The sequence below is a fragment of the Tepidimonas fonticaldi genome (assembly GCF_001675355.1).
Taxonomy (GTDB): Bacteria; Pseudomonadota; Gammaproteobacteria; order Burkholderiales; family Burkholderiaceae_C; genus Tepidimonas; species Tepidimonas fonticaldi.
Genome location: NZ_LZDH01000012.1, coordinates 56249 through 112877, shown reverse-complemented (window position 1 = coordinate 112877; position 56629 = coordinate 56249). Strand labels below are relative to the sequence as shown.

Genomic DNA, 56629 nt, shown 5'->3' with positions numbered 1-56629 from the left:
CACACAGGCCCGCACCTCGGCGTGCGCGGATGGCGGGGCCACGGCGAACGCGCAGCGGCGCAGCACGGGCAGATCGGGCCAGTCGTCGCCCATGGCGGCGGCCTGCGACCAGTCCAGGCCCAGGGCATGCAGAATGGCCTCGGCGGCCGGCCGCTTGTCCTCCGTGCCGTAACGCACATGCTGCACACCGAGTGCCTGCAGGCGGTTGCGCAGGGCGGCCGAGTCGCGCCCGGTGACGACGGCGGGCTCGATGCCCGCGCGGCGCAGCAGTTTCAGCCCATGGCCGTCCAGGCTGGAAAAGCGCTTGAGCGCCTCGCCATCGGGCCCGAAGTAGAGCCCGCCGTCGGTGAGCACACCGTCCACGTCGAAGAAGGCGACGCGCACGTCCTGCGCCCGCAGCAGCGTTTCGGGGGGAAAGTTCAGCGCAGGCGGGGTCATCAGATCACCTTGGCGCGCATCAGGTCGTGGTGGTTGAGGGCACCCACCAGCCGCCCGCCGTCGTCGACCACGAGCACGCTGGTGATGCGGTGCGTTTCCATGAGGTCGGCCGCCTCCACGGCCAGCATCTGGGGCCGCACGGTGCGCGGCTGCGGGTGCATGACTTCGCCGGCGGTCAGCTGGCGCAGGTCGGCGCTCTCGCGCCGTTCGATCAGCCGTCGCAAATCGCCGTCGGTGAAGATGCCGATGGCCGCACCCGCGTCGTCCACCACCGCCGCCGCGCCCAGGCCGCCTGCGCTCATGGCGCGCATGGTCTCGATCAGTGTGGCGGTGGGGGGCACCTGTGGTGTCGCCTCCAGCGGGCGCATCACGTCGCGCACCAGTGTCAGCAGACGGCGGCCGAGCGCGCCGCCGGGGTGCGAGCGGGCAAAGTCGTCGGGCTGAAAGCCGCGTGCGCTCAGCAGCGCCACCGCCAGTGCGTCGCCCATGGCCATCTGCGCCGTGGTGCTGGCGGTCGGGGCCAGGTTATGGGGGCAGGCCTCGCGCGCCACCCCCGTGTCCAGCATCACATCGGCATGCCGGCCCAGGCTGGAGTCGGCCCGCCCCGTCATCGCCAGCAGCGGCACCCCCATGCGCTTGATCAGCGGCAGGATGGCGGTCAGCTCCTCGCTCTCGCCGGAGTTGCTGATGGCCAGGACCACGTCGGCCGGCGTGATCATGCCCAGGTCGCCGTGGCTGGCCTCGGCCGGGTGCATGAACAGGGCGGGCGTGCCGGTGGAGGCCAGCGTCGCGGCGATTTTGCGGCCGACGTGCCCGCTTTTGCCCATGCCGGTGACCACCACTCGCCCGCGGCAGGCCAGCACCGTGTGCACCGCCTGCACAAATCGGGTGTCCAGCCGGTCGGCCATCGCCTGCAGACCCTGGATTTCGGTGTCCAGCGCCTCGCGCGCGAGGGCCAGCAGCGCATCGGCATCGGGCGCGGGATGGGTGGCGGGGGACGGCGTCATGTGGGGATTATCCGGCAAGGCCATCGCCCGCGCCGCCGTAAGATCGACGGGATGAACTCGCTGGACATCGCGCTGCTGTATCTGCTGGCTGCCGTGCTGGGTGTCGTGGTCTGCCGAACCCTGCGGCTGCCGGCGATGATCGGCTACCTGGCGGTCGGTGTGCTGATCGGTCCGCACGCGCTGGCCTTGGCGCAAAACTCCGCTGGTCTGCGCTACCTGGCCGAGTTTGGCGTGGTGTTCCTGATGTTCGCCATCGGTCTGGAGTTCAGCCTGCCCAAGCTGCGCGCCATGAAGCGCTATGTGTTTGGGCTGGGGACGGCGCAGGTGGTGGTGACGGTGCTGCTGACCACCCTGGCGTCGCTGGCGCTGGGGTGGTGGCTGCCGCAGTGGTGGAAGCTGGAGTGGCAGATGGCGCTGGCCATGGGCGGCGTCATGGCGATGAGCAGCACCGCCATCGTCGTCAAGCTGATGGCCGACCGGCTGGAGCTGGAGTCCGAGCACGGCCAGCGCGTGGTCGGCATCCTGCTGTTCCAGGATCTGGCGGTGGTGCCGCTGCTGGTGCTGATCCCGGCGCTGGGCGCCGACAGCGAGAACCTGGCCGGCGCGCTGCTGCTGGCGCTGGCCAAGGCGGCGGTGCTGCTGACCGTGCTGCTCACCGGCGGCCAGCGGGTGATGCGCTGGTGGCTGACGCTGGTCGCGCGGCGCAAGAGCCAGGAGCTGTTCATGCTCAACCTGCTGCTCGTCACGCTGGGGCTGGCCTGGCTGACCGAGCATGCGGGGCTGTCGTTGGCGCTGGGGGCGTTCGTGGCCGGCATGCTGATCGCCGAGACGGAGTACAAGCACCAGGTGGAGTCGGACATCCGCCCCTTCCACGACGTGTTGCTGGGGCTGTTTTTCATCACCATCGGCATGATGCTGGACTGGCGCCTGGTGCTCGAGCGCTGGCCGTTGGTGTTGCTGCTGCTGACCCTGTCGCTGACCTTCAAGGTGGCGCTGATCACGGCGTTGGCCCGGGCGTTCGGCGCGCCGATGGGGACCTCGCTGCGCGTGGGGCTGTATCTGATGCAGGCGGGCGAATTCGGCCTGGTGCTGCTGCAGCTGGCCAACCAGAACGGCCTGGTGCCCCCGGCACTGTTCAACCCGACGCTGGCGTCCATGGTCATTTCGATGCTGCTGACGCCCTTTATCATCCAGCACAGCAACGCCATCGTGGCGCGGCTGGTCGGCAGCGACTGGCTCATGCAATCGGTGCAGATGACGCAGATCGCGCGCAAGGCGATCGCCGCCGACAAGCACGTCATCATTTGCGGCTACGGCCGCTGCGGGCAAAACCTGGCCCGCCTGCTGGAGGGCGAGCGCATGCCCTACATGGCGCTGGACCTGGACCCCGACCGGGTGCGGCAGGCGGCGGCGGCGGGGCATTCCGTCGTGTTTGGCGACGCGGCGCGCCTGCAGTCCCTGATGGCTGCCGGGCTGGCGCGGGCCAGTGCCGTGGTCGTCACCTATCTGGACACCCCCAGCGCGCTGAAGGTGCTGCACCATGTGCGCGAACACGCCCCGGCCGTGCCGGTGGTGGTGCGCACCGTGGACGATGCCGATCTGGCCCGCCTGCAGGCCGCCGGCGCCACCGAGGTCGTGCCCGAAGCGCTGGAAGCCAGTCTGATGCTGGCCAGCCATGCGCTGGCATTGGTGGGCGTGCCGCTGCGCCGCGTGGTGCGGCTGGTCCAGCAACAGCGCGAGGCGCGCTATCAATTGCTGCGCGGCTATTTCCACGGGGCCGACGACGACGCCACCGACGAGCCCCACCAAGAGCGCCTGACCACGGTGGTGCTGCCCCCTGCGGGACCGACCGTCGGGCGCACCCTGGGCGAGCTGGCCCTGCACGCGGTCGGCGTGCGGGTGGTGGGCGTGCGCCGCGCCGGCGGCCGACACGAGGACCCCACCGACGAGCTGCGCCTGCACGGCGGCGATGCCGTGGTGCTGTACGGCGCTCCGGAAGCACTGGCGCTGGCCGAAGGCAAGCTGCTGGCCGGATAATCGCGCCCCTATGGACACCGCCGCCTACCTCAAAGCCCACATCCGCACCGTGCCCGACTGGCCTGCGCCCGGCGTGCAGTTTCGCGACATCACGCCGCTGCTGCAGGACCCCAAGGTGTTTCGGGTGCTGATCGACACCTTCATCCACCGCTACATGGACCGCGACAAGCGGCCCGATGTGGTGGCGGGGCTGGATGCGCGCGGTTTCATCATCGGTTCGGTGGTCGCCTATGAGCTGGGGATCGGCTTCGTGCCCATCCGCAAAAAAGGCAAGCTGCCCTTCACGACGGTGGAAGAGACCTACGAGCTGGAGTACGGCAGCGCCACCGTCGAGCTGCACACCGACGCGGTCAAGCCCGGCGACCGCGTGCTGCTGATCGACGACCTGATCGCCACCGGCGGCACCATGATGGCCGGCAAAAAACTGCTGGAAAAGCTGGGCGCCACCGTGACCGAGGGCGCGGCCATCGTGGCCCTGCCCGAGCTGGGTGGCCTGCAGCGCCTGCAAGAGGCCGGCTTGCCCCTGTTTACGCTGGTCAGCTTCGAGGGCCATTGATCTGGCCACGGGGTGGGCGGCCGCCCGGCTGCGGGTTGCCGCGCCAGTACACGGCGCGCACCTCCAGCCCCAGGGTTTGCCGCGCCTCGGTCTGGACTTCCGCTTCCAGCCGCGCGGCCTCGGGCACGGGCCCGGCCGCCAGGCCCACCCGGTGCGGCAACCAGTCGACCAGCACCAGGTGCTGCAGGCCCTCGCGGTCCAGCGACAGCACGCGCACGCGGTAGCGGCTGGACAGCACCCCGTGGCGGATCATGATCTCGCGCACCAGCAGCGCCACCCGCTCGCGCTGGCGCCGCCGCGGGCTGGGCCGCGCGGCGTCGTGGGCCGATGCCTCGCGCGGCGCCAAGCCCCACCAGCGCCGCCACCGCGCCAGCCAGCCGGCGGGGGCGGGCGAGCGGCTGGGGTTGGGCGGTGACGGCGACATGGAGGCGTAGGGCAAGGCGGGCAACGGCTGACATTTTGGCCACTTTTGGCGCGTCTGCGTCGCTTTAGCCGACTTTGCGGCCTGTTTTGCGCTTTCCGCGCGGGCGTTTTGGCCGATACTCTGCATCCATTGGTTTTGTGCCGCCCGCCGTTGGCGGGTCGGTCCGTCCGGTCCCCCTGCCCAAGAGGAGTCACCATGAGCGCTGTTGCCACCTCGACCGCCGCCCATTCCGATGCCGCCCACGGCCGCGCGAGTGCCGAGTTTCTGACCTTCCGGCTCGGGGCGGAGGAGTACGGCATCGACATCCTGCGCGTGCAGGAGATCCGCTCCTACGAAAACCCCACCCGCATCGCCAACTCGCCCTCGCACATCCTGGGGGTCGTCAACCTGCGCGGCGTGATCGTGCCGGTGGTGGACCTGCGCATCAAGCTCGGCTGCGAGAAGGTCGAGTACAACGGCCTGACGGTGGTCATCGTGCTCAATGTCAAGGGGCGGGTGGTTGGCGCAGTGGTCGATTCGGTGTCGGATGTGCTGGAACTGGCGCGCGACCAGATCCGCTCCGCGCCCGAAATGGCGTCGTCCACCGTGGACACGGCGTTCATCACCGGTATTGCCAGCGTCGGCGAGCGCATGCTGATCTTGATGGACATCGAAGCTCTGATGGGCAGCCCCGACATGGGGCTGATCGACGTTTGACGGTGCCACGCCGTTGCATCGACGCGGAAAGGAAACGGGCATGAGCACAAGCGACTGGATACGCGCGTACAGCGTGCGCGTGCGCATGTTGGCTGCGATCGCTGTGGTGCTGGTGTTGATGTTGGCCCTCGCCGGAGTGGGGGTGTGGGCGGTGCACCACATGCAGATCGCCCAGCATGAGGCTCTCACGCTGGCCTGGATTGCGGCTGGCAATGGCGGCAACGAGGCCTTCGCGCAGCAAATGATCGAGCTGACCGAGCACGGCGAGCAGATCCGTGCGCAGTCGCTGTGGGCGCTGGCGGCGGCGCTCGTGGTGGCGATGGCCATCGTCGCGCCCACCACCTGGATGAACATGCGCAGCATCGTGCACCCGGTGCACGAGGCGCAGGCGCTGGCGGTGGCCATTGCCCGCGGTGACCTGACCACCCGCGCCGACACCGGCGGACGCGACGAACTGGCCGAACTGATGCGCAGCCTTGCCGATATGCAGGCGTCGCTCGCGCGCACCGTGGGCGAAGTCCACGCCACCGCCGAGCGCATGCGGGCCACGGCCGAATCGGTGGCCAGCGGCAGCCAGGACCTGGCCCAGCGCACCGAGCAAACCGCCGAGCACCTGCGCCAGACCGCCACCAGCATCGACGAGCTGACCCGCCATGTGGCCGCCAGCAGCGAGGCCGCGCAGGCCGCGATCGAACTGGCGCGACGCAACGCCGAGGTGGCCGAGCGCGGCGGCGAGGCCGTCGGCCAAGTGGTGGCGACGATGGACGGCATCCAGGCCGCCAGCCGCAAGATCGCCGACATCATCGGCGTCATCGACGGCATTGCCTTCCAGACCAACATCCTGGCGCTCAATGCGGCGGTCGAGGCCGCGCGCGCCGGCGAGGCCGGCCGCGGTTTTGCCGTCGTGGCGGGCGAGGTGCGCCAACTGGCCCAGCGCAGCGCCCAGGCTGCCAAGGAGATCAAGACGCTCATCGAGGCCAGCGTGGTGCAGGTGGGGACGGGCACGGCCCAGGTGCATGCGGCCGGGGCCACCATCCGCGACATCGTCGCCAACGCCGAGCGGGTCTCCGCCTTCATCCGCGAGATCACCGCCGCCACCCAGCAGCAGGCGCAGGGCTTGTCCCAGATCAATGCGGCCGTGGCCGAGGTGGACCAGATGACGCAGCAGAACACGGCGCTGGTGGCGCACAGCACCGACACCGCCACCCATGTGCGTGCGCAGGCCGAGCGCATGGCGCAGATGGTCGCGGTGTTCCGTCTGCCGGGGATGGCGGGCGAGCACGCGCCGCTGGTGCCGGCGCAGGTGCGCGGGCATGGCGACCCGTCCAGCTACCACGGGCCGGAGCGGCGTCGCTCGCCGCGGGCGGCGTAACCCAAAGGCAAACGATTTCCTCCACTGCACGATACCAAAGGGGACTGCACCATGAGGCTCGATGACATCTCGGTCAGAGCAAGGCTCTACGGAGGATTTGGCGTGGTACTGGCGCTGCTGCTGATCGTGGCAGGCATCGGTCTGCGCGAGATGCTGCACATCGAAACCGCACTGCGCGAGGCCAAGGCGGTGGAGCGACGCGCATTCACCGCGCAGCAATGGGCGGCGTTGAGCGAGTTGAACGGCTCGCGCGTGCTCGCCCTGGTCAAGTCGGGCGGAGATCCTTCGGTCAAAGCCTATTTCGAACCGCTGATCAAGGAAACCACGGCCGAGATCAACCAGCTTCAAAAGGAGCTGGAGCAGTCCGTCACGAATGAAGAGGTGCGGCGCGCGCTAGAGCAACTCGGCGCCATGCGCAAGGCCTACATCGATGCTCGTCAAGAGACGTTCAATGCGTTGTCCACGGGTGCTGTCGAGCAGGCGCAACAACTGGCCGACAGCAAGCTGCTGCCCGCGTTGCGCGCATATCAAAGTGCCCAGGCTCAGCTGGTCAAGCTCCAGACCGATCTGGCCGATCGATACACCCAGCAGACGTCGCAAGCCGTCGCCACCTCGGAATGGATCGTGGCGGGGCTGACGGCCGTGGCGCTGTTGCTGGGGCTGTTGGCCGCGTGGAGGATCACCCGCTCGATGGTGCAACCGCTGCGCTCCTTGCAGGATGTGAACACGCGATTTGCGCAGGGACACATCGAACAGACGCTCGACGTGCAGCGCCGCGACGAAATCGGGGACTTGTTGCGCAGCACGGATTCGGTGCTGATCGCGCTGCGGCGCATCGTGGGCGACATTCGCCAGGCCAGCGTACAGATCGAGACCGCCAGTGCCGAGATTGCGCAGGGCAACCAGGACTTGTCGGCCCGTACGGAGAGCGCCGCGTCCAGTCTGGAGCAGACCGCCTCCAGCCTGGAAGAGTTGACCGAAGCGGTGCGTCACAGTGCGGACGCTGCCCGTACCGCCAACCAGCTGGCGACCCAGGCGGCCGAACAGGCCCGGCAGGGGGGGCAAGTGGTGGAGCAGGCGGTGTCCGCCATGCAGGGCATCGAGGCGAGCAGTCAAAAGATCGCCGACATCATCCAGGTCATCGACGGCATCGCCTTCCAGACCAACATCCTGGCGCTCAACGCGGCGGTGGAGGCGGCGCGCGCCGGCGAGGCCGGGCGCGGCTTTGCCGTGGTGGCGGGCGAGGTGCGCGCGCTGGCGCAGCGCAGTGCCCAGGCTGCCAAGGAGATCAAGGCCCTCATCGAACAAAGCGTGGCCCAGGTGCGCGACGGCAGCGGGCAGGTGCGCCAGGCGGGTGGAACGATGCACGACGTCGTGCAGGCGATTCAGCGGGTCGCCGACATGATCGGAGAGGTCACTGCAGCGGCCAGCGAACAGAGCGAAGGAATCGCCCAGGTCAATGCGGCAGTGGGGCAGTTGGACCAGACCACGCAGCAGAATGCAGCGCTGGTCGAGCAGGCCACCGCCGCAGCCCAAAGCCTGCTCGATCAAGCGCAGCGCTTGCGGGAGTTGGTGTCGTTTTTTCATACCAGCGATGCCACGGTGATGGTGGCGCGTGCGCCGACGTCCAAGGCGATGGGGAGCGTTTCCGCGCGGCCGGTACCCAAGGCCGTGGGCAACGCCGCCAAACCCGCTGTCCGTTTGAGTGCTCCCGCCTCCAAGCCAGCCGACGACGGCGACTGGGAAACCTTCTGACCCTGGCTGACCGCGCGCGATGACCGACGACTTCATCGCCACCCTGCCCGGGATGGCCAGTGCGGCCGCCGACGAGGCCGCGCGCGCCGGCCGGCTGTCGGTGGCGCAGTTGCTCGACGCGCTGCAGCATGCGTTTGTGGTGCTGGACGCACAGGGGCGGGTGGTGGGCTACAACGCTTGCGCGCTGCAGATGCTGGAGTTGCCGCAGGAGCTGATGCAGCGCGCCCCATTGATCGACGAAGTGGTGCGTTGGCAGGCCGCGCGCGGTGACCTCAAGGGTGATCCACAGCGCCTGATCGAGCGCGTTTGGTACCACCTGCGGGCCACCCATGCCAGCGGCCAACCCCACGTGTACAGCTACACCACCGCCAGCGGGCGCACGCTGCAAGGCGCCACCGTCGCCGTGCCGGGTGGCGGTTGGGCGCGGGTCTACACCGACATTTCCAAACATGCCCAGGCGCTGGCGCAGCTGCGCGAAAGCGAGGAGCGCTTCCGCAGCCTCACGGAGCTGTCGGCCGACTGGTACTGGGAGTGGGACGTCCAAGGCCGCTACACCCGCCTGGAAGGGCGGGTGGTGCGCGAGCAGGGCATTGCGTCGATGTTTTTGGGGCGCGCGCCGTGGGAGGTGCCGGCCGCCAACCGCCCCCGGCCCGAGGATTGGCAGCCGCTGCGCGACGCCGTGGCGCAGGGCCGGCCGTTCAAGCGCTTTGAAATCCAACGTACCCTGCCGGATGGCGGCACCTATTGGTTTGCCATCAGCGGCGAGCCGGTGCGCGACGCCGCGGGACGCTGCGTCGGCTGGCGTGGCATCGGGCGTGATGTGACCGCCCGCAAAAACGCCGAGGCCACCATCCAGCGGCTGGCCTACTACGACGACCTGACGGGGCTGCTGAACCGCCGGGCGTTTCAGGATCGCTTGCGTCAGGCGCAGGCCAGCAGCGTGCGCAGCGGTCAGTGGGCGGCGCTGCTGTTCATCGACCTGGACGACTTCAAAGACGTCAACGACGCCTACGGCCACGCCGCCGGTGATGCCCTGTTGCGCGCCTGCGCCGAGCGCTTGCGCGCCGCGGTCCGAGCCGAAGATACGGTGGGGCGGCTGGGCGGCGACGAGTTCGTGGTGCTGCTGGAAGATTTGCACCCGCAGGCCGACCAGGCCGCCTGGCGCGCGCAGCATGTGGCCGAAAAAATCCGCCAGGTGGTGCAGCAGCCGGTCGTCGTCGACGGGCACGACCTGACGGTCACGCCCAGCATCGGCATCACGTTGTTCGCGGGGCAGGAGGAGAGCGCCGCCGACATCCTGGGCCGCGCCGACTTGGCCATGTACCACTCCAAGGCGGCGGGGCGCAACGCGGTGCAGTTTTTTGACCCATCGATGCAGGCCGCGGTGGTGCAGCGCGCCACGCTGCAGCGCGAGCTGCGCCACGGCCTGCGCGACGGCGAACTGCTGCTGTTCGGCCAGCCGATCGTCGACGTGCGCGCGCAGGTCTGCGGGCACGAGGCGCTGCTGCGCTGGCGCCACCCGGTGCGCGGCATGGTGCCGCCGGCCGAGTTCATCCCGGTGGCGGAGCAGACCGGGCTGATCCTGCCGATCGGCCAGTGGGTGCTGCGCGAGGCGTGCCGGGTGCTCGCGCGCTGGGCGGCCGACCCGGCGCGCGCCGGCTGGACGCTGGCGGTCAACCTCAGCGCCCGCCAGCTGCGCCAGCCGGACTTCGTCGACAGCGTGCGGCAGGCCCTGCACGCCGCCGGCGCCGACCCGCGCCGGCTGAAGCTGGAGCTGACCGAAAGCCTGCTGCTGCACGACGTGGAGGACACCATCGCGAAGATGGAGGCGCCCACCGGCCTCGGCATCCAGTTCGCGCTGGACGACTTCGGTACCGGCTACTCGTCGCTCAGCTACCTGAAGCGCCTGCCGCTGACGCAGCTCAAGATCGACCGCAGCTTCGTGCGCGACCTGCTGACCGACCCCAACGACGCGGCCATTGCCCGCACCATTCTGCAGCTGGCGCAGAGCCTGGAGATGGAGGTGGTGGCCGAAGGGGTGGAGACCGCCGGCCAGTACGAGGTGCTGCGCGCCATGGGCTGCCGACTGTTCCAAGGCTACCATTTCGGCCGGCCCGCGCCGCTGGAGCCGGCCGCTTCTTCGCCAGAACCAGCGCCCCCCGCCTGATCGGCGGGCCTGTCTCTCGCTCTTTGTTCCATCCGCCGACCCCGCACCCATGAACGCCCGCCTGCCCGACCCCGCCCAGCCCGTGCTCGACGTGCCCACTACCCGCGCCCGCGTGGACGAGCGCTGGCAGCGCGACATCCTGCCGGCGCTGCAGCGCTACATCGAAATTCCGGCCAAGTCGCCGATGTTCGACCCCGACTGGGCCACGCACGGCCACCTGGAGGCGGTGCTGCGCGACGCCGCCGACTGGGTGGCGCGCCAGCCGGTGCAGGGGCTTGCGCTCGAGATCATCCGGCTGCGCCGCCCGGACGGCACGCCGCGCACGCCGGTGCTGCTGTTCGAGGTGGCCGCGCGCGCCGGCGCCGACGGCGCGCCCGCGCCGGCCAGCGGCCAGACCGTGCTGCTCTACGGCCACCTGGACAAGCAGCCGGAGTTTGCCGGCTGGCGCTCGGGCCTGGGGCCGTGGACGCCGCGCCTGATCGACGACCGCCTCTACGGCCGCGGCGGCGCCGATGACGGCTACGCGGTCTATGCGGCACTCGCCGCCATCGAGGCGCTGCAGGCCGCGGGCCGCGCGCACCCGCGCATCGTCGGCCTGATCGAGACCGGGGAGGAGAGCGGCTCGCCGGACCTGCCGGCCACGCTCGAGGCGCTGCGCGCGCGCCTGGGCGACGTCGGGCTGGTGGTGTGCCTGGACAGCGGCGCCGGCAACTACGACCAGCTGTGGTTGACCACCAGCCTGCGCGGGATGGTCAGCGGCGTGCTGCGCGTGGACATCCTGACCGAGGGCGTGCACTCCGGCGACGCCTCGGGGGTGGTGCCGTCGTCGTTTCGCATCCTGCGCCACGTGCTGGAGCGGCTGGAGGACAGCGCCACCGGCCGCCTGCTGCCCGCCGACCTTCACTGCGAGATCCCGGCCGAGCGCATCGAGCAGGCGCGCGCCACCGCCGCGATCCTGGGGGATGCGGTCTGGCGGCGCTTCCCGTGGGCGCACCATGACTGCGGCGGCAGCACGGCGTTCTCGCTGCCGGTCACGACCGACCCGGTGGAGGCGCTGCTGAACCGCACCTGGCGCCCGACGTTGTCGGTCACCGGGGCGGAAGGGTTGCCGCCGCTGTGCGACGCCGGCAACGTGCTGCGCCCCTACACCGCGTTCAAGCTCAGCCTGCGCCTGCCGCCGCTGGTGGACGCAGCTGAGGCCGCGCAACGCCTCAAGGCGCTGCTGGAGGACAACGCCCCCTACCAGGCGCGCGTGACCTTCGAGCCGGAGGGCGCGGCCAACGGCTGGAACGCGCCGGGGAGCGCCCCGTGGTTCGAGCAGGCCCTGCAGGCCGCCAGCCAGGCGCACTTCGGCGCGCCGTGCGCCACGCTCGGCCAAGGCGGCACGATCCCGCTGATGAACATGCTCAGCGCTGGCTTCCCGCGCGCGCAGATGATGGTCTGCGGCGTGCTCGGGCCGCAGAGCAACGCCCACGGCCCGAACGAGTTCCTGCACGTGCCGTACGCCCGCCGCCTGACCGCGTCCGTGGCCGAGGTCATCGCGCGCATGCCGTGAGCGTCAGACGGGACGTGCCGGCCGGGTGGTGTGTGCCCGCTGCCGCCACGCCAGCGCCACGAGCGCCAGCCCCATCAGCGCCACCGGCACCGTGGAGCCGAGGTTGAGCCACCACCAGCCCTGCGTCGTCACCAGCGCGCCGGAGGCGAACGACGTCAGCGCCATCGTCGCGAAGACGCCAAAGTTGATCGCCGCCTGCGCGCGGTCCTTCTCCTCCGGGCGGTAGGCCTGCATCGCCAGCGTCGTGCTGCCGGTGAACAGGAAGTTCCAGCCGACGCCGAGCAGGAACAGCGCCACCAGGAACTGGTGCAAATCCTGCCCCGACAGCGCGATGGCGATGCAGGCGGCGTTCAGCAGCACGCCCGCGCCCATGATGCGCAGCACGCCGAAGCGCTGGATCAGGTGCCCGGTGACGAAGCCCGGCGCGAACATGCCGATCACGTGCCACTCCAGCACCAGCGCCGCATCCGAAAACGGCATGCCGCAGGTCTGCATCGCCAGCGGCGTGGCGGCCATCAGCAGGTTCATGACGCCGTAGCCCAGCGCCGCGCCCAGCGCCGCCACCGCGAAGCGCGGCTCGCGCAGCAGCTCAGGCACGCTGTGCCCGCCGGCGGCCGCTCCGGCGGGGCGCGGCGGCTCGGCCGGGAAGCGGATGCCGGCCATCACCGCCATCGACAGCAGCGCCACCCCGGCCAGCGCCAGGTAGGCACCGAGGAACGGCGTGCCGAGCACGTCGCGCGTGTGGTTGGCCAGGTTCGGCCCGACGATGGCGCCGATCAGCCCGCCGGCCAGCACCATCGAGACGGCCTTCTCGCGCTGCGACGGCGCGGCCAGTTCCCCCGCGGCGAAGCGGTAGAGCTGCCCGTTGGCGCTGTAGTAGCCCGCTACCACCGTGGCCGTCACCAGCAGCGCGAAGCTGCCCATCCACAGCGCCAGGGCCGCCAGCAGCGCCGAGGCGAGCGCCACCGCAAGGCCGAGCTGAAACGCCACCTGCCGCCCCCAGCGCGCCTGCGAGCGCGCCACCAGTCCCGTGGACAGCGCCCCGCCCACCACGTAGCCCATCACCGGCAGCGTGGCCATCCAGCCCACGGGCGCCAGGCTCAGGCCCACCAGCCCGTTGATCGCGATGAAGACGACGTTGTTGGTCAGGAACAGGCCTTGTGCTACGGCCAACAGCCACAAATTGCGGTTCATGGGCGTTGGTTATAACCGATACCCGCCCGGGTTGTCTGGGTTGTAGGTGGCGCGCGCGACTTCCTACAATCGCCGCATTCCCCCGCTGACGCCGTCCCGTCGGGCGGCCTCGTTCCTCATTCCGTCAGAGGGCCTACCATGGTTCCCCACCTCGTTACCGCGCTGACCGGCCCCATCAACGAGCTGGAGCAGCGCATCCTCGAATCCACCCCGGTCATCGAGCGCTGGTTCCGCCTGGAGTGGATGGAGCACACGCCGCCGTTCTACACCTCGGTGGACATCCGCAACGCTGGCTTCAAGCTCGCGCCGGTGGACACCAATCTGTTCCCCGGCGGGTGGAACAACCTCACGCCCGAGATGGTGCCCCTCGCGGTGCAGGCCGCCATGGCCGCGATCGAGAAGATCTGCCCCGAGGCGAAAAACCTGCTGCTCATCCCCGAGAACCACACGCGCAACCTGTTCTACCTGATGAACGTGGCGCAGCTGCAGCGCATTTTTTACTCGGCCGGGCTCAACGTGCGCATCGGCTCGCTCAACCCCGAGGTCAAGGAACCCACGCCGATCGTCCTGCCCAACGGCGAGCGCATCGTGCTGGAGCCCATCATCCGCCAGGGGCGCCGCATTGGCCTGAAGCACTTCGACCCGTGCACCATTCTGCTCAACAACGACCTCAGCGCTGGTGTGCCGGGCATCCTGGAAGATCTGCACGAGCAGTACCTGCTGCCCCCGCTGCACGCGGGCTGGCATGTGCGGCGCAAGAGCAACCACTTCCGCGCCTACGAGGAGGTGGCCAAGCGCTTTGGCAAGCTGCTGGGCATGGACCCGTGGCTGATCAATCCCATGTTCGCCCATTGCGGTCAGGTCAACTTTGCCGAGGGGACCGGCTTCGAGTGCCTGCAGGGCAACGTCGATGCGCTGCTGGCCAAGATCCGCCGCAAATACAAGGAGTACGGCATCCAGGAGCGCCCGTTCGTCGTCGTCAAGGCCGACAACGGCACCTACGGCATGGGCGTGATGATGGTGCGCGACGCGGCCGAGCTGGCCAATCTCAACCGCCGCACCAAGAACAAGATGAGCGTCATCAAGGACGGCCAGCAGGTCAGCGACGTCATCATCCAGGAAGGCGTCATGACGCACGAGCGCATCAACGAGGCCGTGGCCGAGCCGGTGGTCTACATGATGGACCGCTACGTGGTAGGGGGCTTTTACCGCGTGCACGCCGAGCGCGGTGTGGACGAAAACCTCAACGCCCCCGGGGCGAGCTTCGTGCCGCTGGCGTTCGAGAAGAGCGCCCTGCAGCCGCAGCCCGGCACCCGGCCGGGGGCGAGCGTGCCCAACCGCTTCTACATGTACGGCGTGGTCGCGCGGCTGGCCATGCTGGCCGCCGCCTACGAGCTGGAAGCCACCGACCCCGAGGCCGAGCACTATGCCTGAGACCCCCACCGCACCGGGTGGCCTGGGCCGTGTGCTGGTGGTGGCCGATCCGCTGCACACCTTCGCCACCTACAAAGACAGCACCTTTGCGATGATGCGTGAGCTGGCGCGCCGCGGCGTGCGCCTGGCCGCGTGCGAGCCGGCGCACCTGCACTGGCGCCGCGGCGAGCCCGTGACGGCGCTGGTGCGCGAGGTCGAGCTGACCGGCGCGGCCGGCGACTGGTTCCGCGTGCTCGGCCAGCGCCGCGCGGCGCTGCACGACTTCGATGCCGTGCTGATGCGCAAGGACCCGCCGTTCGACGCCGAGTACTTCTACGCCACGCACCTGCTGCAGCAGGCCGAGCGCGAGGGCGCGCGCGTCTTCAACCGCCCGGCGGCGCTGCGCGATCACCCGGAAAAGCTGGCGCTGATGGAGTTTGCCGACTGGGCGCCGCCGACGCTGGTGACGCGCTCGGCGGAGGCGATCCGCGCCTTCCACGCCGAGCACGGCGACATCATCTTGAAGCCCCTGGACGGCATGGGGGGGCGGGGGATTTTCCGCGTCGGCCCGGACGGGCTCAACCTGGGTGCCGTGGTCGAGACGCTGACCCAGCACGGCCACACCACGATCATGGTGCAGCGCTTCCTGCCGGCCATCGCCCAGGGTGACAAGCGCGTGCTCGTCATCGGCGGCGAACCGGTGCCCTACTGTCTGGCGCGCATCCCGCAGGGCGGCGAGGTGCGCGGCAACCTGGCCGCTGGCGGGCGCGGCGTGGCGCAACCGCTGTCCGAGGCCGACCTGGCCATCGCGCGCGCGCTGGGGCCGCGGCTGGCCGCGCGCGGGCTGCTGCTGGTGGGGCTGGACATCATCGGCGAGCACCTGACGGAGGTCAACGTCACCAGCCCGACGTGCTTTCAGGAAATCACGCAGCAGACCGGCTTTGACGTGGCGGCGCGCTTCGTCGACGCGCTGCAGGCGGCGGTCGTCGCCGCGGCGGCGGAGGGCGGGGCGTGAGCGCGCGCTGGGGGCTGGCGCGGCTGGCGTTCGCGGCGGCGCTGCTGGCGGTGACGGTGCTGTCGCTGCTGCCGCCGCGCCACCTGCCGCAGGTCGCCGTCGACGTCTGGGACAAGGCGCAGCACGCGCTGGCCTACGCGGGTCTCGCGCTGCTGGCGTGGGCCGGCTGGCCGCGCGCGCCGTGGGCAGTCGTGGCCGCGGCGCTGCTGGCGCACGGGGCCGCCGTCGAGCTGGCCCAGCAGGCCAGCGGCTGGCGCCAGGGCGACCCGCTCGACTGGCTGGCCGACGCGGTGGGGGTGGGCATGGGCTGGGGGTTGTGTATCGCCTGGCTGCGCCAGCGGCCGGGCGCGGCCTGAGCCGCGTTCAGGTGCCCGTGTCGGTCATCGGGGCGCCATCGACGAACACGCGCAGTTCCCCTGGGGCGAACGGAATCCAGACCTCGTCCCTCGTCAGCGGGGTGGTGACGATCACCGCCACGCGGTCGCCCGGTTGGGTGACGGTGGAAAAGTCGATCGTCCAGTCTTCGTCGGCCAGTGTGGCGCGAGAAAACGGGTAATCCCGCACCCGGTAGTGCAACTGCGTGCTGCAGTGGGCCCACATCGCGTCGCCGCACGAGAGCAGGAAGTTGAAGGTGCCGTGGCGGCTGATGTGCGGGATCAGCTCGCGCAGCGTCGCGGTCAGTTCGTCCACGGGCGGCAGGCTGGCGTGCGACTTGTCCAGCTCCTGCAGCAGCCAGCAGAAGGCGCGCTCGCTGTCCGTGTCGCCCACGGGGTGGAAGTGGCGGTGCAGCTTGGGCTGATAGCCGTGCAGGTCGCCGTTGTGCGCGAACACCCAGTAGCGTCCCCACAGCTCGCGCATGAAAGGGTGGGTATTCTCCAGCGCCACACGCCCGAAGGTGGCCTTGCGCACGTGGGCGATCACATTGCGGCTGCGGATGGGGTAATGCTCGAGAAAGTCCGCCATCGGCGAACGGGCCGCCGCATCCGGATCGATGAACAACCGCACGCCGCGCCCCTCAAAAAACGCGACGCCCCAGCCGTCGGCATGCGCATCGGTGGCACCACCGCGGCGGCGGAACCCCTTGAAGCTAAACACCGCATCCGTGGGCGTCGCGCAGTTGAGGCCGAGCAATTGGCACACGATGGGCAAGGCCGGGTCGGCGACGGGTCAGAGCTTTTCGGTCTCGCCCGCCTTGGGCTGCCAGGTGAGCAATCTGCGCTCGATGCGGCCGACCAGTCCGTCCAGCACCAGCGCGAACGCGGTCAGCACCAGGATGCCCGCCATGACGGTGTTGATGTCGAAGGTGCCCTCGGCCTGCAGGATCAGGTAGCCCACGCCCTGGCTGGAGCCCAAATATTCGCCCACCACCGCGCCGACGAAGGCCAAGCCCACGCTGGTGTGCAGCGAGCTGAACACCCAGCTCGTGGCGCTGGGCAGATAGACGTGGCGCAGCAACTGCTTGGGCGCAGCACCCAGCATGCGCGCATTGGCCAGGATGACCGGGCTGACCTCCCGCACGCCTTGGTAGACGTTGAAGAACACGATGAAGAACACCAGGGTCACGCCCAAGGCGACCTTGGAGCCGATGCCCAGGCCAAACCACACGGCAAAAATCGGCGCCAGGATGATGCGCGGCATGGAGTTGAGCGCCTTGATGTAGGGCTCCAGGATGGCCGAGGCCATGGGCGACAGCGCCAGCCACAGCCCGGCCGCCAGCCCCGTCACCGAGCCGATGCCAAAGGCCAGCAGCGTCTCGGCCAGCGTCACGCCCAGGTGGCGGTAAATATCGGCATCGGTCACGAACCAGGCCCAGATGCGCTCCAGCACCTTCAGCGGCTCGCCAAAAAAGAAGGCGGCCTGCCGGTCGTTGTCGAACAGAAAGGGCGGGATCAGGCCCGGCTGCGTCAGCACGTGCCACAGCAGGAACAGCGCGACCAGCAAGCCCAGTTGCCACAGCCGCAGGTTGCCCGGTCGGGGTTTGATCAATTGCCACATAGCGGGGGTCGGGGTTGGGTACGCTCAGGCGGCGCGGCGCAGTTGCTGTTGGTAGCCCTTGAGCACCTCCTCGCGCAGCACGCCCCAGATGGCGGCGTGCAGCTCCAGGAAGCGCGGGGTCATCTTCACCTCGGCCACGTCGCGCGGGCGCGGGATGTCGATGGCGAATTCGCCGATCGGGCGCGAGGCCGGCCCGGCGCTCATCACCACCACCCGGTCGCTCATCGCGATGGCCTCGTCCAGGTCGTGCGTGATGAACAGCACCGCCTTGCGCTTGGCCTGCCACAGCGCCAGCACCTCGTTTTCCATCAGCTGCCGGGTCTGGATGTCCAGCGCCGAGAACGGCTCGTCCATCAGGATGATGTCGGGGTCGAGCACCAGCACCTGCGCGAGGCTGGCACGCTTGCGCATGCCGCCGCTCATCTGGTGCGGATAGCGGTCGCCAAAGGCCCCCAGGCCCACGCGGCGCAGCCACTCCTCGGCCTGTGCGCGTGCCTCGGCCGGCGGCATGCCGCGAAACTCCAGCCCCGCCATCACATTGCCCAGCGCCGTGCGCCACGGCATCAGGCTCTCGGCCTGGAACATGTAGCCCGCGCGCGCATTCAGGCCCGTCAGCGGCTGGCCAAAAATGCGCACCGTGCCCCGGCTGGGGGCCAGCAGCCCCGCGGCGACGTTGAGCAGCGTGCTCTTGCCGCAGCCGGTGGGGCCGACGACGCTGACGAATTCCCCAGCCCCCACCGTCAGCGAGACGTGCTCGACCGCCGTGTAGCGCTGGCCCGGGGCGTCCTTGCTGATGAAGGTGCAGGCGATGTCCTGCAGCTCGATCGCCGGCGTCGTCACCGTCAGCCTTTCGGATACTTGGCGTTGGCCTTTTGCACGAAGGCGTTGGTGTAGACGGCGTTCAGGTCCAGCTTGGCCGCGGCCAGCTTGTCGTCCACGCTGCCCAGTGCGCGGAAGGCGGTTTCCGCCCCCTTGGCCGGGAACGCCCCGTCCGGCGACAGCGCGGGCTTGGACGCCAGAAAGCCGTCGATGTATACCGCGCGGTCGCCCAGCAGGTAGCTTTCCGGCACCACCTTGATGATGTCGCCCGCGCCGGCCTGCTGAATCCACTTGTTGGCGCGCACCATGGCGTTGGTCAGGGCCTGCACCGTGTTGGGGTGCTTGTCCACGAACGGCACCGGCGCATACAGGCAGCCGGCCGGCATCGGGCCGCCAAAGACGCGCTCGGCCTCGGCCGGCTTGCGTGTGTCGACGACGATGCGCAGATCGCCCGAGCGCTGCAGCAGCGTGATGACCGGGTCGAGGTTGCTGATGGCGTCGATCTGGCCCGAGCGCATGGCGGCCACCGCGCCGTTGCTCGCCCCCACGCCGATGACACTGACGTCGCTGGGCTTGAGCCCCGCCTTGGCCAGCACGAAGTTGAGCATGATGTTGGTGGAACTGCCCGGGGCCGTGACGCCGATCTTCTTGCCCTTGAGGTCGGCGATCGATTTGAAGTTGGGCAGGGTCTTGGGGTTGACGCCGAGCACGATCTGCGGCGCCAGCCCCTGCAGCACGAAGGCGCGCATCGGCTGGCCCTTGAACTGCATGTTGACCGTGTGCTCGAACGCGCCGGAGACGGCGTCGGCGCTGCCCCCCACCACGGCCTGCAGCGCCCGCGCGCCGCCCGCGAAATCGACGATGTTGACGTCCAGCCCCTCGGCCTTGAAATAGCCCAGTTCTTCCGCGATGGTCAGCGGCAGGTAATAGAACAGGTTCTTGCCGCCGACGGCGATGGTGACCTTGGTCTTTTCCAAGGCCTGGGCGCGCACCCAGGGGGCGGCGGTGGTGGCGGTCAGGGCCGCGGCGGCGGCCAGCCATTGGCGTCGTTGCATCGTGCGTCTCCTCGTCGTATCGATGGTGATGGTCAGCGGACACTGTAGCGCAAAAGCGCCCGGCCTCGCGGGTCGCCCGGGGGCACGGGGCAGGGGTCGGTGGCTCAGCCGGCCCGCAGGGCGGTCAGCACACCCAGCACCGCCAGCGCCAGGACGTTGAGCGCCAGGCCCGCGCGCGCCATCGCGCCGGCGCCGACCACGCCCGCGCCGTAGACGATGGCGTTGGGCGGCGTGGCCACCGGCAGCATGAAGGCGCACGAGGCCGCCAGCGCCACCGACGCGGCCATCGCCGCCGCCGGCAGGCCCAGCTCGGCGCTCAGCGTCAGCACGATCGGCACCAGCAGCGCGGCGCTGGCGGTGTTGCTGACCAGCTCGGTCAGGAAGATCACGAACGCGATCAGCGCCAGCCCGATCAGCCACGGCGACCAGCCGTGCAGGTGCGCCAGCAGCGCCTGCACGAGCCAGGCGGTGGCGCCGGTGCGCGCCATCACCTCGCCCAGCGCCAGCCCGCCGCCGAACAGCAGCAGCACGCCCCACTGCGCGTGGCGCTCCAGCGCCTCGAAGCGCAGCGCGCCGCTGCCCACCAGCGCCACGATCGCGGCCAGCGCCACCAGCGCGTCCGCGTCGCCGGCGATGCCAAGCCGGCGCAGCAGCGGCGCGCCGACTACCCAGCCCAGCGCCGTCAGCGCGAAGATGACCGCCGTCAGCACGCGCGCCCGGGTCCAGACGAACGGCGCCTCGGCGTCGGCGTCCTGGGCCGGTGCGGTGACGGTGGAGTCGCCATCCGCCGCACGGGGGGCGCTGCCGGGGGGGCTCCCCGGGCGGTGGAATGCCGGGCGCAGCAGCAGCGCCAGCGCCAGCCCCATCAGCGGCCACAGCAGCAGCGCGGCCGGCAGCCCGTAGGCCAGCCACGCCGCGAAGTCCAGCCCCGCCTGCGCCGCGGCGATGGCGTTCGGCGGGCTGCCCACCAGCGTGGCCATGCCGCCGATGCTGGCGCTGTAGGCCACGCCCAGCAGCACGAAGGCCGCGGTGCGCGTCGCGGCCATGTCGCTGGGTGCGGCCGGTGCAGGCGGCCGCACCGCCCCGTCGCCGGGGCCGGCCGGTACCGCGGGCCACCAGCCCCCGCGCTGCAGCAGCCCGATGGCCAGCGGCAGCATCATGGCCGTGGTGGCGGTGTTGCTCAGCCACATCGACAGCAGCGCCGTGGTGCCCCACAGGCCCAGCACCGCGGGCCACGGCCGCCCGCGCGCCAGCCGCAGCAGCTGCCGCGCCAGCGCCCGGTCCAGCCCGTGCTGCGTCAGTGCCGCCGCCAGCGCAAAGCCGCCCAGGAACAAAAAGATCACCGGCTGCGCGAAGGCCGCCAGCGCCTCGCGCAGCGGCAGCAGGCCCAGGCCCACCGCCAGCAGCGGCACCAGCAGCGCCGTCACGCTCAGGTGCAGCGCCTGCGTCAGCCACAGCAGGCCGATGGCCGCAAACAGCGCCAGCCCGCCGCGTGCGGCGGCAGGCGCGTCCACGCCCGCGTGCACCGCCAGCGCCGCCACAGCGGCGGCCGCCAGACCCACGGCCGCGCGCGCCGTCATCGCCGCCCCTCCGGATGGCGGGGCGGTCGCAGCGCCCGGGCGCTCAGCAGCGCCAGCGCGCACACCCCGGCCAGCAGCCAGAACGTGTCGGCAAACGCCCCCAGCCGCGCCGGCGCCGTGGCGGCCCCTGCCGCCGCGTCGGCCAGCGCCCCCGGCCCCATCGCGGCCACCCCGTGGGCCGCCAGCCGCCATTCCAGAAACACCCCGCAGACGCTCACCCCCGCCGCCCCGCCCAGCATGCGCAGCAGGTTGATGGCGCTGGAGCCGTGCGGCAGCTGCGCTGCCGGCAGGCCCCGCATCGCCCCCAGGTTGAGCGACGGCAGCACGAAGCCCAGCCCGACGCGCCCGAGCACCGCCAGCGCCACCAGCAGCGCCAGCGGCGCGCCGGCCGGCACGAGCGCGAAGGCGACGAACGACAGCGTCAGCAGCGCCAGGCCCACGGCGACCAGCCGGTGGGCCGGCTGGCGATCGGCCAGCCGCCCGACGACGGCGATGGTCAGCGCCAGTACCAGACCGGCCGGCAGCAGCAGCGCGCCCACCCACGCCGCCGACAGCCCCAGCCCGAGCTGCAGATAGACCGGAAACAGGTAGGTGGAGCCGAACAGCGCCGCGCCGTAGATCAGCGACACCACGCTGCCGGCGGCGAACGCCCGGTGGCCGAAGACGCCCAGGTGCATCAGCGGCTGCGGCCGGCCCCGGCGCGCGCGCCGCCGCTGCCACGCCACGAAGGCCGCCAGCAGCACGCCGGCCAGCGTCAGCAGCGCCGCCGCCCGCCCCGGCGGGCCGCCGTGCAGCACGGTCAGCCCCAGCAGCAGCGCCAGCGTGGCCGCCGCCGCCAGCGCCAGCCCAGCCAGATCCAGCGCCAGCCCGGGGCGGGCCGGCACGCCGCCCGGCGCCGTCACCGGCACGTAACGCCGCGCCAGCGCCCACGACACCAGCCCGAACGGCACCACGAGGAAGAAGATCGCCCGCCAACCCCAGGCGTCCACCAGCAGGCCGCCCAGGCTCGGCCCCAGCGCCGGGGCCAGCACCACGCCCATCCCGAACAGACCGCTGGCGCGGCCCTGCTCGTCGGGCCCGAAGGCGCGCAGGATGATGATGGCCGGAATCGGCTGCACGATGCCGGCGGCCACCCCTTCGGCCAGCCGGGCCGCCAGCACCAGCGCGTAGTGGTCGGCCACGCCGCCCAGCACGCCGCCCGCGATCAGCGCCGCCATGCACAGCACGTAGGTGCGCCGAAAGCCAAAGCGCGCCAGCATCCACGGCGTCGTCAGCATCGACACCACCGAGGCGGCCATGAAGCCGGAGGTGACCCACTGCGCCGCGTCCTGCCCGAGGCCGAAGTGGTGGCTCAGGTCCGGGATGGCGACGTTGACGACGGTCGAGGACACCAGCGCCGCCATCGCGCCCAGCATCACCGACAGCAGCAGCCGCCAGCGGTAGCGCGGGCCGTAGCGCGCCTGCAGCGCTTGCAGGCTGTCGGGCGCGGCGGGGGCAGGGGCGGGCGGGGCGGACATGGCGGCATGGTAGCCGCTTCTACAATCCCGGCATGAGCTTTGTCGACATGCTGCTGCGCGCCGAGGCGCGCCACCGCTCGCGCCTGTGCGTCGGGCTGGACCCGGACCCGGCGCGCCTGCCCGGCCGCTGGCGCGGCCGCGTGGAGCACCTGTACGACTTCTGCGCCGCCATCGTCGATGCCACCGCCGACCTCGTCTGCGCCTACAAACCGCAGATCGCCTACTTCGCCGCACACGGGGCGGAGGCGCAGCTCGAGCGCCTGATGGCGCACATCCGCGTGGTCGCGCCCGAGGTGCCGATCATCCTGGACGCCAAGCGCGGCGACATCGGCAGCACCGCCGAGCAGTACGCCAAGGAGGCGTTCGAGCGCTACGGGGCGGACGCGGTGACGCTGTCGCCGTTCATGGGCTTCGATTCGGTCGAGCCCTACCTGCGCTACCCCGGCAAGGGGGTGTTCCTGCTGTGCCGCACCAGCAACCCCGGCGGCGACGACCTGCAGGCCCAGCGCCTGGCCGACGTGCCGGGCCAGCCGCGGCTGTACGAGCACATCGCGGCGCTGGCGCAGGGGCCGTGGAACCGCCACGGCCAGATGGGGTTGGTGGTGGGCGCCACCTACCCGCAAGAGATCGAGCGCGTGCGCGCCATCGCCCCCACGGTGCCGCTGCTCATCCCCGGCGTCGGCGCCCAGGGGGGCGACGCCGCCACCACCGTGCGCGCAGGCTGGCGCGGTGACGCTGCAGGCCACACCACCGGGCCAGTGATCGTCAATTCGTCGCGCGCTATCCTGTACGCCAGCACAGGCGACGACTTTGCCACGGCGGCGCGAGCCGAGGCCGAGCGCACGCGGGCGGCGCTGTGGGTGTGATTGGGGCAGGGGCACCGAAGTATTCATGCCCGATGGCCGGGCGATACCAGCGACGGCGGTCGAAGGCGAGTTTGCCACCCAGTTTCAATCCGCGCCCGGCCGTTGGGCCGGGCGATACTCACGCGCTCGGCCGGCGCCGGCGGCGTGAAGTCGTTTCAATCCGCGCCCGGCCGTTGGGCCGGGCGATACGCGGCCACGATCTGCGCGCGCGTCAGATCCACGCGGTTTCAATCCGCGCCCGGCCGTTGGGCCGGGCGATACTGCGCGAAGAGATCCGGGTCGTAGCCGGTGATCGTGTTTCAATCCGCGCCCGGCCGTTGGGCCGGGCGATACCGTCCTGGCCACAAGAGCCGCTTTTTGGCGGTTTGTTGTTTCAATCCGCGCCCGGCCGTTGGGCCGGGCGATACGTCCTGAAGGCCGGGGTTTCCCGCGCAAACTGATGTTTCAATCCGCGCCCGGCCGTTGGGCCGGGCGATACGTATCGGCTTGGTCGCGCGCACACAAAGGAGCAAGGTTTCAATCCGCGCCCGGCCGTTGGGCCGGGCGATACTTCTCGATCTGGTTGAGCTCGCGCACGTGCTCGTAGTTTCAATCCGCGCCCGGCCGTTGGGCCGGGCGATACGGTGGATCCGAAATCCGACACCGAGGCCAACATCCTGTTTCAATCCGCGCCCGGCCGTTGGGCCGGGCGATACGATCGATATGGACGCTTTGAAGACCAGGTTTTTGTTTCAATCCGCGCCCGGCCGTTGGGCCGGGCGATACTCGACCAAGCAGATTCTTCGGGCACGGAAATTTTGTTTCAATCCGCGCCCGGCCGTTGGGCCGGGCGATACGGTAAAGCTTGTCGGCAAACCACCCGCGAGTGGGCATGTTTCAATCCGCGCCCGGCCGTTGGGCCGGGCGATACGCTGGCGGCCTGCACCCGCGCCAACACCTCGGCGGGTTTCAATCCGCGCCCGGCCGTTGGGCCGGGCGATACAGCTAGGTTTTTGCTGATCGGAACCAAAAATCAAAGTTTCAATCCGCGCCCGGCCGTTGGGCCGGGCGATACGTCGAGGCTTTGCGCAATTGGCAGTGAAACTAGGAGTTTCAATCCGCGCCCGGCCGTTGGGCCGGGCGATACCCTGCTGGCAGCATCACCTGCTGGCAGCATCAAGCGTTTCAATCCGCGCCCGGCCGTTGGGCCGGGCGATACGAGGGCCGGGCGCGTTCGGCATGGCAAGTAGTCTGTTTCAATCCGCGCCCGGCCGTTGGGCCGGGCGATACTGACGCCCGACCAGTCCTCCACCACATCGCACAGGTTTCAATCCGCGCCCGGCCGTTGGGCCGGGCGATACGCAGGGACACGGTTTACTCCACGGTGATTGTGATGTTTCAATCCGCGCCCGGCCGTTGGGCCGGGCGATACATGCTCAAGGTGCACGTCGTGTTCGACCTTGGCTGGTTTCAATCCGCGCCCGGCCGTTGGGCCGGGCGATACGGAGCTGCGCCAACTGCTGGAGTGGTGGTATTTCGAGTTTCAATCCGCGCCCGGCCGTTGGGCCGGGCGATACTGATCCGTCGCGTGCGCGACATCCAGCAGGATCTGTTTCAATCCGCGCCCGGCCGTTGGGCCGGGCGATACGAAATTGGGTGGTCTACTGCGCACTATCACGCCAGGTTTCAATCCGCGCCCGGCCGTTGGGCCGGGCGATACGCCGTTTGATCCGACGAACGGTCGATTTTTCACGACGTTTCAATCCGCGCCCGGCCGTTGGGCCGGGCGATACCCAAGAGCAAAGCGATTGCGATCAAGCCCGACGAGGTTTCAATCCGCGCCCGGCCGTTGGGCCGGGCGATACATGGCCGAGCGCGCCGAGACCGCGCGGGTGACAGCGTTTCAATCCGCGCCCGGCCGTTGGGCCGGGCGATACGATCCACAACGACACATTCCATCGCGTCCAGTTAGTGTTTCAATCCGCGCCCGGCCGTTGGGCCGGGCGATACCACGGTCCATCACGTAATAAGGTACTGTGATGATGATGTTTCAATCCGCGCCCGGCCGTTGGGCCGGGCGATACGCATATTCCACGCCACCTCCGGCACCGACTGCGTGTTTCAATCCGCGCCCGGCCGTTGGGCCGGGCGATACCCGCCTGGATGACCGGGCGCAGCACCAGCGACTTGTTTCAATCCGCGCCCGGCCGTTGGGCCGGGCGATACTCGCGGCTCCAGTGGCCCCGGCGGTGGCCTGCCTTGTTTCAATCCGCGCCCGGCCGTTGGGCCGGGCGATACCTTATCCCTTATCCCTTGCGCCCTCCAATGGATTGTTTCAATCCGCGCCCGGCCGTTGGGCCGGGCGATACACGTGGCCCAGCGTGACGTTGATGCTCATGGCGTTGTTTCAATCCGCGCCCGGCCGTTGGGCCGGGCGATACCCCTGGTAGGTGCGCAGATCGGCCGGGTTGGACTGGTTTCAATCCGCGCCCGGCCGTTGGGCCGGGCGATACGCAGCCAGGCCAGGTTCGCAGCCTCGTCTTGCTTGTTTCAATCCGCGCCCGGCCGTTGGGCCGGGCGATACTACATCGTCGGGATATAAAACTACGGTGTCTTATTGGTTTCAATCCGCGCCCGGCCGTTGGGCCGGGCGATACCGCGCGCCGTGGCGCTCAGTTCCTCCACCTCGGTGTTTCAATCCGCGCCCGGCCGTTGGGCCGGGCGATACTTTGTTTGATGCGGCACGCGCGCAGATTTAGGTTGGTTTCAATCCGCGCCCGGCCGTTGGGCCGGGCGATACTCGCACTTGACGAGTCGCGCCTGTTTCGACAAACAGTTTCAATCCGCGCCCGGCCGTTGGGCCGGGCGATACCTTGCCTGGGCGCGCACCTGTTCAGGGCGTACGAGTTTCAATCCGCGCCCGGCCGTTGGGCCGGGCGATACGCCGACGCAGGACACCATCACGGCCGATGACATCCAGTTTCAATCCGCGCCCGGCCGTTGGGCCGGGCGATACCGGCACGAAGGCGGGGATGCTGATTGGTGAGTAAAAGTTTCAATCCGCGCCCGGCCGTTGGGCCGGGCGATACCAAATCGCCCGCACCGTGCCGCCGTACCACACCGGTTTCAATCCGCGCCCGGCCGTTGGGCCGGGCGATACGCAACTGGAGTTGATTGTCTACAGCCCCGACGACACCGGTTTCAATCCGCGCCCGGCCGTTGGGCCGGGCGATACTCGATGACGCCGGGGAAGGCCTCGATGCCATGCTTGTTTCAATCCGCGCCCGGCCGTTGGGCCGGGCGATACGCGTGAGGGGTGCGCCATGTCCACGCCCAAGCGTGAGGTTTCAATCCGCGCCCGGCCGTTGGGCCGGGCGATACGCGCGATGAGCGCGTCGGCCACCAGCTTGTGCTGGCTGTTTCAATCCGCGCCCGGCCGTTGGGCCGGGCGATACCTTCCAAGGCCAGCACTCGGCCGGCCTTGTCGTGGCGAAAGACGGGGGAGAGGAAGCGGTATTCGCGCTGCGCGATCAGCTGGGCGGCCTTGGGCGTCCACTCGACGCGCCCCCACAGGGCGCCCTCGCGCACCTCGAGCTGCTTGATCCAGCCCGCTGCCGGCACCGGGCCGGCCTTGTCGGTGGCGGCCAGCGTCTGGTGCTCGTAGTCGATCGGCAGGTCGATGCCGCCGCGCTCGAAGGCAGCCAGCACCGCTGCGCCATCTAATAGATAGGGTCCGCGCCCGTCGCGCCCGCTGAACGACCCGGCCGGAATCAGCTGCACCCACTCGGGCGCGAGCGGCTGACCGTCGCCGGCGGCATCGGGCGGCAGCTCCAGCGCAATGGCCTGCGCGGCGCGAAGGGTCTCGGGGGTGATGTCCATGCCCGGCATGGTGCCTGGCGGGGGCAGTCAAAGGCAGCAGGAAAGGGTTCAGAACCGCACCGCCGGCCCGCCCGGCTGCGCCACGGCCCGGACATACCCCAAAACCCCGGTTCACTCGCGTTCACTTTGGCTTTTTGCGGGCGGGGTAAGGGGGAGGGTGCGACCCGCCGGCTCAAAGGCGCTGGCGGGCGGTTTTCGGGCGGGGCGGGCGGTTTTCAGCCGTCGGCGAGGTGGGCGCGGATCGTCTCCAGGATCAGCGAGCGGGCCGCCTCGTCCAGGCGTCCGTCCTCGGTGACGGGCAGATAGCGCCGCGCCGGGATATCGCCCCAAGGCAGCTTACGCCGGGCGCCGCCAAACTGACCACGCTTTGCGCCGAATTGCAGCACCGCCGACTGTACCGCCGAGCTGCCCACCGCCACCGCATCGCGCCCGGCTTCGTAGTGCAGGCGGTAGCGCACCAGGCTCTTGGAGTCGATCAGCGGCTTGCTGCCCCGTTTTTTCGCCAATGTGGCGGCGCTGTTAGGCGCAAAGGCGGCACCGGTCCAGTCGCGCCCGTCCAGGATACGCTCACGGCTGCCCTCCGCCAGCGCCTGGCCGATGGCGTGCATGGCAGGGGTCATATCGTCCAGGCGGCGCGAAAGGTCATCGAGCGCCCGGCGCACGGCTTTATCGTCGACCTCGATTTTGATCATGCAACCTCCTGCTTGCTGCACTGACGGGACAGGCTATACTGGCCTGTAAGGGCTGGCGGCAAAATCTCCCTCCATCTGGTGAGGGCAGACCTGGGGCCCAAAGGTGTCGTCGCCGGGCGCGGGAGTCCGGCGCGCCAGCCCCACGAGGCGGTCCAGGTGCCGCCTCACTCTTTTTCAATGGGCCTCCTTAGCCGGACGGCGCGCTTTGATGCGCTGACGGGGTATGGTATACTGCAAACAGCCATCGGCAGCCACTGCGCGGCGAGCGCCCCCAAGGACTGCCGGGCACGCCACGGTGACGCCGCGCCGTGGCGTTTTCATTTCGGCCATCGCCGCTTCCCGGTGCGCTGCTGCGCGATGTACTCGTCAGCGGTCATAGTCGGCCTGTCTCTCGGCACAAACGTCGTCACCCCAGTCCACCAGCGCTTGGGGCTGTTTCAATCCGCGCCCGGCCGTTGGGCCGGGCGATACCTCACCGATGCCGATGCGGAGATCGATGCGTATCTGTTTCAATCCGCGCCCGGCCGTTGGGCCGGGCGATACTCCCTTGTTCTTGATATGTCGAAATAGGGATTACTCTGTTTCAATCCGCGCCCGGCCGTTGGGCCGGGCGATACTATCTGCACGACTACCAAATTTGCCATTCTGATACCGTTTCAATCCGCGCCCGGCCGTTGGGCCGGGCGATACCTATGCGTACGTTGACTTTGAAGTGATGATCATTGTTTCAATCCGCGCCCGGCCGTTGGGCCGGGCGATACGGCGTCCCCCTATGTTTGCAATTGCCGCAGATACTGTTTCAATCCGCGCCCGGCCGTTGGGCCGGGCGATACTTGTCCACCCTTGTGACTATTCCTACGCTCACGTGTTTCAATCCGCGCCCGGCCGTTGGGCCGGGCGATACCCCCACGATCAACGACGCCATGCGTTCGAGATAGGTTTCAATCCGCGCCCGGCCGTTGGGCCGGGCGATACATGGCTTGCATCTCCACATCCGTGAAGCGCAGCAGGTTTCAATCCGCGCCCGGCCGTTGGGCCGGGCGATACCCACACGTCGGCCAGCAGCTTGTAGGTCGGGGAAAAGTTTCAATCCGCGCCCGGCCGTTGGGCCGGGCGATACGGTCATCCGGCTCAGCTGGTCGGCGCTCGCGCAGGTCGAACCAGCCGCGCTCGGCTTGCAGATCCATGAATTTGTAGAACTCGCCGAGCAGGATCGTTGGGTCGTTTTCGTCGGTCCGCAGCGAGCCGATCATCCCGGCAAAATCGCCGCGGATCTTGACCACCCGCTGCTGGGCGTAGGCCTTGCGCATGGCCTCGACGTAGCGCTTTGGCCCGTGCGGCTCTGGCAGCGTCAGGTTGATGACCGACAAAACGAGCGTGCGCATCACGGCTTCCTCCCTTGGGCGAAGCCTTGATGTTAGCGCCTGCGGTCGCGGCCAGCCTCAACCGCCGCGCGCGGCCCGCTCGATGGCCTCGCGCAGGGTGTCCAGCACCGCCTGCCGGGCGGCTTCGCCCAGGGTGCGGGCCTGCGGGTCGCCCATGAGCATGCCCCGGCGCGGCATCCGCGACGTGCCGAACTCGTGGAACGCGGCGTAGGGCACGCCAAAGCCCACCCGCGCCTCGGTGCGGTTTGCCGCGCTGGTGAGGCTGCCCAGCAGGTCGCCGTTGTCGTACAGGGGCTTGCGGCTCGCGAGGCGCTCGCGGCCTTTCTTGCTGAGGCTGCCGTCCTTCTTGCGGTTGCCGCGGCCGCGGTCGAGCCAGGCCGACAGGGTCGAAGGCGCCAGCGGCTTCCACGGGCGGCCCGCCGGGTCGGTGGCGGTCTCGAAGCGCTTTTCCACCTGCGCTTCCAGCGCCGTGGCAATCGCGCTCATCACCGGGGTCATGTCGGAGAGGCGCTGCTGCAGCCGCTGCAGCGCGGCGCGCACTTGGCGGTCGTGGAGCTGGATGTCGATCATGGCCGGCTCCTCAAGGTCGGTGTTTGCACGCATTGCATGCGACGTGGGCGCGGTTTGAGGCGCGGGCGGGGTAGGCTATACTGACAGAAAGGGCTGGCGGCAAAATCTCCCTCCATCTGGTGAGGGCAGACCTGGGGCCCAAAGGTTTCGTCGCCGGGCGCGGGAGTCCGGCGCGCCAGCCCCGCGAGGCGGCCCAGGTGCCGCCTCATTTCTTTTCAGGCTATACTGACCGCAGGCGGTGATGCGCTGCGCCCTGACAGGTAACGGGTCCGCGCCAGCGGGTTGTGTGTGGGTTCGAGTCCCACCGCGCATCACCAGCCACCCCACAGAATCTTGATCTTCCTGCCGCGCAGCTTGCCATCGAGCACATCCGCGCGCTGAAGGTTTCAATCCGCGCCCGGCCGTTGGGCCGGGCGATACGTCCGTCGGGGCGGCAAAGCCAGGCCGCTGCTGCTGTTTCAATCCGCGCCCGGCCGTTGGGCCGGGCGATACCCAGATCGTGCTCGCCAGCGCCCGGCGCGTCGCCATGTTTCAATCCGCGCCCGGCCGTTGGGCCGGGCGATACTGCAGCAGGTCGGCACGCGCCAGGCGGCTGACGGTGTTTCAATCCGCGCCCGGCCGTTGGGCCGGGCGATACCAAAACCGCGCCCAGTCACGCAGCGCGTAGCTCTTGTTTCAATCCGCGCCCGGCCGTTGGGCCGGGCGATACCGCGCAAGCCAGCGCTTGCCGCCGACGTATTTCAAGTTTCAATCCGCGCCCGGCCGTTGGGCCGGGCGATACTGAGCCCACCCGCTCCGGTGGCCGCCAGAGCTGTCGTTTCAATCCGCGCCCGGCCGTTGGGCCGGGCGATACTCCGCAATCGCAACCTGTTGTTTTGATTGAGGAGAAAACGCAGTCTGCGCGAAGCAGGACTTTCGCACAGATCCTCCTCTGCTCCAATAGCTTATCTTGGTGTCCATGTTTTTATAGAACAAGGACTTACGGCGTGCGCGAAGCTGCCGAGCTTTGTCCGTCACTGGCGGTACGCGCGTCATACGACCAGGGGCCCTTCAAAATCCACGGAACGGTATACGCCGTACTCTTTGACCCGCACCTCCACCGGTTCGGTGATGCGGTAGAAGCGCAGGTTGTCTTGCTGCTCGTCAATCTCGGCCAGCAGGGCGCGCTCCAGCGCCTCGTATTGTATGTCGTTGACCTGGCACTCAAAGACCGATTTCTGTACCCGTTGGCCCATGCTCTCGCAGACCTTGGCGACCCGGCGCAGACGCCTGCGGCCGGCGGCGGTTTCGGTGGAGACGTCGTACGTGACGATGATAAGCATGGCTATGTCTACTTCGTCAGGTAAGGCAGGTAACCAGGCATATCCCCTCGGATGGCGCGCGCGAGCAGCCTGGCCTGAACGAGGGGTAGGAGACCGATTGGCATCTTTGCGTCAAGTAGTGGGTGCGTGACCTCTTCCTTTTTGCGCTCCTGCCAAGCGGCGACGACCAGCCGGCGCCCCCTGTCTCCCAGCAAAACCGCGCCACCTTCTCGAGTTTCAAAGTCGTCCGCATTCAATTGCCCCCGGTTGATGAGGGTGAGGGCGAGTCGGTCGGCCAGAAAGGCGCGGAATTCTTCCTGCAAGTCCAGGGCCAGGGCGGCCCGTCCAGGCCGGACGGCATGCAGGTAGCCCAATTGTGGGTCGAGGCCCACGCTCTCCAAGGCCGAGCGGCAGTCGTTCATGAGCAGGGCGTAGAGGAAGGAGAGCAGGGCGTTGAAGCGGTCCAGGGGTGGGCGCCGGGTGCGACCATTGAGGGTGAAAGTCTGCCGCGCCTGGGGTTTGACGACAAGGTTCAATGCGGCGAAATAGCCGCGCGCTGCTTCGCCCTCGATGCCCCGCAGTTCGTCCAGGCTGGTGGCACCGGCAGCGGCACGGAGCGACGCCGCTAGGTTGTCGGCGGCGCGGGTGAGCGGAGCGGCTTCGTCCGGGTCGGCGGATTCCCGTGCGCCCCGTTGCAGGATGGTACGGCTGTTTTTCAACTTGCCGGCCACACAGGCGCGGGCAAGTTCCAGGGTGGCCTTTGAATCATTGGCGGCCCGGTGCTGGGCCTGCCGCAGCAGGATGTTGCCAGACACGGGGCCTTCGAGGCGGGCTTTGAAACGGCCGTGTTCGTCCAGCAGGACCAAGCTCTTGCCTTCGTCGCCAAGCCGGTGCATCAGGGCGGGGGAGATCATCACGTTGCCGAACGTGACCAAGCCCGCGAGGTGGTGCAGCGGCACTTGGAGGCGCTTCTCCCGTTCCACGTCGATGCGCACGGTCCCGTTTTCCAAGTGCACATAGGACTGCGGCGTCATCACATAGAGGGTGTTGAGCAGGGTATACAAGGTTAGTCCTCCACCCGAAACAGGTCCTGGCGCTGGCGCTGCTGCCGGTCCGTGTTGGCCAGGGCCTCGGGTTGGCAGATTTCCTTCAGCGAGCATTCCCGGCAACGCGCGTCGTTAGCTGGCGCGGGCAGTCGAGCCGAGGCCAGCATGGCGCGGATGGCGGTGGCGGTTTCCTCCACCCGTCGGCGCAGTTCGGGGGTCACGGTCACCTCTCGCCGCCGGCGGCTGCTGGCGTGATAAATGGCCCCTTTGGGCACCGGGCGGCCGAGCATTTCTTCAAGGCACATCGCTTGGGCGGCGAGCTGGATGTCGTCGTGGATCTTTTGGCGCTTGCGGCCGTGCTTGAACTCCACCGGGAAGACGGTGCCGTCCGGGTGGAATTCCACCAGGTCGGCCTTGCCAATGAGGTTCAAGCGATCCGACCATAAGGGCAGGGCGCGTTCCACCTTCACGCCGGCCTTCATCTCATCGCCGGGCTCGTCCACCAGATGATGCACCGCTTGGCCACGGGCGGTATGGAGGTTGTCCTCGAAGACTTGCTCCAGATGGATTAGGCCGCACTGGCGCGGGCAGTAGGCCCAGTGCTGCAGGGCGGAGAGGGGGATGGGGTCGTCCGTGGCTTTCACCGCTCGTCAGCCGAGCAGGCGCTGCAGCAACTCGTCGCGCGTCATGCCGTGATGCGCCGCCACGCCTTCGAGGATCGCCGCGAGGGTGCCGATGCGCAGCGGGTCGTGGTTGGGGATGGTGAGGTGATGCTCGCCACGGACCCGGCTGGTCAGGCGGATGTGGCTGCCGCTTTGGCGCGTGATCTCGTAGCCGAGTCGGCCGAGTCGCTTGACCAAGTCCGCGCCAGACAGATCACGCGGAATCCTCATGCCGCCAGCACTTCCTCGCGGGTGATGTGCAGACGGATCAATGTGGGCAGCTGGCCCTCATCGAAGTGGCATCGCACGGCATCCCGCACCTGGGCGTGCAAGTCCTCGATGCTGTCCGCCTCGGTGTAAATGTCCGCACCCACGGCGCGGGCAATGAAACCGCCTTCGGGGGCTTCTTCGACGATGAAGTGGATTTCGGTCATGGGCTGGGCTCCGGTCAAACCTTGCGCAGCAGTGTAACGCCGGGAGGCATGTCTGTCTCGTTCACCTGCACCTCGTAGTCCATGAAATCGCGCGCGACTTCGACGCCATCCTTGCGCTTGATCTGGATCCGCTCGAACAGGGCGTGGGCGGGCGCATTGCCCAGCGCGCTTTCGTGCTTGAACACAAAAAGGCCGCGTGTGGCCATCTCGCCGCGGGCGGCAGAGCGGTCGTGTTCGAACATCTGGCCGAGGGCCTGCCAGAGCAGGTTCAGGTCGTCGTCGGAGAAACCGGTTTGTTTGGCAAGGAAGGCTGACACAAAGCCATGGGCCATGTAAAGGCCGTAGGGGACCGTGTGCTTGCGGCCCATCGTGCGATTGTCACCGTCCTGTTTCTCGGCCAAGGCTTCGGTGGCGACAGCCATACGGGTGATGGAATGCTCCTGGGTGATGATCGGATCGATGGAGCGGGCGAAGGTCAGTTGCACCGGCCCGCGTACCTGGCCGCAGTTGACGCCGGTGGACATGACCGCGCCAAAGGTGCGCACGTCGTAAAAATTGCGGCACATCCAGGCGCGGGCGTCGTCCACGGCCTCACCGCCTTTGCGCTTTTTGTCGTCGCCGGCCAGCAGGTCTTCGCGCCCGATGCCAACGTAAGCGCGTTTGTGCTGGTTGTTGAGGATGGCTTTCTCCTTCACGTAGATCTCGTAAGGCGGCGTCTCCCCTTTCACCAGTCCGACGAAGTTTCGCACCTTGCGTTTCAGGGCCACATCGGTGACGAGGCCATGGCCGGTTTCAGCGTCCAGTCGGGGCAGGTTGCCGGCGTCGGGGTCGCCGTTGGGGTTGCCGTCGCGCACATCAAACAAAAGAACGAAGTCGTAGCGGTGGTTCAGGCTCATGGCAAGGTCTCCTTATCAGTCAGCGGTTTCCGTGGCGGTTTCGGGTTTGGTGTAGAGGGCTTGGCGCTGGTGGTAGTAACCGATCGCAAAGCGACCTTGATCGCGCAGGCCAAGCTGTCGAGGAAAGTCGGCCAGACCTTCCATGATCTCGCCGATCAGCCTCTCCATCTGCACGGCGCGGCCTTTGTGGAGCTTGCCGAGGTGATGGTTCTTGAGGCGAAGCAAAGTCGTGAACACCGACACCGGCGTGCTGGAGGCTGCGCCGTAATAGCGGTCGCGGATGGTCGCATTGACGCCCGGACTGGATTCCTCCTGAATCTTCTCCAGGACGGCGAACAGCCGCCCCAGGCGATAGGCCGGGTTGGGATTGGCGGTATCGAGCATAGCTAGGAACTCCCTTTCCTGATGGGGCTGGATTCGGTTGCAATGGCGGATCATGCGGTTGAGACTCGCCTTGATCGCCGCGGCGCGGGGGTAGGTGACTTCTTGCTCAGCCCGGCAGCGCTGCACGGCGGCGTTGAGCCAGGAGGCGGGGTAGGGTAGCCCCTCCAGGATGGCGCGCATGATCTCACCGCCGAGGTTGGGTGGGATGTTGTCGGCCTTGCCCTGCACGGCACAGGCTGCAAGCAGGCGAAACAGCGATAGATGCTCCGGCTCACGCGCGGCATGGGCGATGCGGAGGTCCTCGAAATGCTGTTGGATGCGTTGGGCCAGATCCATGGCCGGCGCTGTTTCCCAAAACCGAATGGCGATGCGCGCGGCATTGGGCGCCAGGCCCAGGACATGGAAGCGGGCCTGAGCATCGCCAAGCGTGAACTTGCCCGTTTGTACGGCGGCATAGAGGGCTTTCAAGGCGTCCGTGCCACGGTTTGGGTCGTCCCTAGGGGGTTCGCCGAACAAATCCGGCAGGGCTGATTCCAGATCGTGAGGTTCTTCGGCCCAGAAGACGGTCGAAGTGTCGCCAACCTGAACCCGCTGTTTGGAGGTCAATAGGTAATTCAGTGCGGTTGTGTAGGCGAAGGATGCGCTTTGACTGATGGGTGCATTCTCCCCATTGCGTTCGCGTTTGCCATATGACTCGAATGCCCGTGCATTGAAGGAAACGATGTTGCATCCGGCCGGTTGCCCACCCCATACGCCTTTGATGACGGATTCATTCGGCGCCAGCGGCACGTTGGTGCTGCCGGTTACTAGGCAGGTGCCTCGCAGCGGGCTGCCAGAGCGTGCTTTGGATAGCGCAGCTTCATAGGCCGCTCTCACTGCGGGCCGGGCATGAACGTATTCGATGTCGGAGACAAGACGGAAAACCAGGACCGGGTCGCGCTTCTCGAAGGCTTCCTGGAGTTGGAAACGTTCGATGAGGGCGGTTACGGAATCAGGGTTGCTTTGGATGTGGCCACAGAATTGCAAGACGGCTTGAATACCCTGATCGTGGACTGTTCCCAGCCAGTCGCGAAGGGTAGCAATGAAGCTGGCCAATTTCCCTTGGCCCTTGTTGCCCGTACCGAGAACGAAGCTGGCATTGTCCCAAAGAAGGTTGGCATCGACACCGCTGTTGGTATGTTTCATCGCTTGCTTGCCGATGGCTGGCACGAGCAAGTCACGGGGGACGGTCTTGCCTTTCTTCAGTTCGCCGATGGATTCGATATTGATGCACTGGCCCTGGTCATCCAATACCAGGACGTAGTCGACACCACGTCGCACCCAGCCTTCGCGGGGCATATCTTCGGAACGCTCGTAATAGCGGCTCAGCGCTTGCAGAATCATCCCCGCACCTCCTCGCTGTCCCAGGCCGGCACTTCGATGACGCCGTTTTGTAGCTTTGCGCGGAAGATGCGGGGCTGCGGGTCATAGGGTTTGCTGAAGTCCAGGTCGTAGAGCATGAAACCAAGGTCGCGCGTCTCCGGAATGGGGGGTGGTTCGACCGACAAGTCGGTCACCAGCCGGAAAGCGGCGGCAAACTCGCGGCAGCCCAGATAAGGCTGGTTTACGCATTGCCCCTTGCCGGCCCGGCGTTCAAACATCTCGTGATATTTGGTGCAGCTGGCCTCGGGATCGCGCTCCGGTATGAATTCCATCTCGGCATGTACGCGGTAGGCGACGTCGCGCAGAAAGAGGCCGGCGCGTTGCTGGCGGTCGTCCTCAATGAAGAGCGCGAGGTTGCCCGTGCCGCTTTTCATGGCGGTTTCCACGTTGCGGGTGGAAACGATCGACGCGACTTCGTTTCGGCGCAGGTTGATCCAGCGGATGGGCTTCAGCACTTCGATCTTGCGGATGTGCCAACGGATAGCCGGTTTCCACAGGATGGCCTCGAAGCAGGCCCGGGCGGCGGAAGGGGTCATCACGTCGTAGCTGACGCGCTCAACTTTCATCTCGGGGCGAGTGAAGCAGGCCCAGGGGCCGGAGAGTTCAAGGCAATAGCGTTTCATGGCCATCCCTTATACGATAGTTTGGCCTGCGGCAGGCGAAGGATCGTCGAGCATGAGACCTAACACCGGATGATATATCCAGTCGCTCGTCTGCAAAAACAGGCAAGGCAAGATTTCCTCGACGACGCTTTGTTTGAGTAATTGTAGCGCTGCCCGCCGGTGAATGCGGACGGTGTAGCGTTGCAGTTTGCGCATCAGCCAGCGTTCCGGGCCGTTGGTGCGGAGGCTACTGATCAGGCGGTCAACCGTCGTGTCTGCGCCATCTAGCCCTCGGTAGAGAACGATGATCGGCACGCTGTCCTCATCGTCGATGAGCCGAAAGCGCTCCGCAGCGGTGCGAAAGTTAACAGCGAGGCTGCGGCCGTCCACCTTGAGCAGATCCGCGATTCCTTTGGCATCCAGGTCGCAAGCGTGGTAGAGTCGCTCGAAGTATGAAGAAAATCGATGGCGATCCAGTGGATCGCCGCAGTGGCCGTGCAGAGTGCTGATGGTGGCATCCACGCCTTTGCGGATGAGATCAGGCAATCGGGCTGCAGGCGGCACAAACACCCACACCTCGCCCGAGGCCAATCGGCCCTCACGGTTGCATCGCCCAGCCGCCTGGGCAATGGAATCGAGCCCAGCCACTGCGCGATAGACCACGGGAAAATCGATGTCCACCCCTGCCTCTACCAGTTGAGTGCTAACCACGCGGGTATGGATGCCATGCTGCAGCCGGGTTTTGACGTCGCGGATGACCTGCGCACGGTGTGCGCCGCACATCAGCGCGGAGAGGTGCAGGGTGCCTTCGGGCATCTGTCCATGCAGCTCGCGAGCCTGTAGACGCGTATTGACAATGGCAAGCACACTGTCGTGCCGCGCCAGTCGCTCGGCCAGCTCCGGCCAAGTGGTGGGCATGTTCCAGTCGTTGGGTAGGTGCACCGCCACGCGCTTGAGCTGGCGATACAGCGCGCCCGGGTCGGCGATGATCTCGCGCACGTTGTCCAACCCGCGCAGGTTCTGGCACGTGTCGAAATATTCGCGTGTGGAAAGGGCGGGTTGGGTGGCCGTGGACAGGACCACGCTCACGCCGTAGTGGCGGCTCAGCAGGTTGAGCACATCCAAAATGGGTTGCAGGAATTCGGGCGGCAGGAGCTGGGCCTCGTCGAGCACCACCACGCTGTCCACAATGTTGTGCAGCTTCCGGCAACGTGAGGGTTTCGCGGCAAACAGGGATTCGAAGAACTGGACGTTGGTGGTCACGACTATAGGCGCGTCCCAGTTCTCGCAAGCCAGACGGCTGCGGGCACTTTCTTGGTCGGGATCGACCTCGGCGTTGCTGTGGTGCTCGATGACTGCATCGCCAAAGATGGCGCGGAAGATGTCGGCCGTCTGCTCGATGATGCTGGTGTAGGGGATGGCGTAGATTACCCGACGTTTGCCGTGGCGCTTGGCGTGCTCCAGAGCAAAGGCCATGCTGGAGAGAGTCTTGCCGCCCCCGGTAGGGACGGTCAATGAAAAAAGGCCCGGCGCCTCGGCGGCCTTGGCCCGACATTCGGCCAGGATCGCTGCACGCAGGCTGTTGACCGGGGTGTGTTCAGCGCTGCCCGCCAGATCGGCCATGTGGCGATCGAAGCAATCCAGCAATTCGGCTATGGTTGGCCATCCGCTTCGCTGGTGGGCCTTTTCAGTGTCCATATAGGACTCGGTGTCGAGGAAATCGGCATCCACTAGGCAGGAGAAGAGCAGGCGCAACCACAAGGCGAATCCGGCGCTGCCACCAGGGACGGTACGCAAATCCGGCATGAAAGCCCCGTGATTAAGGATGTTGTCGGGTGGTTGAGCGGCCAAGGCTTCGTTCAACTCGTCCCTGGCCTGTTGACTGGCCAGTCTAACTTCCAGTCCGCCATGCCAATCGTCCAGGCCGGCATGGTGACCGGCAATCAGATAAGCCAGCACGCGGCCGGCTTCTTTGAATCGGTCACAGGCTAACAAGGCGCCAGCACTGGAATGGGTCACCCGACCGCTGCCGCCCTCGATGTGCGCGTCTACCTCGAAGCCGCTCGCTTGACCGATGTAGCGCTGGAAGCGGGGCCGATATTTACCCAAGTCGTGCCACAGTCCGGCCAGCCTCGCCCACTCCTCCCCGCCGAATCGTCGCGCATGGCCGGCCGCCAGCGCTGCCACGCAGACCAAATGCTCAGCAAGGTCATGCGGTTCCCGCCAGGTACCGTCTGCTGTCCGGCAAGCGTGAGCGATCGGTTTGCCGTCGGTCATCAGCTGCGCCTCCCTACACGCAAATAATCGAGCTCATTCCCGAATGAAGCGAACGCGCGTCCCTGCCAGTGCGATGACGTCGCCGTCGTTCAAGCGGGCGCCCTCGGGTCGCAGGGGCTGGTCGTTGAGGGTGACGGACTGGGCGCCAACGGTCTGGCGCAGCGTGTAGGTGGTGCCTTCGCGCACGATGCTTGCCACGGCCACGCCGGGCTTGCCGATGGTGGTGACGGGTTTGATCAGCACCAGCGTGCGTCCTTGCGCCGGGCCTTCGAGTACCTCCAGCCGGGCGGGTGTCGCCGTCACGGGGGGCGCGGATATGGTGGTCGGGGGGGAGGGAGCCGCGGGGGTGGCGGGCGGTGCGTCACCCTCGCCGGAAATCACCCGCAATTGGTAGCGGGCGATTTCCACGACGTCATCCGGCCCGACGTCGGCGGACACCACGGCGCGCCCATTGACGTAGGTGCCGTTGGTGCTGTTGAGGTCTAGCACCTGCACGCGGCCGTCGGGTTGCAGCACGAAGACGGCATGTTCGCCGCTGACGCCGAGGTGTTCGATCACGAGGTCGTTGTACGGGCGACGCCCAACTGTGGTGCGGATCCGGGTCAGCGGCACGCGTTGCAGTTCGCGCCCGTCCAGACTGATGGTGAGCATGGGCATGGTCTACGCTCCGGACTCGGCTCGAGGGGGGCAGTGGATCAGGGCGACGGTGATGTTGTCACGGCCGCCCGCGGCATTGGCGGCGGCGACCAACGCCCGGGCGGCGGCGTCCGAGGCGCCCGTGTGGCGCAGGATGCGGGCGATCTCGGCATCCGTCAACATGTCGGTCAGGCCGTCGGAGCACAGCAGGTAAGTGTCGCCCGCTTGCACCGCATGCTCGGCCAGGTCGATGTCCACCCACGGCGCCACGCCGATGGCGCGTGTGACCAGGTTGCGGTAGCCGGTCAGGCGCGCGCCGCTGGCCGGCAGTAGCCCGGCGTCCACGTGGTCCTGTACCAGGGTGTGGTCGCGTGTCAGTTGCGCGAGCAGCCCCTGTCGCAGCCGGTACAGGCGCGAGTCGCCGACATGCGCGACGATCAATTGGCCGTCGCGCCAGCCCGCCACCACGACCGTCGTGGCCATGCCGCGCAGCGCGGGGTGGGTGCGTGCTTCTTCGTAGACGCGCCGGTTGGCCTGGCGGATGGCCTGCAGCAGCGCGCGGTGTGGATCGTCGTGCCACAGTGCGGCGTGCTCGCGCAGCGACTGCACGACCGTCTCGCAGCACAGGCGACTGGCCACCTCGCCGGCGTTGTAGCCGCCCATGCCATCGGCCAGCACGGCCACCCCCAGTGTGGCGTCGATGAGGACGGTATCTTCGTTGTTGGGGCGCAGGCGCCCCACGTCGGTGGCAGCGGCGAATTGGATGGACATGGGGCAGGGCGAGGTGGCACGCCCAGCCAGTGTAGCGCCGCCCGTGCGGTCAGAGCAGGCTCTTGAGCAGCTTGCCCATCTCGGAGGGGTTGCGCGTGACCTTGAAGCCGCACTCCTCCATGATGGCGAGTTTGGCCTCGGCCGTGTCGGCGCCGCCGCTGATCAGCGCGCCGGCGTGGCCCATGCGCTTGCCCGGGGGGGCGGTGACGCCGGCGATGAAGCCGACCACCGGCTTTTTCATGTGCTCCTTGCACCAGCGCGCGGCCTCGGCCTCGTCCGGCCCGCCGATCTCGCCGATCATGATGACGGCGTCGGTGTCCGGATCGTCGTTGAACATCTTCATCACGTCGATGTGCTTGAGGCCGTTGATCGGGTCGCCGCCGATGCCCACCGCGCTGGACTGGCCCAGCCCGAGCTCGGTGAGCTGCGCGACCGCCTCGTAGGTCAGCGTGCCGGAGCGCGACACCACGCCGATGCGGCCCTTGCGGTGGATGTGGCCGGGCATGATGCCGATTTTGATTTCCTCCGGCGTGATCAGGCCCGGACAGTTCGGCCCCAGCAGCAGCGTCTTCTTGCCGCCGGCGGCCTCCTTGGCCTTCATCTTGTTGCGCACCATCAGCATGTCGCGCACGGGAATGCCTTCGGTGATGCAGACCACCAGGTCCAGGTCGGCCTCCACCGCCTCCCAGATGGCGTCCGCCGCCCCGGCCGGCGGCACGTAGATGACGCTGACCGTGGCACCCGTCTCGGCCGCCGCCTCTTTCACGGAGGCGTAGATGGGGATGTCGAAAATCTTCTCACCGGCCTTCTTGGGGTTGACGCCGGCGACGAAGCAGTTTTTGCCGTTGGCGTACTCCTGGCACTTTTCGGTGTGGAACTGGCCCGTCTTGCCGGTGATGCCCTGGGTGATGACCTTGGTGTCTTTGTTGATCAGGATGGACATGATGCGCTTTCCTCTCGGCAGGGCCAATCAACGGCCGGCGACGGCGGCGACGACCTTCTGGGCGGCTTCGGCCATGGTGTCGGCGCTGATGATGGGCAGGCCCGACTCGGCCAGCATCTTCTTGCCCAGGTCCTCGTTGGTGCCCTTCATGCGCACGACCAGCGGCACGTTCAGGTTGACCGCCTTGCACGCGGTGATCACGCCGGTGGCGATCACGTCGCAGCGCATGATGCCGCCAAAGATGTTGACCAGGATGGCCTTGACGTTGGGGTTCTTGAGCATGATCTTGAACGCCTCGGTCACCTTCTCGGCCGTGGCGCCGCCGCCGACGTCCAGGAAGTTGGCCGGCTCGCCGCCGAACAGCTTGATGGTGTCCATCGTCGCCATCGCCAGCCCGGCGCCGTTGACCAGACACCCGATGTTGCCGTCCAGGCTGATGTAGGCGAGGTCGAACTTGGAGGCCTCGATTTCGGCCGGGTCTTCTTCGTCCAGGTCGCGCAGGGCGACGATTTCCGGGTGGCGGAACAGCGCGTTGGAGTCGAAGTTGAACTTGGCGTCCAGCGCGATCAGGTTGCCCTGGCTGTCGCGGTTGAGCGGGTTGATCTCCACCAGCGACGCGTCGGTCTCCATGTAGCAGCGGTACAGGTTCTGCAGCAGCGTCACCGCCTGGTCCACCGTGTGGCCGGTCATGCCGATGCCCTCGGCCAGTTGGCGCGCCTGGGCGTCGGTCAGGCCGGTCAGCGGATCGACGAAGATCTTCACGATCTTGTCGGGCGTGTGCGCGGCGACCTCCTCGATGTCCATGCCGCCTTCGCTGGAGGCGATGATCGCCACCTTCTGCGTCGCGCGGTCGGTCACCACCGACACGTAATACTCTTTCTGGATATCGGCGCCGTCTTCGATGTACAGGCGCCGCACCTTCTGGCCCTGCGGGCCGGTTTGGTGCGTGACCAGTTGCATGCCCAGGATCTGGCCGGCCAGTTCGCGCACCTGGTCGATGCTCTTGGCGACCTTGACGCCGCCGCCCTTGCCGCGGCCGCCGGCGTGGATCTGGGCCTTGACCACCCAGACCGGTCCGCCCAGTTTCTGGGCCGCCTCGACCGCCTCCTGCACCGTAAACGCCGCAATGCCGCGCGGCACCGGCACGCCGAACTGACGCAAGATTTCCTTGCCTTGGTACTCGTGAATCTTCATGTGGTTCCTGTCTGAAGTGGCGTCTGACGGGAGGTCCGCCCGGCAGCAGGCGAGGGGTCGGCCAGACCGCTCGCGCCGCCGCGTGCACGAGTGCGCAGCGCCCCAGCATGGGGCGCCACGGCTGGCGGGCCAGCGCGGGACAGCGCGAACTGTATCATGGTGCGTCGCACAAACCTTGTGCGAAGCTGACGGGCCGCGCCGTCCCGTCGGGCGGGATTTTGACCTTGTCAATGGGGGGCAACCCCCGTGGAGTATCGCGATGGCCCACATCTTCATCGACGGGGAAGCCGGCACGACCGGCCTGCAGATCCGCGAGCGGCTGCAGGGGCTGGCCGGCGTCACGCTGCTGTCGATCGACCCCGAGCGCCGCAAGGACCCGCAGGCCAAGCGCGAGCGCATGGCGCAGGCGGATCTGGTCATCCTCTGCCTGCACGACGAGGCCGCGCGCGAGTCCGTGGCCATGATCGACGCCTTGCGGGCCGAGACCGGGCGCGCGCCGCGCATCATCGACGCCTCCACCGCGCACCGGGTGGCCCCGGGCTGGGTGTATGGCTTTGCCGAACTGGCACCGGGGCAGGCCGAGGCCATCCGCGCGGCCGACCGCGTGGCCAACCCCGGCTGCTACGCCACGGGGGCCATTGCGCTGATTCGCCCGCTGGTCGATGCCGGCCTCATCCCGCCCGACCACCCCCTGTGCCTGCCCAGCGTCAGCGGCTACACCGGGGGCGGGCGCACCATGATCGAGGCGTACGAATCCGGCCGCGCCCCCGCCTTCGAGCTGTACGCCCTGGGGCTGGAGCACAAGCACCTGCCGGAGATCATGGCCTACACCGGCCTGCAGCGCCGCCCGCTGTTCGTGCCGTCCGTGGGCAACTTTGCGCAGGGCATGCTGGTGCAGCTGCCGTTGCATCTGGATGCGCTGCCGGGCCAGGTGCGCCCGGCCGATCTGCACGACGCGCTGGCGGCCCATTACGCGGGCAGCGCGTGGGTGTCGGTCGAGCCGCCCACCGCCGATGGCAAGCTGGACGCGGTGGCCCTGGCCGGCAGCGACCGGCTGGAGCTGCGGGTGTACGGCAACGACGCGCGCCGCCACGCCCTGCTCGTGGCTCGATTGGACAACCTGGGCAAAGGCGCCAGCGGCGCCGCGGTGCAGAATCTGCGGCTGATGCTGGACGTCTGACGAGGAGACCGACCATGACCCGCGACCCCCACGACCGGCGCGCAAGCGCCCACCCCTTGCGGGGCTGGCGCCGGCGTGCGCTGTCCGCCCTGGGCGCCCTGAGCGGCGCGCTGCTGTCCGCGTGGCTGGCCGGCTGCGCGGCCCCGCCGCGCGACTTCGACTACCGCGTTCCACCCCAGCCGGAGGCTGCCACGGGCAGCGCCGCCAAGCCGGGCTGGGCCACGCAGCGCTTTGCGGTCGCGGCTGCCAACCCCCTGGCCACGGATGCCGGCTACCAGGTGCTCAAGGCCGGTGGCAGCGCGGTGGACGCGGCGGTCGCCGTGCAAATGGTGTTGACGCTGGTCGAACCCCAGTCCAGCGGCATTGGCGGCGGGGCCTTCCTGCTGCATTGGGACGGCCGGCAGATCCAGGCCTACGACGGGCGCGAAACCGCCCCCGCCGGCGCGGACGAGCGCCTGTTCCTCAAACCCGACGGCACGCCCATGGCCTTTCACGACGCGGTGGTGGGCGGCCGCTCGGTCGGCGTGCCGGGTACGCTGCGCATGCTGGAGCTGGCGCACCGCCAGCACGGCCGCCTGCCGTGGGCCAAGCTGTTCGAGCCCGCCATCCGGCTGGCCGAGGAGGGCTTCCCCGTCAGCCCGCGCCTGCACGGCCTGCTGCGCACCGAGGCCCACTTGAAGCGCGACCCGGTGGCGGCCCGCTACTTCTACCAGCCCGACGGCCAGCCCTGGCCCGTGGGCACCCGTGTGCGCAACCCCGAGCTGGCCGCCGTGCTGCGCGAAGTGGCTGCGCGCGGCGCCGATGCGTTCTACCGCGGCCCGATCGCGCGCGATGTGGTGGCCAAGGTGCAGGGCCATCCGACCAACCCCGGCCGCCTGACCGAGGCCGATCTGGCCGCCTACCGCCCCGCCGTGCGCGAGGCCCTGTGCGCCGACTGGCGGCAGTACCGCCTGTGCGGCTTTCCGCCGCCGTCGTCGGGGCATTTGGCCATTTTGCAGATGCTGGGCATGCTGGAGCACACGCCGGTGGCCGCGCCGTTGCAGGACGGGCTGCCGGGGGCGGACTTTTTGCATGTCTACACCGAAGCCGCGCGGCTGGCCTTTGCCGACCGCGCGCAGTACGTGGCCGACCCCGACTTCGTCGCCGCGCCCGGCGGTGACTGGCGCACCCTCATCGACCCGGCCTATCTGCGCCAGCGCGCCGCCCAGATCGGCGCGCAGTCCATGAAGCAGGCCAAGCCCGGCCAGCCCGCGCCGCTGCGCGTCTCCCAAGCCCCGCAGCCGGATCAGCCCGAGTACGGCACCTCGCACATTTCCATCGTCGATGCCGAGGGCCGCGCGCTGGCCATGACCACCACCATCGAAGACCAGTTCGGGGCGCGGCAGATGGTGCGCGGCTTTTTGCTCAACAACGAGCTGACCGACTTCTCCTTCGCGCCGGCCGATGCCGCCGGCACGCCGATCGCCAACCGGGTGCAGCCGGGCAAGCGCCCGCGCTCTAGCATGAGCCCGACGCTGGTGTTCGACCGCCGCGACGGCCGGCTGGTCATGAGCGCCGGCTCGCCGGGCGGGGCGTTGATCATCCACTACACCGCCAAGACGCTGCTGGGCACGCTGGCGTGGGGGCTGAATGCGCAGCAGGCCATCGACCTGCCCAATTTTGGCTCCACCAACGGCCCCACGCTGCTGGAAAAAGGGCGCTTCCCCGCCGCCACCGTCCAGGCGCTGCAGGCGCGCGGGCACGAGGTGCGCGAGATGGACATGACCAGCGGCCTGCAGGCCATCCAGCGCAGCGGCAGCGGCTGGTTTGGCGGCGCCGATCCGCGCCGCGAGGGCGTGGTGATGGGGGATTGACGCAGGGAAAACTCAACCGCCGTCCACCAGCCAGTCCCCCTCGCGCCGCGCCGCGCCGCTGGCGCACAGGTCGTCGATCAGGTCCTGCAGCCAGGTGTCGAAGGGCTGGCCCCCGCCGTGGGCGGTGTGCAGGCGCACCAGGTAGGGAACGCCCTGCGCCCAGGCGCGCACCGCGGCGAGGGACTGGCGCTGCCACGCCAGCAGCTTGAACTTGAGCAGCACCTTCAGCCCGTAGCGCCGGTGTCGCGCCGGGTCGGCCACGAACTGCGCCAGCCGTTGCCGGGCAACCGCCAGCGCCGCCGCCACCGGCGCGGCCGGCCCGCCGCCGCGGTGCGCCGCGTCGCCGAACGGGCTGCCGTGGCCGGGGATGACGACGCACGGCGCCAGCCGCTCGATCAGGTCCAGCGTCGCCGCCACGGCGTCGAAGCCGGGTTCTCCCTCCAGCTCCGGGAAGACGACGCCGAAGCCGTGCTGCCACAGCGCGTCGCCGCTGATCAGCGTGCGGCTGGCCGGCTCGAACAGCATCACCGCGTCCGGGTCGTGGCCCGGAGCGGCGTGGATTTGCCACGCGCGGCCGGCCAGCGTCACCGTCGCGCCCGGGGCCAGCAGCGCGTCGAAGGCAAAGCGCGCGCAGTCCTGCCCGGTGGCGCGGTAGCTCAGGCGATCCTCGTCCCAGGCGCGCACGGCGTCGGCCGCCCCGGGTGGGATGGCGGTGCGCAGACCGGGATAGCGGGCCTGCAGCGCGGCGTTGCCGCCGCAGTGGTCGCTGTGCAGGTGGGTGTTGAGCAGCCGGCCCAGCGGCCGCCCGCCGAGCGCCTGCTCCACCAGCGCCAGCGTCTGCGCGGCGTGGGTGACGTAGCCGCTGTCGATCAGCGCCGTGCCTTCCGGCCCCTCGCACAGCACATTGTTGGCCGACAGCCAGCCGCGCTCGAACACGCGCACGCCGGCGGGCAGGGCAGGGTGGTGCGTGCTCATCTCACCCCGCGCAAGCCCATCAGCACCGTGCCGACGAAGATGACCAGCGGCCCAGCCGCCCACCACGCGGCGGCGGGCAGCAGCTCGCGGTTCTGCCGCCACAGATGCAGCAGCACCACCGAGGTCAGCACGCCGATGGCGCCCAACAGCAGCACCACGGCGCGCAGGTCGAGTTCGCTCGTCATCGCCCATCCCTACGACGTTGCCGGATGGATACCAGTGTAGCCGGCTGGCGGGGCGAATCGGGCCGGAGCGTGGCGTGCGCGGGCGGCGCGAGGGCATCGGTCACAGCGCGAACGTCCAGCGGCGCAGCACCGCCACCGTCTGCGTCAGGCCCTGCGCCCGCAGGGTGTCGAGGTATTCCTCGGCGGTCTTGGGCGGGTGGCGCAGCGAGCGGCGGTGGCGGGCGGCCGCCTCCAGCGTCCGCGCCGGTTGCTGGTCCAGCAGGTCGGTGACGAAGTCGTCCGGGTGCTGCGCCACGAGGCCATGGGGCCGCAGCGCCTCGGCGGGGAAGTCCTGCAGGTTGAAGGTGACGATCAGCTCGGCCCCGGCGCGCCCGGACGTTGCGCATCCATTCCTCGTGGATGCGTGCACTCCAGCGCGCCCGCACCAGATCGGCCAGCGCCAGGTGCATCAGCAGGTCGCGCAGCGGCGCGGGGTAGAGCACGCAGGCGTCGTAGACGGCGGTCGGCGGCGCGCCCATCCCGTCAGTAGCCCATGCCGAGCGCCTGGGCCTGGGCCGCCAGCTCGTCGAGCGCCTGGCCGCGCGCGGCGTCGATGCGCTGCTTGTAGGCGAGCACGTCCTGGTAGCGCACGCGCCGGTGGCGGCCGACGCGGTGGAACGGGATCTCGCCCTTTTCCAGCAGCTGGACCAGGAAGGGCCGCGACACCTGCAGCAGGTCGGCCGCCTCTTGCGTCGTCAGCTCGGCGTGCAGCGGGATGAGGGTGACGGCGTGCCCCTGGCCGATCTCGGTCAGCACGTCCAGCAGCAGGCGCAGCACCGGTGCCGGCAGCGTTACGGAATGCACGCCGCCCTGCTCGTCGCGGAAGTCGATGCACTGGCTGCCCGCGCGGGTCTGCAGCACGGCCGATCCGTCATTCGTTTCTCTCGTCGCCCCTTCCTTCCCACGCCGCGGATCAGGTCTTGCCGCGCAGCTCGCGGCGCAGGATCTTGCCGACGTTGCTCTTGGGCAGCTCCTCGCGGAACTCGATGTACTTGGGCCGCTTGTAGCCGGTCAGGTTGTCGTGGCAGAAGCGCATCACCTGCTCCTCGGTCAGCGTCGGGTCGCTGCGCACGACGTAGAGCTTGACCGCCTCGCCGGAGTGCGGGTCCGGCACCCCCACGGCGGCGCACTCCAGCACCCCGGGGCAGGTGGAGACGACGTTGTCGATCTCGGTTGGGTAGACGTTGAAGCCCGAGACGATGATCATGTCCTTCTTGCGGTCGACGATGCGGATGTAGCCGCGCTCGTCCATGACGCCGACGTCGCCGGTGCGCATGTAGCCGTCGGAGGTGAAGACCTTGGCCGTCTCCTCCGGCTTGTTGTAGTAGCCGGTCATGACGTTGGGGCCGCGGATGCAGATCTCGCCGACGCTGCCGGGCGGCAGGTCGGCGCCGTCGTCGTCCTTGATGGCGATGTCGACGCTGGGCAGTGGCAGGCCGATGGTGCCGGTGAACTCGGTGTTGGTGACCGGGTTGTTGGTGCCGATGGCACAGGTCTCGCTCATGCCCCAGCCCTCGATCATGGCGCAGCCAGTGACCTTTTGCCACTGTCGCGCCGTGCCCTCGCTGGCGGCCATGCCGCCGGCCTGCGACAGCACCAGTGACGAGAAGTCGAGCTGGCGGAAGCGCGCGTTGTTCAACAGCCCGTTGAACAGCGTGTTGACCGCGGGCAGCACGTGGAATGGCCGGCTCTTGAGCACCTCGACGAACTTGGGGATGTCGCGCGGGTTGGGGATGAGGGTGGCGTGCGCGCCCTGGCGCATGACCAGCAGCATCAGCGTCAGCGCGAAGATGTGGTAGAGCGGCAGCGCCATGATGTGGTTGGCGTGCCGCGGGTCGCCCACCTTGCTGAGCGCGGGGGTGAACCACGCCTCGGCTTGCAGAATGGCGGCGATGATGTTGCCGTGCGTCAGCACCGCGCCCTTGGACAGGCCGGTGGTGCCGCCCGTGTACTGCAGGAAGGCGATGCTGTCGCGGTTGACCGCCGCCGGCTTGAGGGCCTGCGTCTGGCCGCTCTCCAGCGCCCGGCGGAAGGGCACGATGGTGCGCGCGCCCCCGGGCCCTTGCAGCGGGAGCTTGAACGCCGGCACCAGCTTGGCCACATGCCGCACCAGGAAGGTCATCCATCGCCCATACCAAAAACCCAGCAGATCGCCAAAGCTGGCCACCACCACGTGCCGCACCGGGGTGTGGTCGATGACCTCCTCCAGCGTGTGGGCGAAGTTCTCCAGGATGACGATGGCCTCCGCGCCCGAGTCCTTGAGCTGGTGCTCCAGCTCGCGCGCGGTGTAGAGCGGATTGACGTTGACGCAGGTGTAGCCGGCGCGCAGCACCGCCGCCATGGTGATCAGAAACTGCGGCAGGTTGGGCAGCATGATCGCCACGCGCGCCCCCGTGGGCAGGCCCAGCGACTGCAGGTACGCACCCAGCGCAGCGCTGTAGCGGTCCAGTTGGCCGTAGCTCATCCAGCGGTCCATGCACACCGACACCGGGTCCTGCGGATGCCGGCGGAAGGCCTGTTCCAGCAGGCTCACCAGCGAGTCGTACTGGGTCGGGTCGATGTCGGCGGGCACGCCGGGGGGGTAGCTCGATAGCCAAATTCTTTGCATGGCGGCGTCGTGATCGTGTGGGCTGCCCATTGTGGCCGGTGCCCCGCGCCGCCCGGCTCAGGGGATGCCCCTAGAAGCTGTCGCCGGCGGCACAGTTGCGCGGGGTGCGCCGGCCGTCCCCGCGATGTGAGGGCATACGGGAAAACCCTAACCGTTTCGGGCGATTCGCCGTATAGTGTGGGCCATGGTCGTCTCCGCCCCGCCGCCCCACGTCGCCGCGCCCCTGCGCGGCGAGCGCGTGCCTGTGCGCGATCTGCCGGCCGCCACCGACCCCGGCCCGGTGCGGGTGCGGCGCCCGCGCGCGCCGATCCGCACCCTGGAAGCCCAGCACCGCGACGCCATCCTGCGCCACCTGCTCGCCCTGGGCGAGCGCGACCGCTACCTGCGCTTCGGCTACGCCGCGCAGGACGAGCACATCCGCCGCTACGTCGATGGCCTGCGGTTTGGTCTGGACGAGGTGTTTGGCATCTTCAACCGGCGGCTGGAGCTGATCGCCATGGCGCATTTGGCGTACATGGTGTCGCCCGAGCGCGGCAGCGACAGCGCCGAGTTTGGCGTCAGCGTCAGCGCCCATGCGCGCGGCCGCGGCTACGGTCACCAGTTGTTCGGCCGGGCGGTCGTGCATGCGCGCAACCACGGGGTGCGCTACCTGTACATCCATGCCCTGAGCGAAAACGCGCCGATGCTGCGCATCGCGCGCAGCGCCGGGGCCGCGGTCGTCCAGCACGCGGGCGAGAGCGAGTGCCACCTGGAGCTGCCGCCGGCCGACTTCGAGTCGCACGTCAGCGAACTCATCGAGGAGGAGGTGGCCCGCACCGACTACTGGCTCAAGGCCTGCCGCCGCGGCTGGCGGCGCCTGGTGCGCTGGCTGGCCGCGCGCGGCTGACGCCCGACGCGGGGACACGGCAAGGGGACACGCCAGGGACATGAGCCTGTTGTATCCTAGGGCCCGTCGCAACCCCTGACCACACCCGTGGCCGATTCTTCCCACTCTCCGGGGCCGCACGCAGGCGTGCGGCACGAGGACAAGCGCAGTTTCCTGCAGCGGCTCGCCGAGTTTCTGCATCCGGGGCCGGACTCCAAGGACGAGCTCATCGAGACGCTGGCCGAGGCCGAGGACAACGCCGTCATCGACGCCGAGTCGCGCGTGATGCTCGAGGGCGTCATCCGCATCGCCGACATGACCGCGGGCGATGTCATGGTGGCCGCCCCGCGCATGGACGTGCTCGACATCCACGCCCCCTACGCCGAGCTGCTCAACACCGTCATCGACACCGGGCATTCGCGCTTTCCGGTCTACGAGGGCGAGCGCGAAAACATCATCGGCATCCTGCTGGCCAAGGACCTGCTCAAGCTGCAGCGCGCGCCCGAGCTGAATCTGCGCGCCCTGCTGCGGCCGGCGGTGTTCGTGCCCGAGAGCAAGGGCCTGAACGACCTGTTGCGCGAGTTTCGCGGCAACCGCAACCACTTGGCCATCGTCATCGACGAATTCGGGCGGGTCGCCGGCCTCATCACCATCGAGGACGTGCTGGAGGAGATCGTCGGCGAGATCGAGGACGAGTTCGACGAGGACGAGGAAGAGGGCGACATCTTTGCGCTGGCCGACGGCACCTGGCGGGTGAGCGGCGACACCCCCATCGAGCGCGTCAACGAGTGGTTCCAGGTTGCGCTGCCGGAGGCGGACTTCGACACCATCGGCGGCTATGTGGCCCACGCCATGGGGCGCGTGCCCCGGCGGGGCGAGTCCCACCAGGCCGCGGGGTTGGTGTTCCAGGTGCAGCACGCGCGCGGCGGCGCGGTGCGCTGGTTCAAGGTCACGCGGCAGACGGCCGCATGAGGGGGCGGGTCGGCGCGGCGCTCGTGCTGGCCGGGCTGGCGCACGCGGCGGCGCTGGCGTGGCCCTTCGACCTGGCGCTTGGCGCGTGGCTGCGCCCCGGCGAGCCGGTGGCCGGGCTGCAGGGGGCGAGTCTGGTCGTGCTGGTTGCGCTGCTGGCCCGCGCGCCGACCGCTGCCGCCGCCGCGGTGCGGGCGGGCGGGTTTGCCCTCGCGTGGCTGGCGGGCACCTTCTGGTGGCTGTTCGTTTCCATGCATGTTTACGGCGGGCTGGCCGCGCCGTTGGCGGTCGCTGCCGTGCTGGCGCTGGCGGCCTTTCTGGCGCTGGACTACGCGCTGGCCGCCGCCCTGTGGTGGCGCTGGCGCCACGCGGGCGTCGCAGCCCGGGTGGGGGCCTTTGCCGCGCTGTGGACGCTGGCCGAGATGGCCCGCGGCGTGCTCTGGACCGGCTTCCCCTGGGGTGCCGGGGGCTACGCCCAGATCGAGGCGCTGGGCTGGCTGGCGCCCTGGGTGGGCGTCTATGGCATGGGCGCGGCGTCGGCCGCGCTGGCCGCGGCGCTGGCACTGGGGGGGACGGCGCTGCGCGCCGGGGCGGGCGTGCTGGCGCTGGCCCTGTGGGCGGTGCCCGCCACCGGCCCCGGGCTGGTCGCGGCGCTGCCCGACGCCACCCGGCCCGCGGGCACCCTGCCCGTGCGGTTGCTGCAGGGTGCCATCGCACAAGACCAAAAATTCGACACCGAGGCCGGCGTGCCCCTGGCACTGCGCTGGTACGGGCAGGCCATCGTGCACGCCAGTGCCGACCCCAAGCTGGCGGGCGGCCTGGTCGTCGCGCCCGAGACGGCCATTCCCGTGCTGCCGCAGGACATCGACGCCGATTACTGGCACGCGCTCGCGGGCGCCGTGCGCGCCGGCCGCGTGGCGGTGCTGCTGGGCGTGCCCTTGGGCAGTTTCACCGATGGCTACACCAACTCGGTCGTCGGCTGGCCGCCGGACGAGCCGGCGACCGATGCGGGCCCTGACCCCTTCGCGGCGCTGAGCCGCTACCGCTACGACAAGCACCATCTGGTGCCGTTTGGCGAATTCATCCCGCGCGGCTTTCGCTGGTTTACCGACCTGATGCACATCCCGCTGGGGGATTTCGACCGCGGCGCGCTGCCCCAGCCGCCGTTTGCGTGGGCCGGGCAGCGCATCGCGCCCAACATCTGCTACGAGGACCTGTTCGGCGAGGAACTGGCCGCGGGTTTTCGCGATCCGGCCACGGCCCCCACCGTGCTGGTCAACGTCAGCAACATCGCGTGGTTTGGGGACACGGTGGCCATCGACCAGCACCGCCACATCTCGCGGCTGCGGGCGCTGGAGCTGGGCCGGCCCATGGTGCGCGCCACCAACACCGGTGCCACCGCCGTCATCGACCACCGCGGCCGCGTGGTGGCGGAGTTGCCGCGCGGGCAGCGTGGCGTGCTGGACGCGACCGTCGAGGCCCGCACCGGCATCACGCCCTATGCCGCCTGGGCCGCGCGCTGGGGCCTGTGGCCGCTGGCGGCCGCCTGTGTGGCGGTGCTGGCGCTGGGCCGGCTGGGGTGGCCGCGCCGGAGCGCGCCGTAGAATCGGGCGCTTATGCTGACCTTCCAACAGATCATCCTGAAGCTCCAGTCGTACTGGGACGCCCAGGGCTGCGCGCTGCTGCAGCCATACGACATGGAGGTGGGGGCGGGCACCAGCCATACCGCGACCTTTTTGCGCGCCATCGGCCCGGAGCCGTGGAAAGCCGCCTATGTGCAGCCCAGCCGCCGCCCCAAGGACGGCCGCTATGGCGAAAACCCCAACCGCCTGCAGCACTACTACCAGTACCAGGTGGTGCTCAAGCCCGCGCCAGCCAACATTCTGGAACTCTACCTGGGCAGCCTGGAGGCGCTCGGCTTCGACCTCAAGCGCAACGACATCCGCTTCGTCGAGGATGACTGGGAAAACCCCACGCTGGGTGCCTGGGGCCTGGGCTGGGAGGTCTGGCTCAACGGCATGGAGGTGACGCAGTTCACCTACTTCCAGCAGGTGGGCGGCATCGACTGCAAGCCCATCACCGGCGAGATCACCTACGGCCTGGAGCGGCTGGCCATGTACCTGCAGGGCGTGGAAAACGTCTACGACCTGACCTACGCGCCCGGCCTGACCTACGGCGACGTGTTCCACCAAAACGAGGTGGAGCAATCCACCTACAACTTCGAGCACTCGGACCCGGATTTTTTGTTCACTGCGTTTGCCGCGCACGAGCGGCAGGCCAAGCACCTGATGGAACAGCAACTGGCTCTGCCGGCTTATGAGCAGGTGCTCAAGGCCGCGCACACCTTCAACCTGCTGGATGCGCGCGGCGCGATCAGCGTGACCGAGCGGGCCGCCTACATTGGCCGCATCCGCAACCTGGCGCGCAGCGTCGCCCAGAGCTATCTGGACAGCCGCGCGCGGCTCGGCTTCCCGATGGCGCCGCGCGCCTGGGCCGACGATGTGCTCGGTCAGCTCGAGAAAAAGGGGGCCGCATGACGACCCGGACCGCAAACCTGCTGGTGGAGCTGTTCGTCGAAGAGCTGCCGCCCAAGGCGCTCAAGACCCTGGGCGAGGCCTTTGGCCGCGTGTTGGCCGACCAGCTGCGCGACCAGGGCCTGGTCGATGCCGATGCCGTGCTGACCCCCTACGCCAGCCCGCGCCGGCTGGCCGCCCACCTGAGCGGCGTGCGCGCCAAGGCGGACGACCGCGCGGTGCAGCTCAAGCTGATGCCCGTGGCCGTGGGTCTGGACGCGCAGGGCCAGCCGACGCCCGCCTTGCTCAAGAAGCTGACCAGCCTGGGCGTGGACACGTCCGACCCCGCGGCGCTGACCGCGCGGCTGCGCCGCCAGCCCGACGGCAAGGCCGAGGCGCTGTTCTGGGACAGCGTGGTGGCCGGGGTGACCCTGGACGTCGGGCTGCAGAAGGCGCTGGACGAGGCGCTGCGCCGCTTGCCCATCCCCAAGGTCATGACCTACCAACTGGCCGACGGCTGGAGCAGCGTGCACTTCGTGCGCCCTGCGCACGGTCTGGTCGCCCTGCACGGGGACCAGGTGGTGCCGGTGCAGGCCCTGGGGCTGACCGCCGGGCGCCACACCCATGGCCACCGCTTCGAGGCGGCGCGCGACCCGATCGAGCTGCCGCACGCCGACGCCTATGCCGAGACCCTGGCGCGCGACGGTGCTGTCATCGCCAGCTTTGCCGAGCGCCGCGCCGAGATCCAGCGCCAGCTCGCGCAGGCCGCGGCCCGCGTGGGCGGCGGCTGCCGGCCCATCGAGGACGACGCGCTGCTCGATGAGGTGACCGCGCTGGTCGAGCGCCCGAACGTGCTGGTCTGCCAGTTCGAGGAGACCTTTCTGGAAGTGCCGCAGGAGTGCCTGATCCTGACGATGAAGGCCAACCAGAAGTACTTCCCGCTGCTCGATGCGCAGGGGCGGCTGACCCACCGCTTTTTGGTGGTGAGCAACATCACGCCGCAGGATCCGAGCGCCGTCATCGCCGGCAATGAGCGCGTGGTGCGCCCGCGGCTGGCCGACGCCAAGTTTTTCTACGACCAGGACCGCAAGCGTCCGTTGGAGTCGCGGGTGCTCGGGCTGGCCAAGGTGGTCTACCATAACCAGTTGGGCACCCAGGGCGAGCGGGTGGAGCGCGTGGGCGCAATCGCGCGCGCCATCGCCGCGCGCCTGGGCGACGACACCCTGGTGCGCCAGGCCGATCTGGCGGCCCTGCTGGCCAAGGCCGATCTGCTGACCGACATGGTGGGCGAATTCCCCGAGCTGCAAGGCATCATGGGGGCCTACTACGCCCGGCACGACGGGCTGGACGACGCGGTCGCCGACGCCATCGAGGACCACTACAAGCCGCGCTTTGCCGGCGACGACCTGCCGCGCAACCCCGTCGGCCTGTGCGTGGCCCTGGCCGACAAGCTGGAAACGCTGGTTGGCCTGTTCGGCATCGGCAGCTTGCCCACCGGCGACAAAGACCCCTACGCCCTGCGCCGCCATGCGCTGGGGGTGGTGCGCATGCTCATCGAGCGCGACCTGCCGCTGGATCTGCCCGCCCTCATCGACGCCGCCGTGCCGGTGTTTGGCGACCGCATCCGCGACCCGCGCGAGGCGCTGACCGCGTTTTTCTACGACCGTCTGGCCGTGAATCTGCGCGAGCAGGGCTACAGCGCGCAAGAGGTGGACGCCGTGTTGGCGCTGCGCCCGGCGCAACTGCGCGAGGTGCCGCGCCGGCTGGCCGCGGTGCGCGCCTTTGCCGCGCTGCCCGAGGCGCCGGCGCTGGCCGCCGCCAACAAGCGTGTCACCAACATCCTGCGCAAGGCCGAGGCGGCCGTGCAGCCCCAGGTGGACCCGGCCCGGCTGGTGGAGCCGGCCGAACAGGCCCTGCACCAGGCTCTGCAGGCCGTCCAGCCCGCCGCCGATGCGGCGTATGCCGCGGGCGACTACACCGCCAGCTTGCAGCGTTTGGCGGCGCTCAAGGCGCCGGTGGACGCCTTCTTCGACGGGGTGATGGTCAACGCCGACGACGCCGCCCTGCGCGCCAACCGGCTCGGGCTGCTGGCCATGCTGCACCAGGCCATGAACCGCGTGGCCGACCTTTCGCGTCTGGCGGCCTGAAGGCGATCCATGGCGGTGCGTGACCTGCGGCTGGTCGTCATCGATCGCGATGGCACCCTCAACCGGGATCCGGAAGACTTTCTGCACGGCCCGGACGATTGGGAGCCGCTGCCCGGCGCGCTGGAAGCCGTCGCGCGTCTGAACGAGGCCGGCTGGCGCGTGGTCGTCGCCTCCAACCAGTCGGGGCTGGGGCGCGGGTTGTTCGACGTGGACACCCTCAACGCGGTGCATGCCCGCATGCACAAGGCGCTGGCCGGGGTGGGCGGGCGCATCGACGCCGTGTTTTTCTGCCCCCACGCGCCGGAGGACGCCTGCGACTGCCGCAAGCCCGCGCCCGGGCTGTTTTTGCAGATTGCCGCCCGCTACGGCATCGCGCCGGCCCAGTTGGTGGCCGTGGGCGATTCGGTGCGCGACGCCTGCGCCGGGGTGGCCGCGGGCTGCGATACCCATCTGGTGCTGACCGGTCAGTCGGCCGTGCACCGCGATGGCACCCGCCCGGTCGGTCTGCCCGAGGGCGTCACCATCCACGACGACCTGCTGGCCTTTGCCGACGCCCTCATCGCCCGCCATGCGCCAGCGGCCCGCGCGGCGGACGGGCCCGCCGGGGGGATGGGAGCGGCGCGCCCATGATCATGAATGTCCTGCGCTCCTGGCTCCACCTGCTGTTCATGGGGGTGACGGTCGTGCCATGGGCCACGGCCGCGGTCGTCATGTCCCCGTTCGTCTCGGCCAACCGGCTGTACTGGTTTTGCGTGGGCTGG

General features: G+C 69.0%; 48 protein-coding genes, 4 pseudogenes and 3 CRISPR repeat arrays (2 of these 55 cut by a window edge). Of the genes and pseudogenes, 20 read left to right on the top strand and 32 right to left on the bottom strand.

The genetic code is table 11. The features are described 5' to 3' along the window. Positions 1 to 438: the 5' portion of a KdsC family phosphatase gene (locus A9O67_RS02480; protein ID WP_068607047.1), read on the bottom strand. It extends 111 nt beyond the left edge of the window; 438 of the gene's 549 nt are visible here — the first part of the coding sequence; the start codon lies at positions 436 to 438; its stop codon lies off the left edge, out of view. Next, the gene (locus A9O67_RS02475; RefSeq protein WP_068607045.1) at positions 438 to 1445 is read right to left on the bottom strand and encodes a KpsF/GutQ family sugar-phosphate isomerase; all 1008 of its coding nucleotides are present in this window, start codon (positions 1443 to 1445) and stop codon (positions 438 to 440) included. The genes A9O67_RS02480 and A9O67_RS02475 overlap by 1 nt, the downstream gene beginning before the upstream one ends. Before the next feature lie 51 nt (positions 1446 to 1496). Between A9O67_RS02475 and A9O67_RS02470 the strand changes: the two genes are divergently transcribed. Together A9O67_RS02470 and A9O67_RS02465 are read left to right on the top strand one after the other, a co-directional pair. Then, the gene (locus tag A9O67_RS02470) at positions 1497 to 3482 is read left to right on the top strand and encodes a cation:proton antiporter (RefSeq protein WP_068607043.1); all 1986 of its coding nucleotides are present in this window, start codon (positions 1497 to 1499) and stop codon (positions 3480 to 3482) included. Between the two features lie 10 nt (positions 3483 to 3492). After that, positions 3493 to 4038, top strand: a complete 546-nt coding sequence (locus tag A9O67_RS02465) for an adenine phosphoribosyltransferase (protein ID WP_068607041.1) — start codon at positions 3493 to 3495, stop codon at positions 4036 to 4038. On the opposite strand, the gene A9O67_RS02460 is transcribed toward A9O67_RS02465, so the two are convergent. Next, a complete protein-coding gene (locus tag A9O67_RS02460; protein WP_068607039.1) occupies positions 4019 to 4462 on the bottom strand; it encodes a hypothetical protein in 444 nt (147 codons plus the stop codon). The two genes, A9O67_RS02465 and A9O67_RS02460, sit on opposite strands and share 20 nt — an antisense overlap. 195 nt (positions 4463 to 4657) lie before the next feature. On the opposite strand from A9O67_RS02460, the gene A9O67_RS02455 reads away from it, so the two are divergent. The 5 genes from A9O67_RS02455 to A9O67_RS02435 are packed head-to-tail and all read left to right on the top strand — an operon-like array spanning position 4658 to position 12007. After that, positions 4658 to 5158: a chemotaxis protein CheW gene (locus A9O67_RS02455; protein WP_068607037.1), complete on the top strand. Its 501-nt coding sequence runs from the start codon at positions 4658 to 4660 to the stop codon at positions 5156 to 5158. 40 nt (positions 5159 to 5198) lie between these two features. After that, positions 5199 to 6530, top strand: a complete 1332-nt coding sequence (locus tag A9O67_RS02450) for a methyl-accepting chemotaxis protein (RefSeq protein ID WP_068607035.1) — start codon at positions 5199 to 5201, stop codon at positions 6528 to 6530. A gap of 51 nt (positions 6531 to 6581) precedes the next feature. Further along, positions 6582 to 8285, top strand: a complete 1704-nt coding sequence (locus A9O67_RS13925; protein WP_068607033.1) for a methyl-accepting chemotaxis protein — start codon at positions 6582 to 6584, stop codon at positions 8283 to 8285. A 19-nt stretch (positions 8286 to 8304) separates the two neighbouring features. Further along, complete coding sequence (locus A9O67_RS02440; protein WP_068607031.1) at positions 8305 to 10452, top strand: putative bifunctional diguanylate cyclase/phosphodiesterase; 2148 nt, start codon at positions 8305 to 8307, stop codon at positions 10450 to 10452. Positions 10453 to 10501: 49 nt separating this feature from the next. After that, the gene (locus A9O67_RS02435; protein ID WP_068607030.1) at positions 10502 to 12007 is read left to right on the top strand and encodes a M20/M25/M40 family metallo-hydrolase; all 1506 of its coding nucleotides are present in this window, start codon (positions 10502 to 10504) and stop codon (positions 12005 to 12007) included. Positions 12008 to 12010: 3 nt separating this feature from the next. Here the strand turns inward: A9O67_RS02435 and A9O67_RS02430 are convergent, their stop codons facing one another. Further along, a complete protein-coding gene (locus A9O67_RS02430) occupies positions 12011 to 13201 on the bottom strand; it encodes an MFS transporter (RefSeq protein WP_068607027.1) in 1191 nt (396 codons plus the stop codon). Positions 13202 to 13339: 138 nt separating this feature from the next. Between A9O67_RS02430 and gshA the strand changes: the two genes are divergently transcribed. Genes gshA through A9O67_RS02415 form a run of 3 tightly spaced genes read left to right on the top strand, consistent with a single transcriptional unit; the run spans position 13340 to position 15985 of the window. Continuing rightward, the gene (gene gshA, locus A9O67_RS02425; protein WP_068607025.1) at positions 13340 to 14635 is read left to right on the top strand and encodes a glutamate--cysteine ligase; all 1296 of its coding nucleotides are present in this window, start codon (positions 13340 to 13342) and stop codon (positions 14633 to 14635) included. Further along, on the top strand, positions 14628 to 15629 hold the full coding sequence (gshB, locus tag A9O67_RS02420) for a glutathione synthase (RefSeq protein ID WP_068607023.1): 1002 nt from the start codon (positions 14628 to 14630) through the stop codon (positions 15627 to 15629). Before gshA ends, gshB begins: the two co-directional genes overlap by 8 nt. Next, positions 15626 to 15985 carry a hypothetical protein gene (locus A9O67_RS02415; RefSeq protein ID WP_068607021.1) on the top strand — a complete coding sequence of 120 codons (360 nt, stop codon included), beginning with the start codon at positions 15626 to 15628 and terminating at the stop codon, positions 15983 to 15985. The genes gshB and A9O67_RS02415 overlap by 4 nt, the downstream gene beginning before the upstream one ends. A 7-nt stretch (positions 15986 to 15992) precedes the next feature. On the opposite strand, the gene A9O67_RS02410 is transcribed toward A9O67_RS02415, so the two are convergent. The 6 genes from A9O67_RS02410 to A9O67_RS02385 form a co-directional block, all read right to left on the bottom strand. Next, positions 15993 to 16769: a class II glutamine amidotransferase gene (locus A9O67_RS02410; RefSeq protein WP_068607106.1), complete on the bottom strand. Its 777-nt coding sequence runs from the start codon at positions 16767 to 16769 to the stop codon at positions 15993 to 15995. A gap of 27 nt (positions 16770 to 16796) precedes the next feature. After that, a complete protein-coding gene (locus tag A9O67_RS02405) occupies positions 16797 to 17624 on the bottom strand; it encodes an ABC transporter permease (RefSeq protein ID WP_068607020.1) in 828 nt (275 codons plus the stop codon). Between the two features lie 24 nt (positions 17625 to 17648). Beyond that, on the bottom strand, positions 17649 to 18464 hold the full coding sequence (locus A9O67_RS02400; RefSeq protein WP_068607018.1) for an ABC transporter ATP-binding protein: 816 nt from the start codon (positions 18462 to 18464) through the stop codon (positions 17649 to 17651). Positions 18465 to 18466: 2 nt separating this feature from the next. Beyond that, complete coding sequence (locus A9O67_RS02395; protein WP_082955295.1) at positions 18467 to 19498, bottom strand: ABC transporter substrate-binding protein; 1032 nt, start codon at positions 19496 to 19498, stop codon at positions 18467 to 18469. A 104-nt stretch (positions 19499 to 19602) separates the two neighbouring features. Beyond that, positions 19603 to 21078, bottom strand: a complete 1476-nt coding sequence (locus tag A9O67_RS02390; RefSeq protein WP_082955294.1) for an SLC13 family permease — start codon at positions 21076 to 21078, stop codon at positions 19603 to 19605. Further along, positions 21075 to 22595, bottom strand: coding sequence for an MFS transporter (locus tag A9O67_RS02385; protein WP_068607016.1), 1521 nt, complete (start codon positions 22593 to 22595; stop codon positions 21075 to 21077). The genes A9O67_RS02390 and A9O67_RS02385 overlap by 4 nt, the downstream gene beginning before the upstream one ends. Before the next feature lie 32 nt (positions 22596 to 22627). On the opposite strand from A9O67_RS02385, the gene pyrF reads away from it, so the two are divergent. Further along, complete coding sequence (pyrF, locus tag A9O67_RS02380; RefSeq protein ID WP_068607014.1) at positions 22628 to 23461, top strand: orotidine-5'-phosphate decarboxylase; 834 nt, start codon at positions 22628 to 22630, stop codon at positions 23459 to 23461. Between the two features lie 81 nt (positions 23462 to 23542). Continuing rightward, a CRISPR array of direct repeats spans positions 23543 to 26895; the repeat unit is 37 nt; unit sequence GTTTCAATCCGCGCCCGGCCGTTGGGCCGGGCGATAC. 52 nt (positions 26896 to 26947) lie between these two features. Here the strand turns inward: pyrF and A9O67_RS14005 are convergent. From A9O67_RS14005 to sucC, 17 genes and pseudogenes are all read right to left on the bottom strand, one after another. Continuing rightward, a pseudogene (locus tag A9O67_RS14005) lies at positions 26948 to 27319 on the bottom strand (phage protease); the annotation flags it as partial. A gap of 215 nt (positions 27320 to 27534) precedes the next feature. Next, positions 27535 to 28011 (bottom strand): phage virion morphogenesis protein, encoded by a 477-nt coding sequence (locus A9O67_RS02375; protein ID WP_068607012.1) that lies wholly within the window; start codon positions 28009 to 28011, stop codon positions 27535 to 27537. Positions 28012 to 28445: 434 nt separating this feature from the next. After that, positions 28446 to 29131: a CRISPR direct-repeat array (repeat unit 37 nt; unit sequence GTTTCAATCCGCGCCCGGCCGTTGGGCCGGGCGATAC). Between the two features lie 52 nt (positions 29132 to 29183). Further along, positions 29184 to 29321, bottom strand: a pseudogene (locus A9O67_RS14000) (DUF4747 family protein); the annotation flags it as partial. Positions 29322 to 29453: 132 nt separating this feature from the next. Further along, on the bottom strand, positions 29454 to 29966 hold the full coding sequence (locus A9O67_RS02370) for a phage virion morphogenesis protein (protein ID WP_197484402.1): 513 nt from the start codon (positions 29964 to 29966) through the stop codon (positions 29454 to 29456). A 382-nt stretch (positions 29967 to 30348) separates the two neighbouring features. Beyond that, a CRISPR array of direct repeats spans positions 30349 to 30819; the repeat unit is 37 nt; unit sequence GTTTCAATCCGCGCCCGGCCGTTGGGCCGGGCGATAC. Between the two features lie 178 nt (positions 30820 to 30997). Further along, positions 30998 to 31288 carry a CRISPR-associated endonuclease Cas2 gene (cas2, locus tag A9O67_RS02365; protein WP_068607008.1) on the bottom strand — a complete coding sequence of 97 codons (291 nt, stop codon included), beginning with the start codon at positions 31286 to 31288 and terminating at the stop codon, positions 30998 to 31000. Positions 31289 to 31296: 8 nt separating this feature from the next. Continuing rightward, on the bottom strand, positions 31297 to 32331 hold the full coding sequence (cas1c, locus tag A9O67_RS02360) for a type I-C CRISPR-associated endonuclease Cas1c (RefSeq protein WP_156682228.1): 1035 nt from the start codon (positions 32329 to 32331) through the stop codon (positions 31297 to 31299). 2 nt (positions 32332 to 32333) lie between these two features. Continuing rightward, positions 32334 to 32957 (bottom strand): CRISPR-associated protein Cas4, encoded by a 624-nt coding sequence (cas4, locus tag A9O67_RS02355; protein ID WP_068607006.1) that lies wholly within the window; start codon positions 32955 to 32957, stop codon positions 32334 to 32336. A gap of 6 nt (positions 32958 to 32963) precedes the next feature. Beyond that, positions 32964 to 33206: a type II toxin-antitoxin system HicA family toxin gene (locus A9O67_RS02350; RefSeq protein WP_068607004.1), complete on the bottom strand. Its 243-nt coding sequence runs from the start codon at positions 33204 to 33206 to the stop codon at positions 32964 to 32966. Then, on the bottom strand, positions 33203 to 33409 hold the full coding sequence (locus tag A9O67_RS02345; RefSeq protein ID WP_068607002.1) for a 2-oxoisovalerate dehydrogenase: 207 nt from the start codon (positions 33407 to 33409) through the stop codon (positions 33203 to 33205). Before A9O67_RS02345 ends, A9O67_RS02350 begins: the two co-directional genes overlap by 4 nt. Positions 33410 to 33423: 14 nt before the next feature. After that, positions 33424 to 34305: a type I-C CRISPR-associated protein Cas7/Csd2 gene (gene cas7c / locus A9O67_RS02340; protein ID WP_068607000.1), complete on the bottom strand. Its 882-nt coding sequence runs from the start codon at positions 34303 to 34305 to the stop codon at positions 33424 to 33426. Positions 34306 to 34320: 15 nt separating this feature from the next. Beyond that, a complete protein-coding gene (gene cas8c, locus A9O67_RS02335; RefSeq protein ID WP_068606998.1) occupies positions 34321 to 36072 on the bottom strand; it encodes a type I-C CRISPR-associated protein Cas8c/Csd1 in 1752 nt (583 codons plus the stop codon). Further along, positions 36069 to 36734: a type I-C CRISPR-associated protein Cas5c gene (gene cas5c / locus A9O67_RS02330; RefSeq protein ID WP_068607099.1), complete on the bottom strand. Its 666-nt coding sequence runs from the start codon at positions 36732 to 36734 to the stop codon at positions 36069 to 36071. The genes cas8c and cas5c overlap by 4 nt, the downstream gene beginning before the upstream one ends. A 9-nt stretch (positions 36735 to 36743) precedes the next feature. Next, a complete protein-coding gene (locus A9O67_RS02325) occupies positions 36744 to 38990 on the bottom strand; it encodes a CRISPR-associated helicase/endonuclease Cas3 (protein ID WP_068606996.1) in 2247 nt (748 codons plus the stop codon). A gap of 33 nt (positions 38991 to 39023) precedes the next feature. Then, on the bottom strand, positions 39024 to 39647 hold the full coding sequence (locus A9O67_RS02320; RefSeq protein ID WP_068606993.1) for an FHA domain-containing protein: 624 nt from the start codon (positions 39645 to 39647) through the stop codon (positions 39024 to 39026). Positions 39648 to 39650: 3 nt separating this feature from the next. Further along, entirely contained in the window at positions 39651 to 40397 is a 747-nt protein-coding gene (locus A9O67_RS02315) for a Stp1/IreP family PP2C-type Ser/Thr phosphatase (RefSeq protein ID WP_068606991.1), read from the bottom strand. 49 nt (positions 40398 to 40446) lie between these two features. Further along, complete coding sequence (gene sucD / locus A9O67_RS02310) at positions 40447 to 41340, bottom strand: succinate--CoA ligase subunit alpha (protein WP_068606989.1); 894 nt, start codon at positions 41338 to 41340, stop codon at positions 40447 to 40449. A 27-nt stretch (positions 41341 to 41367) separates the two neighbouring features. Further along, positions 41368 to 42534 carry an ADP-forming succinate--CoA ligase subunit beta gene (gene sucC, locus A9O67_RS02305; RefSeq protein ID WP_068606987.1) on the bottom strand — a complete coding sequence of 389 codons (1167 nt, stop codon included), beginning with the start codon at positions 42532 to 42534 and terminating at the stop codon, positions 41368 to 41370. A 259-nt stretch (positions 42535 to 42793) separates the two neighbouring features. Here sucC and argC point away from each other — a divergent pair, with 259 nt between their 5' ends. Together argC and ggt are read left to right on the top strand one after the other, a co-directional pair. Then, positions 42794 to 43714: an N-acetyl-gamma-glutamyl-phosphate reductase gene (gene argC, locus A9O67_RS02300; RefSeq protein ID WP_068606985.1), complete on the top strand. Its 921-nt coding sequence runs from the start codon at positions 42794 to 42796 to the stop codon at positions 43712 to 43714. 14 nt (positions 43715 to 43728) lie between these two features. Further along, entirely contained in the window at positions 43729 to 45567 is a 1839-nt protein-coding gene (gene ggt, locus A9O67_RS02295) for a gamma-glutamyltransferase (RefSeq protein WP_082955292.1), read from the top strand. 12 nt (positions 45568 to 45579) lie between these two features. On the opposite strand, the gene A9O67_RS02290 is transcribed toward ggt, so the two are convergent. From A9O67_RS02290 to A9O67_RS02270, 5 genes and pseudogenes are all read right to left on the bottom strand, one after another. After that, on the bottom strand, positions 45580 to 46542 hold the full coding sequence (locus A9O67_RS02290; RefSeq protein ID WP_068606984.1) for an MBL fold metallo-hydrolase: 963 nt from the start codon (positions 46540 to 46542) through the stop codon (positions 45580 to 45582). Beyond that, positions 46539 to 46727 carry a hypothetical protein gene (locus A9O67_RS02285; RefSeq protein WP_068606982.1) on the bottom strand — a complete coding sequence of 63 codons (189 nt, stop codon included), beginning with the start codon at positions 46725 to 46727 and terminating at the stop codon, positions 46539 to 46541. The genes A9O67_RS02290 and A9O67_RS02285 overlap by 4 nt, the downstream gene beginning before the upstream one ends. Before the next feature lie 100 nt (positions 46728 to 46827). After that, positions 46828 to 47245: pseudogene (locus tag A9O67_RS02280) on the bottom strand (PIN domain-containing protein). Positions 47246 to 47249: 4 nt separating this feature from the next. Further along, a pseudogene (locus A9O67_RS02275) lies at positions 47250 to 47633 on the bottom strand (excisionase family DNA-binding protein); the annotation flags it as partial. A 46-nt stretch (positions 47634 to 47679) separates the two neighbouring features. After that, complete coding sequence (locus A9O67_RS02270) at positions 47680 to 49374, bottom strand: AMP-binding protein (protein WP_068607095.1); 1695 nt, start codon at positions 49372 to 49374, stop codon at positions 47680 to 47682. Positions 49375 to 49558: 184 nt separating this feature from the next. Between A9O67_RS02270 and A9O67_RS02265 the strand changes: the two genes are divergently transcribed. The 7 genes from A9O67_RS02265 to A9O67_RS02235 all read left to right on the top strand — a co-directional run. Continuing rightward, a complete protein-coding gene (locus A9O67_RS02265; protein ID WP_082955291.1) occupies positions 49559 to 50260 on the top strand; it encodes a GNAT family N-acetyltransferase in 702 nt (233 codons plus the stop codon). Between the two features lie 87 nt (positions 50261 to 50347). Continuing rightward, positions 50348 to 51211 (top strand): HlyC/CorC family transporter, encoded by an 864-nt coding sequence (locus tag A9O67_RS02260; RefSeq protein WP_068606978.1) that lies wholly within the window; start codon positions 50348 to 50350, stop codon positions 51209 to 51211. Continuing rightward, positions 51208 to 52812 (top strand): apolipoprotein N-acyltransferase, encoded by a 1605-nt coding sequence (lnt, locus tag A9O67_RS02255; protein ID WP_068606976.1) that lies wholly within the window; start codon positions 51208 to 51210, stop codon positions 52810 to 52812. The genes A9O67_RS02260 and lnt overlap by 4 nt, the downstream gene beginning before the upstream one ends. 12 nt (positions 52813 to 52824) lie before the next feature. Further along, positions 52825 to 53745 carry a glycine--tRNA ligase subunit alpha gene (gene glyQ / locus A9O67_RS02250; RefSeq protein ID WP_068606974.1) on the top strand — a complete coding sequence of 307 codons (921 nt, stop codon included), beginning with the start codon at positions 52825 to 52827 and terminating at the stop codon, positions 53743 to 53745. Then, positions 53742 to 55868, top strand: coding sequence for a glycine--tRNA ligase subunit beta (gene glyS / locus A9O67_RS02245; RefSeq protein WP_068606972.1), 2127 nt, complete (start codon positions 53742 to 53744; stop codon positions 55866 to 55868). The genes glyQ and glyS overlap by 4 nt, the downstream gene beginning before the upstream one ends. Positions 55869 to 55877: 9 nt before the next feature. Continuing rightward, a complete protein-coding gene (gene gmhB, locus A9O67_RS02240) occupies positions 55878 to 56498 on the top strand; it encodes a D-glycero-beta-D-manno-heptose 1,7-bisphosphate 7-phosphatase (RefSeq protein WP_068606970.1) in 621 nt (206 codons plus the stop codon). 2 nt (positions 56499 to 56500) lie between these two features. After that, positions 56501 to 56629 carry the start of a lysophospholipid acyltransferase family protein gene (locus A9O67_RS02235; RefSeq protein WP_068606968.1) on the top strand. 633 nt of this gene lie beyond the right edge of the window, so 129 of the gene's 762 nt are visible here — the first part of the coding sequence; its start codon is at positions 56501 to 56503; the stop codon falls past the right edge of the window.

Coding starts and splice junctions, on each gene's coding strand:
- A9O67_RS02475 (WP_068607045.1), bottom strand. CDS start 1,445: ATGACGCCGTCCCCCGCCACCCATCCCGCGCCCGATGCCGATGCGCTG.
- A9O67_RS02470 (WP_068607043.1), top strand. CDS start 1,497: ATGAACTCGCTGGACATCGCGCTGCTGTATCTGCTGGCTGCCGTGCTG.
- A9O67_RS02465 (WP_068607041.1), top strand. CDS start 3,493: ATGGACACCGCCGCCTACCTCAAAGCCCACATCCGCACCGTGCCCGAC.
- A9O67_RS02460 (WP_068607039.1), bottom strand. CDS start 4,462: ATGTCGCCGTCACCGCCCAACCCCAGCCGCTCGCCCGCCCCCGCCGGC.
- A9O67_RS02455 (WP_068607037.1), top strand. CDS start 4,658: ATGAGCGCTGTTGCCACCTCGACCGCCGCCCATTCCGATGCCGCCCAC.
- A9O67_RS02450 (WP_068607035.1), top strand. CDS start 5,199: ATGAGCACAAGCGACTGGATACGCGCGTACAGCGTGCGCGTGCGCATG.
- A9O67_RS13925 (WP_068607033.1), top strand. CDS start 6,582: ATGAGGCTCGATGACATCTCGGTCAGAGCAAGGCTCTACGGAGGATTT.
- A9O67_RS02440 (WP_068607031.1), top strand. CDS start 8,305: ATGACCGACGACTTCATCGCCACCCTGCCCGGGATGGCCAGTGCGGCC.
- A9O67_RS02435 (WP_068607030.1), top strand. CDS start 10,502: ATGAACGCCCGCCTGCCCGACCCCGCCCAGCCCGTGCTCGACGTGCCC.
- A9O67_RS02430 (WP_068607027.1), bottom strand. CDS start 13,201: ATGAACCGCAATTTGTGGCTGTTGGCCGTAGCACAAGGCCTGTTCCTG.
- gshA (WP_068607025.1), top strand. CDS start 13,340: ATGGTTCCCCACCTCGTTACCGCGCTGACCGGCCCCATCAACGAGCTG.
- gshB (WP_068607023.1), top strand. CDS start 14,628: ATGCCTGAGACCCCCACCGCACCGGGTGGCCTGGGCCGTGTGCTGGTG.
- A9O67_RS02405 (WP_068607020.1), bottom strand. CDS start 17,624: ATGTGGCAATTGATCAAACCCCGACCGGGCAACCTGCGGCTGTGGCAA.
- A9O67_RS02395 (WP_082955295.1), bottom strand. CDS start 19,498: ATGCAACGACGCCAATGGCTGGCCGCCGCCGCGGCCCTGACCGCCACC.
- A9O67_RS02390 (WP_082955294.1), bottom strand. CDS start 21,078: ATGACGGCGCGCGCGGCCGTGGGTCTGGCGGCCGCCGCTGTGGCGGCG.
- A9O67_RS02385 (WP_068607016.1), bottom strand. CDS start 22,595: ATGTCCGCCCCGCCCGCCCCTGCCCCCGCCGCGCCCGACAGCCTGCAA.
- pyrF (WP_068607014.1), top strand. CDS start 22,628: ATGAGCTTTGTCGACATGCTGCTGCGCGCCGAGGCGCGCCACCGCTCG.
- A9O67_RS02375 (WP_068607012.1), bottom strand. CDS start 28,011: ATGATCAAAATCGAGGTCGACGATAAAGCCGTGCGCCGGGCGCTCGAT.
- A9O67_RS02370 (WP_197484402.1), bottom strand. CDS start 29,966: ATGATCGACATCCAGCTCCACGACCGCCAAGTGCGCGCCGCGCTGCAG.
- cas2 (WP_068607008.1), bottom strand. CDS start 31,288: ATGCTTATCATCGTCACGTACGACGTCTCCACCGAAACCGCCGCCGGC.
- A9O67_RS02350 (WP_068607004.1), bottom strand. CDS start 33,206: ATGAGGATTCCGCGTGATCTGTCTGGCGCGGACTTGGTCAAGCGACTC.
- A9O67_RS02345 (WP_068607002.1), bottom strand. CDS start 33,409: ATGACCGAAATCCACTTCATCGTCGAAGAAGCCCCCGAAGGCGGTTTC.
- cas7c (WP_068607000.1), bottom strand. CDS start 34,305: ATGAGCCTGAACCACCGCTACGACTTCGTTCTTTTGTTTGATGTGCGC.
- cas8c (WP_068606998.1), bottom strand. CDS start 36,072: ATGATTCTGCAAGCGCTGAGCCGCTATTACGAGCGTTCCGAAGATATG.
- cas5c (WP_068607099.1), bottom strand. CDS start 36,734: ATGAAACGCTATTGCCTTGAACTCTCCGGCCCCTGGGCCTGCTTCACT.
- A9O67_RS02325 (WP_068606996.1), bottom strand. CDS start 38,990: ATGACCGACGGCAAACCGATCGCTCACGCTTGCCGGACAGCAGACGGT.
- A9O67_RS02320 (WP_068606993.1), bottom strand. CDS start 39,647: ATGCCCATGCTCACCATCAGTCTGGACGGGCGCGAACTGCAACGCGTG.
- A9O67_RS02315 (WP_068606991.1), bottom strand. CDS start 40,397: ATGTCCATCCAATTCGCCGCTGCCACCGACGTGGGGCGCCTGCGCCCC.
- sucD (WP_068606989.1), bottom strand. CDS start 41,340: ATGTCCATCCTGATCAACAAAGACACCAAGGTCATCACCCAGGGCATC.
- sucC (WP_068606987.1), bottom strand. CDS start 42,534: ATGAAGATTCACGAGTACCAAGGCAAGGAAATCTTGCGTCAGTTCGGC.
- argC (WP_068606985.1), top strand. CDS start 42,794: ATGGCCCACATCTTCATCGACGGGGAAGCCGGCACGACCGGCCTGCAG.
- ggt (WP_082955292.1), top strand. CDS start 43,729: ATGACCCGCGACCCCCACGACCGGCGCGCAAGCGCCCACCCCTTGCGG.
- A9O67_RS02290 (WP_068606984.1), bottom strand. CDS start 46,542: ATGAGCACGCACCACCCTGCCCTGCCCGCCGGCGTGCGCGTGTTCGAG.
- A9O67_RS02285 (WP_068606982.1), bottom strand. CDS start 46,727: ATGACGAGCGAACTCGACCTGCGCGCCGTGGTGCTGCTGTTGGGCGCC.
- A9O67_RS02270 (WP_068607095.1), bottom strand. CDS start 49,374: ATGCAAAGAATTTGGCTATCGAGCTACCCCCCCGGCGTGCCCGCCGAC.
- A9O67_RS02265 (WP_082955291.1), top strand. CDS start 49,559: ATGGTCGTCTCCGCCCCGCCGCCCCACGTCGCCGCGCCCCTGCGCGGC.
- lnt (WP_068606976.1), top strand. CDS start 51,208: ATGAGGGGGCGGGTCGGCGCGGCGCTCGTGCTGGCCGGGCTGGCGCAC.
- glyQ (WP_068606974.1), top strand. CDS start 52,825: ATGCTGACCTTCCAACAGATCATCCTGAAGCTCCAGTCGTACTGGGAC.
- glyS (WP_068606972.1), top strand. CDS start 53,742: ATGACGACCCGGACCGCAAACCTGCTGGTGGAGCTGTTCGTCGAAGAG.
- gmhB (WP_068606970.1), top strand. CDS start 55,878: ATGGCGGTGCGTGACCTGCGGCTGGTCGTCATCGATCGCGATGGCACC.